We start from the raw sequence: 54009 nt of genomic DNA on the forward strand, positions 1-54009 counted from the left end.
TAAAGGCCCCGTCACCAAAATCTATTCAAGGGGCCATGAATCAAGGAGACAAGGATGATGCAACGTAAACAGTTTCTGGCCGCACTGGCCTGCTCGACGCTGGCATGGGCTGCAGGGCCGGCCGCCATGGCGCAGGAAAAGCCCCTGGAATGGGTCATAGGCTACGCCGCAGGCGGGGGCTCCGACGTGGTGGCCCGCGTGATTGCCGAAGCCATGGGCCGCAATCTGGAGCGCCCCATCGTCATCAACAACAAGCCCGGTGCGGGAACCAATATCGCGGCCGAGTACAGCGCGCGCTCGCATGACTACGGCAACCTGATGTTCACGGCCGACTTCGCCACGCTGGCTGCCAATCCGTTTCTGTTCCGCAAGCTCAACTACAACGCCGAAAAGGACTTCAAGCCCGTAGGCATGCTGGTGCGCTTTCCCATGTTGCTGGTGGTCAACAACGATGTGCCGGTCAGCAATCTGAGCGAGTTTGTCGCCTGGGCCAAGCAGCAGAAGACCGGCGTGAGCTGGGGCTCGGCCGGCCTGGGCAGCCCTCATCATCTGGTTGGCGAGCTGTTCCGCGAAGAAGCAGGTCTGGGCAATATGACCCATGTTCCTTATCGCGGTGCTGCGCCCGCAGTGCAGGATGTGATCGGCGGCCAGATACCTGCCATGTGGGCCGATAGCGCCACCATCATTCCCTTCCTCGGCGAGAAAAAGCTCAAGGCCATAGGCGTGGCCAGCCCGGCCCGCATCGATGTGCTGCCCAAGGTCGCCACCTTGCAGGAGCAGGGCCTCAAGGGCTTCGAAGGCTATGCCTGGCAGGGCATCGTCGTGCCCAAGGGCAGCTCGGCCGAGGTGGTCAAGAAGTTCAGCCAGTCGCTGCAGTTTGCGCTGGCCGACACGCGCACCAAGGCCCGTTTGGCAGCCATGGGGGTCGAGCCCATGCCCGGCAGCTCCGAGCAGATGGAGAAATTCGTCAGCAACGAACGCAGCAAATGGGGGCGTGTGATCACGGCCAACAACATCAAGCTCGATTGAGAGCCGGACTCAGTGGGCCGCAGCCTGGGTGACGGACAGGCCCGGGCGCTGCGGGATATGCGTTTTTGCAGATGCAGCGCCGTGCCAGCCGTGGCAGACTCCGGGCCATGTCCGAGCCCACTCTTCTCGTTGCCGACGATCACCCGCTGTTTCGCGCAGCGTTGATCCAGGTGCTGCACGACCGCTTTCCGCAATTTCGCATTGTGGAGGCGGCCAGCGCCCAGACCTTGGGCGCAGCGATGCAGGAGAATCCTGAAATCGAGCTGGTGCTGCTGGACCTGGCCATGCCCGGCGCGCGCGGCTTCTCGTCCCTGCTGCATCTGCGCGGCGAATATGCGCAGGTTCCGGTGATCATCATCTCGTCCAATGACGACCCTCGCATCATCCGTCGCGCCCAGCAGTTCGGGGCGGCAGGCTTTATCTCCAAGTCTGCGGCTGCAGACGATATGAGTGCCGCCATTGACGATGTGCTGAGCGGGGATATCAGCTTTCCCTCCATGGTGGCCGAGCGCTCGGAGGCCGATGCGGCCCTGGCTGCTCGTCTGGCCCAGCTCACGCCCCAGCAGTTTCGCGTGCTGCTGTGCATTGCCGACGGGCTGCTCAACAAGCAGATCGCGCACGAACTGGGCCTGGCCGAGAACACCGTCAAGGTCCATGTGACGGCGATTCTCAAGAAGCTCGAATGCTATTCACGCACCCAGGCGGCAGTGCTGGTCAAGAGCCTGGAAAACGATCACGAGGTTTGATTGCCCTGGTGCCTCAAGAGTCATCTGTCTTGATAGCTTGCTGCGCTTTGTTGGCTATGGATTGAGGCCTTTCTGACCTCGTTTCTGTGCAGCTTGCCGCTGCAAACTGTCGTCGCAGTTCGATGGCTACAAGTGCGCGAAAAACTCCGGCGTCGCATCCCAGCGATCGTGCATGCCATCGACATACGTGACGGGAATTCGCGAAAGCTCCTCCTCCGACAGCTCTTCCAGGCAACCGATATTGATGCCGTACATCTGGCCTATCGGCGTGTCGTGGCCCACGCCAAAGACGCGGATGCCGCAGCGCCTGCAGAAGAAATGCTGGTTCTTTTGCGAGCCAAACACATAGAGGGTGAGTTCCTTCTCACCCGTAATAAGGCGGAAATTTTCGGGGCTGGCGATGGCGGGCCAGAACCGGCTGCGCCTGCAGATGGAGCAGTTGCAGCGATAGCTGGGCTGGCTCAGGTCCAGGCCGACTTCAATCTGAACCCGGCTGCAATGGCAGCTGGCACGATAGGATTTCAGCATCTGGCGACCCCCTGTGTTGAGACGGGCTGTCATCGGGATGTCAGCCTTGATCGAAGCTTAGATAGTTCAGATGCTCCTGGCTACGCCAGACCGCACACCATGCGTTGATATCGCTGCCGTGGGAGAAAAAGATCTCCCAGCAATGATCGACCTCGTCCTGAAAAACCTGTCTCGCCGCATTGATGAAGCGATGACAATGGGCTTGGAGCGGGCCTTCGGCATCTTGCGCATCGATCAACCAGAGGAAATCCTCTTGCCAGTCGGCGTCGCACGATACTTCATGCAGGGATTTCAGACGCAGCCTGCTGACCACATCGGGCCAATGAGCGAGATCGATCCGGCAGCGCACAGCCAGGCGGTCGTCAATGCCGCAGTCTCCGGCATAAAAGCCCAGCGCATAGTGCAAGTCTTCCTCTGCAGGCGCAAAGCCGATCAGATTGGCAATGAGTGACACGGGCTTTTCCACGCACATGTCTTTGCTGCTGTGTCGATGAGCCAGGCTGTCGTAGTCGCGCATGTTTTCTGCAACCGTCTAGGGAAGAGCAGGCATGCAGAGGTGTGTCTCCTCATGCAGCATGGGTTCGTCCTCCCAGGGAGGACAGAACGGCAGGAGCGATCAGCCTGTGCATGGGTTTGACGGGCAGCATGTAGAGGCGGCCCAGTGCGTTCTTGACATGCACGACGGTGGTGACGGTGATGACGGTGTCCAGGGAGCTGATGTCGCTTTTGCGGTGAATGCTGAGCACGACCTTCAGATGCTTGTCGTCGTCGCCGATCAGGGCTTCATCAAAGGTGTTTCCGAACACCGTGAAGATGCCGACCCTATCGCCGGGGCCGTAGCTGGCTGCTGGTTTTCCGGGCTTCAGGGCCGACAAGCTGCCCAGGTTCTTGAGCCCCACCAGACCGCCGACCAGATTGCGCGCACGCATGCAGATTTCAATCCAGCGCGGCGTTTTCCGCGCGGCAAGAATGAAGTGCTCCAGTGCAGACAGACCTGTGGCGTCCGAGACGATGCTCCAGGAGTCGTGAAAGCTGGCCCCAGCCAATCGCTGTGCGATGCGGCTGCCGGGCGGAACGGCGGATTCAACGGGATGATGGTGCATGCTGTCTCTGTCAGGGTTGAACGGCCCGCGTGCCTGAAAGCCGCAGAGGCTGATGCAGCATATCGAAGAATCCGCCACTCGGCTTGTACAGTCATGGCGTGCAGATTGCTTTTGCTCCTGAATTCATAGCTATAGCGCAATGCACTGGAAGCGCCGCAGCTGGAAGTGACTTTGGCTTTCAGGCGCTCCCGCCTTCTCGTCCGCGCAAAAAGGTCTGGCTCATCAGCGCCCGCAGCGCCGGCGGCCTGACCGGCTTGGCCAGAAAGCCCCAACCGCGTTCGGCAGCCTGGCGGCGCAGGGTGCTATCGCCTTCAGCGGTCAGCAGGATGACCGGAGGCTGCTGCCCCCAGCGCTCGCAGAGCTGGGCATAGATATCGGGGCCGTAGAGCTGGCCCAGATGCACATCGAGCAGCACCAGTTGCGGGGCATTGCCGGGCGCTGCATAGGCCAGGGCTTCGGGGGCGTTGGCGGCCAGCGGCACATCGCAGCCCCAGCGCTCGAGCAGGGCGCAGGTGGCGTCGCGGGTGGCGGGATCGTCCTCCACATACCAGACTGTGCCGCCCTGCAGCGGACTGTCCACGCGGGCGCTGGGAGAAGGCTGCTGCGATACCGGCGTCAATGCAGCGGCCTGGCCCAGTGGAACCTTGACCCAGAAGACGCTGCCCTTGCCCAGGGTGGAGCGCAGGCCGATCTCATGGTCCAGCAATCTGCCCAGGCGTTCCACGATGGCCAGGCCCAGGCCGGTGCCGCGGTCGTCGGCATGGCCTTCGTCGAGGCGGCGGAACTCTTCGAAGATTTCCTTTTGCAGGCTTTGGGGGATGCCAGGACCCTGGTCATGCACCTCGATGCGCACCTGGTCGCCCTGGCGGCGACAGCCCACGACGATACGGCCCTTGCGCGTATAGCGGATGGCGTTGGAGACAAAGTTCTGCAGTATGCGACGCAGCAGGGCTTCGTCGCTGCGCACGATCAGCCGGCTGGGCATGCAGTGCAGGCTCAGGCCTTCGTTCTCGGCCTGCAGCGCAAAATTGTTGTGGACCACTTCCAGCAAGGAGCTGAGCGCGAAGTCACGCACGCGGACTTCGAGCTGGCCCGATTCCATGCGCGAGATGTCGAGCAGGCTGGTGAGGATGGCGTCCTGAGAGGCCAGTGCCTTGTCCACCCGCTGGGCCAGTTGGCGGCCGGCCTCATCGTGCAGATAGGTGGGCAGCAGGCTGGTGAAAATGCGCGCTGCATTCAGCGGCTGCAGCAGGTCATGCACGGCCGAGGCGACAAAGCGGGTCTTGTAGCGGTTGGCGCGCTCGGCCTCCTGCTTGGCCTGGGCCAGGTCCCGGGTGCGGTCGGCAATGCGCTTTTCCAGCGTATCGGCGAGATTGCGCAGCTCGCGCGCCGTGTTCTTGTAGCTGGTGATGTCGGCATAGCTGGTGACAAAGCCGCCATCGGGCAGGGGGTTGCCGCGAATCTCCAGCACCGTGCCGTCGCCCTTGGCGCTTTCGTGCAAATGGGGGCTGCCGCTGCGCAGATGCTGGAGCCGACGCTGGATCGCAGGCTCCACATCGCCCTTGCCCAGCAGGCCGCGCCTGGCGTTGTGACGTATCAGAGCCTCGATGGGCTGGCCCACATGCATGAGCTCGGGCGGGTAGCGGAACAGCTCCACATAGCGCGAGTTCCAGGCCACCAGCCGTAGCTGCGGGTCCACCACCACCACGCCTTGCGGCAGATGCTGCAGGCTGCGCGAGAGTCCGGTGTCGGCCTGCTTGGCGGCCTGGACAATGCCGTCCTGGGCCGTGCGCAGCTCCTGCGCATGCTGGTGCAGCACGGTCTCCAGCTCCTTGCGACTGCGCTGGCGCAGGGCCGCCAGGCGCTGGCGCTGGCGTATGTAGAGCACCAGCAGCGAGGCGGCCAGCCATAGGCCGCCGGCGGCCACTGCTGCCCAGTGACTGGCCGTCTGGCTGTGGACGATGTCGTGCAGCAGATGCAGCTGCCATTGGCTTTCGGGGAGTTCCATGCGCAGCCAGAGCATGGGGTCGATCAGCGGAGGCTGGCTGAAATGGGCCAGCATGCCGATGCCCGCAGGCTGCCGGCTGGTGCGGTAGCCGAGCGGAATCAGGGCCTGGCCCGCGTATTGATGGGTGTCTCGCACCTCCTGCTGGTCGTTGCTGGACAGCGGCTCCAGCAGGCGGTAGCGCCATTCGTCGCGGTTGGAGAGAAAGACCACGCCATGCTCGTCCGAGGCGAAGACGATGTCGGGCGACTGGCTCCACTCGCCTTCGAGCTCCTGAAACAGGATCTTGATGGCGATGAGCCCAAGCACCGAGCCGTCATCATCATGAATGGCCTGGGAGAGAAAGTAGCCGGGCAGTCCCGTGGTCATGCCTATGCCGTAGAAGCGGCCACTGCCCTGGCTCAGCGCCTGGGTCACATAGGGGCGAAAGCTGTAGTCCTCGCCCACATTGCTGTGCGAGTCGCGCCAGTTGCTGGCGGCCAGGGCCTTGCCGCTTTTGTCGATGAGGGTCAGCGTGGAAGCTCGGCTGGCGCCGTTGGCCTGCTCCAGCTTGTGGTTGAGCCTGTCCACCTCGGTGGCGCTGAGCGGGTGGCTGAGCGCGCTCTTGAGTTCGGCATCGAGCGCCAGCACCTCGGGCAGGGTGCGGTAGCGGTCCACACGCTGCACCATGGCCTGGGCATAGAGCGTGAGCTGGCGCTGCACGCTTTCGCTTTCATCGTGCAAAGAGGTTTGCAGCGCGACGCGACTGGCGGCCCACATGCTCAGCAGCATGCCGCTGAGCACGATGACAAGGGTCAGAAACAGTCGGTTTCGGGCAAGGTTTCGCGCAAGACGCATGACGAGAGTGGGTGATCAAGGAGTCCAGTGTGGCTCTGGAGCAGGTTCAGTGCGGATTTCGAGGCCTAGGGATTTCCCTAAGTTGGTGCATGCTCTCCAAGGGAGCGCGTACGGACCTAATACCAATGGGTTATCGGCACAAAAAGGGCGCGGGAGTACAAACGGCAGCAATTCGGCGCACCACGGTGGTGCGCCCGCAATTTTGGAGATGCAGCGTGCACACTCTGCCCACAGAATCTGCTCCGCGCGAGCACTTGCCGTTCTACCGTCAGCTCTACTTCCAGGTGGTGTTCGCCATCATCGTGGGCGTGCTGCTGGGGCATTTCGAGCCCGCCTATGGCGAGGCCATGAAGCCCTTTGGCGATGCCTTCATCAAGCTCATCAAGATGATCATCGCACCGGTGATCTTCCTGACCATCGTCACCGGCATTGCCAGCATGACGCACCTGAGCGCCGTGGGCCGTGTGTTCGGCAAGGCCATGGCGTATTTCCTGACCTTCTCCACGCTGGCGCTGGTCGTGGGCCTGATCGTGGCCAATGTCATGCAACCCGGTGCCGGCATGCATATCAACCCTGCCGATCTGGACCAGACGGCCGTCAAGGGCTATGTGGCCAAGTCGCACGAGATGACGCTGACCGGCTTCGTGATGGACATCATCCCCAAGACGCTGATCAGTCCGTTCGTGGGCGACAACATCTTGCAGGTGCTGCTGGTGGCCGTGCTGTTCGGTGTGTCCCTGGCCATGGTCGGCGAGGCCGGCAAGCCCGTGCTGAACTTCTTTGAAGCCCTGACCAAGCCCGTGTTCAAGCTGGTCAACATCGTGATGAAGTTCGCTCCCATCGGTGCCTTTGGCGCCATGGCCTTCACCATCGGCAAGTTCGGCCTGGGCTCGCTGGTCAACCTGGCCGAGCTGGTGCTGACCTTCTACATCACCTCGGCCCTGTTCGTGCTGGTGATTTTGGGTGCCGTGGCGCGCTTTTGCGGCTTCTCCGTGCTCAAGCTGATCAAGTACCTCAAGGACGAGCTGCTGCTGGTGCTGGGCACATCGTCTTCCGAGTCGGCCCTGCCTTCGCTGATGCACAAGATGGAAAAAGCCGGCTGCAGCAAGTCCGTCGTCGGTCTGGTCGTGCCTACCGGCTACTCCTTCAACCTGGACGGCACCAATATCTATATGACGCTGGCTGCGCTGTTCATTGCCCAGGCCACCGATACCCATCTGACCCTGGGCCACCAGATCGCGCTGCTGCTGGTTGCCATGCTGTCGTCCAAGGGCGCGGCGGGCGTGACGGGGGCTGGCTTCATCACCCTGGCCGCGACCCTGGCTGTGGTGCCCGAGGTGCCCGTGGCCGGCATGGCACTGATTCTGGGTGTGGACCGCTTCATGTCCGAATGCCGTTCGCTGACCAACTTCATCGGTAACGCCGTCGCCACCGTGGTGGTCTCCAAGTGGGAAAACGCGCTGGACTACGAAAAGCTGGATGCTGCTCTGGCAGGCAAGGAAGAGAACGAGGCGGTGTCCGCTCACGCTTGAGCGCGCACAGGCCTCAATCCAAAAAGCCCCGATCTGATGGTCGGGGCTTTTTTCATGGATTTCAGGCTTTAAGCCCAGCCGGGGAAGGCGCTGATAGCTATTGATTTGATTGCATTCAGGCGGAGTGTGAGGTGGCCGTCAGCAAGTCATGGGCCGCCAGCACGCGCAGGGTGTCGCGTCCCAGGCTCTTGCTGCGGGGCAGAAAGCGCACCCAGCTCAGTTTGTTGACGGTGCGCTCCAGCACCTGCCGGGCCTCGGCGGGAAGCTGCTGCACAAATTGCTGCCAGGTCTCCCGGGCCTGCTCCAGCGCACCAGCCTGCTGCAGAAACAGCGCTGTGGACTGGGCGTAGTTGAGCGCATCGCGCGCCATGCAGACGGCTTGCGGTAAATGGGCTGCAGGATCGTCTTCAAAGTCGATGAAGCCTATGACCCCGTCGGCGCAGACCACCATATTGCGCGCCACGGCCTGACTCAGCACCTCGCCGCGGGCATGAGCCTGCTGTATGGCCTCCAGGCCTTTTTGCCAGAGCTCCAGCGTGGGCTGCGCGCCCCGGGCAATCGCATCTTCGATGGCATTGCTCAGCGATGGAGCTTCTTCGCCCGGGCGGCCCAGATGACGCATCACAAAGGCCTGGTCGTCCGTGGCCAGCACCTGCGGAACGCGCAGCCCCTTGGCCTTGAAACTGCGCAGGCGGCGCACCTCGGTTTGCAGGGACTCGGTCCCTCCGGGGTTGGGCACGGGCTGCAGCACGGCGGCCCTGAACAGCTTGGCCAGCGTGTTCAGCAGCCAGTAGTTGAGGGCCGGGTTGCCTTGGTTGGCGCGCTTGACCCAAAGGGTTTCCTGCGCGAGTTCATAGCGCATGATGCTGTGAGGCTGGTCCAGATGCTCGCGCAGAAATGCCTGGTAATCGATGGCGTTTTGCGCGGAGGGCATCTGCTCTTGGGCGGAAATATCCTGAGATGGCACGGCGTGGGGTCTGTCGGGCGCGAGGCTCTGGCTTCTCAGGTCCAGATACCGTTGCGCTGGGGAAAAGCTTGCGATTGTGCCGTGTTGTCGGCGCCGCCCGCAGCTGATGGGCGCAACACAGGCTCGTGCAGGGGCTGAAAGCTCTGTGCCGTGGCCAGCGGCCAGTAGTTCTGGAAGACCTTGTGCTGGCGCTCCAGGTTCTTGAGCAGGCAGCCTGGCTCCACGCGCAGTATCAGGTTGGACAGCAGGCTGACCTGGGTGTCGTCCAGCCGGCGCACGATATGGTGGGCCGTGATCTCGTTGGGATGCCTGAGGCCGGCGGCCTGAACCAGCTCCTGCAGCGCATGCAGGGTGTTGCGGTGGAAGTTGGCGACGCGCGTGGCCTTGTCGGGCACGACCAGCGCCTGCTGGCGCACAGTGTCTTGCGTCGTGACGCCCGTGGGGCAGGTGCCGGTGTGGCAGCTCTGGGCCTGAATGCAGCCCAGCGCCATCATGAAGCCACGCCCCGAATTGCACCAGTCGGCACCCAGGGCCATCATGCGGGCAATGTCAAAGGCCGTGATGACCTTGCCTGCCGCACCGATCTTGATGCGCTGGCGCAGGTTCACGCCCAGCAGGGTGTTGTGCACCAGCAGCAGGCCTTCCTGCAGCGGCACGCCCACATGGTCGACAAACTCCACAGGCGCTGCGCCCGTGCCGCCTTCGGCACCGTCGACGACAATGAAGTCGGGCGTGATATTGGTTTCCAGCATGGCCTTGACCATGGCAAACCATTCCCAGGGGTGACCGACGCAGAACTTGAAGCCCGTGGGCTTGCCGCCGGAAAGACGGCGCAGCCTGGCGATGAACTGCATCAGCTCCACAGGGGTGGAGAAAGCGCTGTGGCTGGAGGGCGAAATACAGTCCACGCCAACCGGTATGCCACGTGCTGCTGCGATTTCGGGAGTGACCTTGGCTCCGGGAAGCATGCCGCCATGGCCGGGTTTGGCGCCCTGGCTGAGCTTGATCTCTATCATCTTGACCTGCGGATCGGTGGCGTTGGCGATGAATCTTTCTTCGCTGAACGTGCCGTCCGCATTGCGGCAGCCGAAATAGCCCGAAGCCACTTCCCAGATCAGATCGCCGCCATGCATGCGGTGGTACTGGCTGATCGAGCCTTCGCCCGTATCGTGGATGAAGCCGCCCATCTTCGCGCCCTGGTTCAGCGCCTGGATGGCGTTGCCCGACAGCGCGCCAAAGCTCATGGCCGAGATATTGAAGACGCTGGCGTGATAGGGGCGGGTGCAGGGATCCACCCCTTCGGCCGGTTGCTCCTGCGTGCCGCCAATCCAGAGGCGGAAGTCATGCGAACTGAGCTTGGTGGGTTGCAGGGAGTGGTTGACCCACTCATAGCCCTGCTGACTCACGTCGAGCTGGGTGCCGAACGGTCGGTTGTCGACCTGGCCCTTGGCACGTTGATAGACCAGCGAGCGCTGGGCACGCGAGAACGGCTGGGCCTCGGTATCGCCTTCGATGAAGTACTGGCGAATCTCGGGGCGTATGAATTCGAAGATGAAGCGCATATGCCCCATGACGGGATAGTTGCGCAGTATGGCGTGCTGCTTTTGCAGCAGATCCCAGATGCCGAGAAGCACCAGCAGCAAAGACGCAATCAACCACCCAAGCCCCTTGCCTGCCGTGGTCAGCGTGTAGAGCGAAATGCCCAGCACGAGCGCGGAAATGAAGAGGGCGCCATAGCGCAGGGGCAGACTATTGAAGAAGCGATGCACTGCAGATACTCCCATGGCAGGGTGTGTTGATGGCGGCCCGCTAAAATTCAGCCTGTACGGGGGCATCCATCCTGGATGCTTTGTCCCCTTGATCCATCGCCCGGCCCTGCACTTCGATAGTGATGAAATGGTTCGGGCCATCATAAAAGCCTTTCCCTATGCAAGAACAAGCACCTAACTCCGCCGCAGAAGACGCGGCTCTCGCCGATATGCCCGAGGGCGCGCTGAGCAATGATCAGCTCGAAGAGCTGGACGCGCTGCTCGACGAGCTGCGCACCCGCGGCGACGAAATTCCCCAGTGGGAATTCTGTGACGGTTTCCTGACCGCTCTGGTCTGCACACGCCGTCCCATTGCCGCTGCCGAATACATGCCCATGCTGCTGGGCGATGGCGAAGCCCTGCAAGTGGCCGAAGGCCAGCCGCTGCCCAAGCTGGAAGTCTTCAAGGACGAGGCCCAGCAGGCACGTTTCATGGAACTGTTCGAGCTGCGCCTGGCCGAAGTGCGCGAGCAACTGGATGCCGACATCAAGTCCCTGGCCGACGACGCAGCCTTCCAGCCCGAAGCGCTGGATACGCGTGGCGCCATCGCCATCCTGCCCGAAGCCGAGCAGGCCGAGCTGGCCGGCGAAGAAGTTCCCTCGTTCTCGCAAGTGTGGGCGCTGGGCTTCATGTTCGTGGTGGAGAACTGGGCCGACGAATGGGCTGCGCCACGCGACAAGGAAGCAGCCCAGTTGCTGGACGCGGCCATGGAGTTCATCGTCAACCTGACCGAGGACGACACGGACGAGCCGGCTCTGAATCTGTACGACGAAGCCGGCCCTGCCTCGACCAGCCAGGAACGTGTGGATGCCTTTGGCGAAGCCATCTGGGCCGTGTATGACCTGTACCGTCTGTGGAAGAGCATGGGCCCACGCCAGGAAACCATCGTCAAGGGCGAGCAGCCCGGCCGTAACGACCCTTGCCCCTGCGGTAGCGGCAAGAAGTTCAAGAAGTGCCACGGAGCCTGACCAGAGCCATCGCCTGAGGCGCTTTGCGCTTTCCCCCAAGGGGCGGCAGCACCGCTGCAGGGCGGTCTTTGCTTGCTGCCACCGAGTTAGGGACAGTGGCGTTGCAAAGGCCTTCTATAAAAGCGTCTCGGTTGCTGGGGTACTCAAAAAGCCGCGCGATATTTGCGCAGGCACTTGCGTGCAGTGTGAGTTAGTGGGATAGATGACGCATTTAGGTGAACGCATACGCGCCCGGCGACAGGCGCTGGGTTTGAGCCAGGGACGCCTGGCGCAGATGGCGGATGTCACTGCATCGGCCATCTCGCAGATCGAGTCGGGAGCCATTCGCACTCTCAAGAATGACACGCTGGCAAGACTGGCCATCGCGCTGCAGACCACGGCGCTGGAATTGATGGCAGGTCTGCATTCCGAGACCGCATCGCTGCCCAGCGATGAGCAGCGCTTGCTCGACTGCTATAGAAAACTGCAGCCACCGCTGCAGGACATTGCTCTCAAACTGATTAAAGCCCTGCAGTGATTTCCGAATCACTTTATTGAGCGATCTTTTTTGTTTCAGAAAGGCCTGCTATCTGCAGGCCTTTTTGTTTTTCATCTGAAATCAAGGGTTAACCCGATTATTGAATGTAGGACGAAATCTATTAATCTGTAGGAAATAAATGAAGATTGCGTAGATTGAACCGGAAGACATATGTGAGGGACGAGTCAAAAAAACTGCAGATGCTTCTCTGTGTCTTGTGAAGTCTTTGTTTTTATTGGGTTTTTTCTGTGGGAGTGCTTGCTTACACATTGATTGAAATTGCCGAGAACTATGTTGCATAGTTGTTGATAGCTATTTCAAATATTTCAAGATGTTTCCGGCTTCGTAAGATTGGTTCCGCGGTGGTCGAAAACAGCCACAGCGATCTATAAACCTGATTGTTGAAGGAGCTAGTCATGAAAGACCAAATCATCAAATTCTGGCGTGATGAAGAAGGTGCAACGGCGATTGAGTATGGCCTGATCGCCGGGTTGATTGCTGTGGGACTTTTAACTGCTGTAACTGATATTGGGAAATACCTGCAGGTGGTTTTTGAAAAAATAGCAACCTCATTGGAAAAAGTCGGTACAAAAGCTCCTGCGTCATAAGCTCAAATAGAAATGGGGTTGAGAGATTATTTGAGATTGCTCTTTTTGCTGTGGCTGTGTGTAGCTGCGGTTTCTGACGCTAGATGGCGAAAGGTAAATAATTGGCTGACCGTTTCAGGTTTTGGATTGGGTATTTTTATACTCTCTCTGATTCCTGAAGCTCAACCTTTTAAAGTTAATCTAACTGATGGGGTTTTTGGTTTTTTCGCTGTATTTTTTATATTTCTTATCTTTTATTTCTTTGGGTTGATGGGGGCTGGGGATGTGAAGTTCGCTGCCGCACTTGGCACATGGGTTGGTTGGGAGCTATTGCTTCCAATATGGGCTTTGAGCTGCGGCTTTGCAGTGATCCATGGTCTAGTAGTTAGAAGTAATTTGAAATACTTATATATCCCTTCCATGATTTTTAGTGAAGGTTATCAAAAAAAGAAAAAAAGATTCATTCCTTATGTTGCCTATCTTTCGTTAGCAACTGTGATTGTTCTGATACTGAATACATAGGAAATGAGAAAAGAGGGGATTATGCAACTCAAAAAGCAGCAAGGTGCAGCCGCAATTGAATTTGCCATTCTCTTTCCCATTTTCTTTCTGATTTTCTACGCCATCATCACCTATGGCCTGATCTTTGCGGCACAGCAGACTCTGACTTTGGCTGCCGCCGAAGGGGCAAGAGCCGCAGTGCGCTATCCAGCACCGTCCTCTGGCAGTTCGGCGACTAAGGAGAAGCAGTTGCTGGATCGTCTTGCTGCGGCCTGCGCTAGTGCGGCTATAGCGACTGATTGGCTTTCACAAATCGGTGCAGGCCTTGGCTCTGCGACCTGTGGCTCAGGTCTCAGCAATGCAGCGGGCTTGTATGCCACCTCTGGTCTGTGTGGTACCGGATCTGCGTCCTTCACAGCTAGCAGCAATACCAGTCAGGTGAACTGCGTGACCATGCAGGTGAATTACAACTACGCCTCTGCTCCGCTGATTCCGAAGCTGTTTGGACCTTTTCTGGGTCTACCCACTCCAAATCTTTTGCAGGGGCAAGCGGTCGCACAAATTAGCTTGATTGACTGAAAACGATAAAGCCTTGCTCTTTGAGGCAAAGTAAGAAGAGGGGAATCTATGGTGAATGTCGCAAAGATCGCGGTCGGGGTTTTGCTGGCAGCGGCATTGGCTCTGGGCGTTTATGGATGGATGCTCGCCAGGGCTCCGCAGGCTCCGGCCCCTCAGGATCAAGCATCCGTCAGCGACAGCAAACCCAATGCCGGCATGAGCGTGGTGGTGGCTGCACAGGCTATTCCAGCGGGTCAGACACTCAAGGCCGAGGATCTGCAGCTCACGCAGTTGCCCGTCAAGCCCGATGGTGCTTTTGGCGAGATTCAGGCTGCTATTGGCTCCGTTCCCGCGGTGGACATTCCCAAGGGTGCGCCTGTACTCCAAGGGCAGATGGTGACGGGCCTTGCCCTCAAGGTTGCAGAAGGTGAGCGTGCCGTCGCCGTCAAGGTAGATGAAAGCATTGGCGCCGGCAATCGCATACGCCCAGGGGACTTTGTCGATGTCTTCTTTGTACTGCGCCGCGATGGCAATGAAATCGACCAGAGCCAGGCGCGCTTGCTGCTCTCGCGCAAGCGTGTGCTGGCCTATGGCGCGGCGTCAGTGGATGCACTGACTACGGCTGAGAAAGCAGAAGGCAAGCAGGCCAATGGCCCCGACAACGCCCGCACTGCAGTGCTTGCAGTACCTGTGGCAGAGGTGAGTCAACTGGCCTTGGGAGGCTCTAACGGTAGCTTGGTACTCGCACTGCGCAATCCGACGGATATGACAGAGCCGGATATGGAAAAGTTTGCGCCGCTGCCCGGTGTGCTGACTGTGGCCATGACCAAAGGAGCTGTTGCAACGCCGCTGGAAGGTGCTGATGCAGCGCAGGCGGGTGTGGCCATGAGCAGCCTGGCAGGGTCTGCAGGCACTTCGGCAGCGCGCATGAATGCGGCCAAGCCCATGACAGCCGGGGTTGCCAAGCCAGCAGTGCCGCGCACACGTACCGCTTCCGCAGACTCTTCCCTGCCCGTTGAATTCGTGCGTGGCGCCAACTCCCAAACCGTGCGGTATTGATCTATGAACAACAAGACTGTTTCAATCGCATCCCGCACCTTTTCGCTGAAGCCGCTGTATCTGCTCTGCGGCCTGTCCTTGAGTGTTGTCACTGTCCCGGCCCTTGCGCAGCAAGTGCCCAATGCGGGCGAAAGCAGAGCACAGCAAGCCACAGCAGCCAGGGAAATCAAGCTGGTCATGGGCGCTCAGCATGAGTTGAACCTGCCCGGCGGAGTGGAGCGCATTGCAATCGGTGACGACACGATTGCGGCGGTGCATATCAAGCGTGCAGGCAAGGGGGCTGCCGCCAAGATTCTGCTGAGCCCGCTCAAGCCCGGCAGTACATCGTTCATGGTCTGGCCGCGCGGTGAAGCGCAGGCGCAGACCTATATGCTCAATGTGCAGCAGCGGGTGGAATTGCGCACGGCCAAGGCCTCCAGCCTGATAGAGCAGCAATTTGCCGGCGAACTGGCGAATGCGCAGTCCGCCGACAAGGTCAAGACCGTCGATCTCTCCAGCGTCCAGCTCAAAAGCAATGTGGTGCAGGTCGATGTCAAGGTGGTCGAGTTCAACAAGACCCAGATGAAGAAGGTGGGTCTCAACCTGTTCAGCACGGCGCCCAACAGCTCGGGTTTCAGCTTTGGCATTTTTGGACGCGGATCCTATGGAACTGGCGGCGGAAGCTCCACCACAGGCACGGTAGCAAACCCTTTGACCCAGGCCTTCAACTTGCTGATGCAGTTCGATAAGGCCGGAATTGGCGTCAATATCGGCATGCTTGAAGGCAACAATTTGGCGCGAGTACTGGCCGCTCCAACGCTGGTGGCTCTGTCGGGTCAGAGTGCCAATTTCTTGTCGGGCGGGGAAGTGCCGGTTCCCGTGCCAGCGGGCACGGGCATGGTGGCCATTCAGTACAAGCCTTACGGCATTGGCTTGACGGTCTCTCCCACGGTGCTGTCCAACGATCGCATCGTGCTCAAGGTGGCGCCTGAGGCCAGCGAGCTGGACTATGCCAACACCATTGTTCTGAATAGCGCGACTGTTCCGTCCATTACCACCCGTCGTGCCGACACGACGGTGGAACTGGGGGATGGCGAGAGTTTTGTGATTGGCGGACTGGTCAGCCGCAACACTGCATCAGGTACCGACAAAGTGCCTTTGCTGGGCGATATCCCTATTCTGGGTGTGCTGTTCAAGCGTCAGGAGTTTCAGCAAAAGGAGAGCGAGCTGGCGATTGTGGTGACTCCGCGCCTCGTCAAGCCGCTGGCTCGCGATGTGAATGTGGAGCCGCTGCTGCCCGGGCGCACCGAGCAGCGTGATCCTGCGGTATGGGGGCCATGGATGGCGGGTGGTCTGTCGTCCAGTGTGGCGCCAGGCTTCTCGCGCTGAGTGTCCGGGTAGAGGCATGAATATGCGCATGGACTCATCCCAGCTCAATACCGCGCAGCCTGGGGCGGTGAGCGGCAATGCACGAGTGGTGCTGGTAACCCAGTCGACATCGCACGCTTTCTGGCTGGCGAGTGTTCTGGGTAGCGATGCTGAAGTGATACCGGTGGCAGGCGATCTGGCTGCGCTTCACACTGCAATTTCGGCGCCTGGGCTTGGCGTGGTGGTGGTGGATTTCTCGGCTCCCATGACGGAGGCTGCCATCGTCCTGGTCGGCGATCTGCGCGCCAGCTTCCCCGGGGTGGTGATCATGGGGTCCGGCTCTGCTGCGGAGCCCGCTTCCATGCGTGCGGCCCTGCGCTGTGGCGTGGCTGAATTCATTGACTGGGATGCGTCCGAAGGCGAGGCCAATACGGCCATCAGGCATCAGATGCATGCACGCAGTCAGCTGCCTGCGGCTGTGGCGCTGGAGCCGGAAACCAAAGGTTTCTCCCTGCCTTTGCTGGGAGCGCGTGTAGGGATGGGGGTGACTACGCTGGCAACGCATCTGGCCGTGATGTTCCAGGAGATGCATGCCTATGACGTGAGAGGCGCCAAGAACAAGAAACAGCTTGCCAGGCCTTTTGGCGCAAGTCAGTTGCCGCTGGATGAATCTGCACATGCGGTATTGCTGGATCTGGGCTTGCCTGCACGCGATGGCTTGCTGTATCTGGGCATCGCTGGTGACTTCAGTTTTGTGGACGCGGTTCAGAATACGCGCCGCCTGGACGCGACATTGATCGAATCGGCCTTTGCCAAGCACTCTACGGGCACTGTGACTCTGGCCTGGCCTTCCGATCTGGGCATGCTGCGCGAAGTCAGCCCTGCGGCTGCAGCGGGCGTAGTCAACACGCTCAAGAGCTTGCTTGGGGTGCAGGTGATTGATCTGGGCGGCATGGTGCAGGCTGATTTTCTGGCGCCTTTGCTGCGCGAGAGCGGACAGGGCTGGGTGGTTTGTGACCAGTCGCTGGGAGGCATTGTGTCTACGGCACAGATGCTCAAGGAGCTTGATGCCAAGGGCGTGAATCGCAGCACGCTCAAGCTGGTGCTCAACCGCTTCAATGCGCAAGCCGGCCTGCCCGCCAAAGAGGTCGCGCAGCGCCTTGGTCTGGAGTTGTTGCATGTGGTTCCGGACCGGTCCACGGTTTTGCTGAATGCCGCCAGCTGTGGACAGTTGTTGTCGCAGTCGCTGCGCGGTGATCCCTATGTGACTTGCGTCAGAAGCATGGCCAGAGCATTGCTCAGCGGAGCGGTTGCGGCCGACAAGGTCGCGGCGCCAACGTCGGGCGTTCTGGGGCAATGGGCCAAGCGATTGAGGAGAGGCGAATGAGCATGGACATTGTTTTCGCCGAAAAAAGCAGTCATTTTTCGGACTCGAAGCAACTGCTGCTGATCAAGAACGTCGCACACGAGCATTTGCTGACGCGTGTGGAGGAGCTGGGCGCGGTGTTTGCCAAATGGTCAACCAGTCGTGTGCGCCAGTTTGTACACCAGGAACTGGAGCAGTTTGTGCGTCAGCAGCGGTTTCCCGTCAATGACGAGGAGGTGCAATGGATTGCGCAGGCTCTGAACAAGGAGCTGTCGGGGCTGGGGCCGCTTGACGACTTGATGGCCGACCCGGAGGTCGAGGACATTCTGATCAACGGTTATCAGCGCGTATTCGTTTCGCGCAAGGGAATTTTGCAGCAGGAGGCCTTGCATTTCACCGACAACGCTCATGTGCTGCGCATCGTGCGCCGCATCATCTCACCGCTGGGGCGCCGCCTCGATGAATCCACGCCCATGGTCGATGCGCGCTTGCCGGATGGAGGGCGTATCAATGTGGTGATAGAGCCGTTGTCGCTGGACGGGCCGGCGGTGTCGATACGCAAGTTTCGCAATGATCCGCTGCGGGTTCAGGATCTGGTCGATTTCGGCACCATGGACGAAGGCATGGCCCGCTTACTCGAGCTGGCGGTGCGTGAGCGCTGCAATATTCTTATCAGCGGCGGCACCAGTTGCGGCAAGACCTCCATGCTCAATGCGATTGCGGGCTTTATCCCCGGCAATGAGCGGGTGGTGACGATTGAAGATACGGCCGAGCTGACGCTGCCTCACCCTCATGTGGTGCGCATGGAAAGCCGTCCCGGTGGTTTTGAAGGCGCGGGAGTGGTTTCCATTCGGGATCTGCTGCGCAACAGCTTGCGCATGCGCCCGGATCGCATTGTGGTGGGTGAGGTGCGCGGCGCGGAAGTGCTGGAGATGCTCCAGGCCATGAACACCGGTCATGATGGCTCCATGGCCACTATCCACGCCAGCTCTCCGCGCGAGTGTCTGCATCGCATGGAGATGCTTGCCGGCTTTGCGGGCTTTCAGGGCAGCGAGGTCAGCCTGCGCCGCCAGATTGCCAATGCGCTCGATTTCATCGTGCAGATCAGCCGCCTGCCCAATGGCAAGCGGCGCATCACGTCGATCACCGAAGTCACAGGCATCATCGATAGCGTGATTGCCACGCAGGAGCTCTATCGCCACGAGCTGCTGCCCCAGAATGATGGAGAGGATCTGGAGCGATGGAGCACGCTGGGCATGGTGCCGCATACGCCCAAGCTGGCGCGCTATCGCGCGGTGCTGCAGCACGCCGGAGGCAATGGCGCAAACCATGCGGGACTGCGCCATGGCTAGCAATGCGTTTTTGCTCCTGAGTCTGGCGCTGCTGATTGCGGCTGCCGCGATTGCGCTGTGGATGCTTGTCAGCCGGCAGCAGAGGACGCACCGTATGACCAGGCATCTGGAGCAGAGCCTGGAAAAAAGCGCAGCCGCTGCGGCCGGGTTTGCTACAAAGGATGCAGCGGCATCGGCTTTTGATGGCTCGGCGGCGGATGCCTTACTGGGCAACGAGAAAAGAACAGGCTGGCCGGTTCCCGCCATTTTGTTGGGGACGGTCGGTGCAGGAATTTTCTATGGCGGTCTGGCCTTGATTGTCGCGGCGTTTCTGATCGTTGGCTTTGCGGCTGGCTGGCTGGTAGTGCGGCGCTGGTGGTGCTGGGAATTGGCTTCTTCTTTTTGCTTTACACGCGGGCACAGAAGTTCCGCACCAGGCTCACGCAGCAGCTGCCCGGTTTTCTCGACAACACGGTGCGCCTGGTGACCATTGGCAACTCCGTTCAGGCAGCGTTCCAGATGGCTGCAGCCAGCACCAAAGACCCGTTGCAGTCGGTCATGGAAAAAGCCGCCAGTCTGGCCCGCGCGGGCATGGATCTGGAAAATGCGGTGGCCCATGTAGCGAGGCAGACCAGGCTGGACGAGTTGCATTTGCTGGCAGCTATTCTGCGCATCAGCGTGCGTTATGGGGGGCGGGTCGATCTGCTGCTGGAACGTGTGGCCAATTTCATGCGCGACCGCGAACAGGCCGAGCAGGATCTCTCTGCCATGACGGCCGAAACGCGTCTGTCCGCCTGGGTGTTGAGCCTGCTGCCGGTGGCCGTGTGCTGTCTGATCATTTCCTTCAATGCGAGCTATTTTTTGAAGATGTGGAATGACGCCAGTGGCCGCAACATCATCTGGGCGGCAGCTGCTTTGCAGGTCTTTGGTGTGCTGCTGCTCTACCGTATGGCCAAGCTCGATGAGGGGGCAGATTGATGGAGACATCCCGTCTTTTGCTGATGCTGAGCGTGGCATTTCTGGCCTTGGCGGCGCTGATCGGGGCGGCTTTGATTGCCTATGCACATCAGCGACGCGAACGCAGCAGTCAGGTGGTGCGGGATGCACTGAGCCGCAGCGGCGCGGCTGCGGCGAATGAGGCTGCTACGCCTGCCAGGCCTGTAGATCTGCTGCGCTCGCTCAATGGCGATGGCGACCTGCCTGCGCACTGGCTCAATACCTCGTTTGGGAAGGCGCTGGTTGCACAGGAAGACCGCATTTTGCTGAGCAAATGCGGCTGGGGGTCGACTCGCGCGCAGCTGCAATACCTGATAGCGCGCTGCGTGGTCTCTGTATTGCTTGTACTGCTTGCTGCCTTTGTTTTCTCGGGCAGCAAGCAATTTCTGCTCTACCTGTTTGCAGCGTTCACCATAGGCTTTCTGCTTCCCAAATGGGTGCTGCGCAGCGTGGCTCGCCGCCGCAGGGCTAGCGTCGCCCGCGAGCTGCCTTTGCTCGTCGATTTGCTGGGCTTGCTGCAAGGCACGGGCATGAGTCTGGACCAGACTCTGCAGGTCATAGGCTCTGACTTTGGCAATGTCATGCCCGTGCTTTCGCGAGAGATACAGCTGGCCAACCAGCAGTACAGCCGGGGCAGCACGCGTGAGCGTTCCTTTGCTCGCATGAGCGAGGTTTATCAGAACGACAACCTGGCCAACCTGACATCGCTGATGATTCAGATCGACAGATACGGCGGAGCCGTGCAGGAGCCGCTGCGCATTTTTGGCGAACGTCTGCGTGAGCAGCGCAAGGCCAAGATGAAGGAGTTGATAGGAAAGATCTCGGTCAAGATGACTGCCGTCATGGTGGTGACGCTGCTTCCGGCCCTGATCATCATTACAGCCGGACCGGGGTTCCTTGCCGTGATTCGGGCGCTGGGAGGGATGACGAAATGAAAAAAGAAAGTCGATATCTGATGCTGCCATTGGCCGCTGCAACCATGGCCCTGCTGTCGGGCTGCTCCAGCATGGGTAATCTGCTGGGGCAGAACCAGCCCGTGTTGTCACCCGCAGCCAAGGCCGCAGCAGACAGACCGCTGGAGAAGGAGGCGGTGGTCGACACGCAGGACACTTACCTCGCTCTGGTCAAGCAGATGCAGTCCAAGTCGCTCTGGTATGCCTCCATTGCGCACCTGGATGCGCTGGACAAGCAGTGGGGCGCTTCCAGCGATTCGCGGCTGTTGCGCGCCGATGCATTGCGTCAGGTGGGGCAGCTCAGTGCGGCCATCCCCATTTACCAGGGCCTGCTGGGCAGCGCCAAGGACGGAGCCGCACGCTACGGCCTGGGCCGTGTGGCCGCAGAGCAGGGCGACTTTCGCAGTGCCGCTCTGCAGATGGAGCAGGCGCGCATGAGCAATCCCGTGGATTCGCGCCTGTTGACCGATCTGGGCTATGCCTATCTGCGTGCGCGTGATCTGAATGCAGCGCGCATTCCCCTGATGCAAGCGGCGCAGCTCAACCCCGAGGACGCTCAGGCCAATGTCAATCTGAGTCTGTTCATGATGGTCAGCGGCCAGGGCGCACAGGCCGAGGAATTCATGCGCCAGCGCAAGCTGGACGCACAGACCCAGCAACTGGTCAAGGAGCAGGCCGGGGAGTGGTTGAGGACTGCAAGCCTGGCCGCAGCAAAGCCTGCCGCAGCTGCGACCGGCAAGGTCGTCAACCTCTCCCGTCCGGAAGTGAAGACCGCGCCCCAGGCCGTGGCCAGCTCCGGGAAATCCGCCGAAGTACCGGAGCCTGCTGCAGTGCAGGAGGTGCCCGCCGCAAAAAAGCCCGCACCGGAGCCTGAAGCCGCAAAGGCTCCGGTGGCGGTAGTCAAGGCAGCGGAGTCTGTGCAGCCTCCTGCTCAAACGTCCCAGTCCCCGTTGCCGCTGCCCGCAGCTGCGCCCATGATGGCGCGGAATGTGGAGCGGGGGCTCAGCGGTGGTCAGTGGATGGTCTCTGGCGGCAGCTTTGATGCAGGACGGCCGCGTCACCCCGGTCAAGGGGCGAGGCAATTGATGCCGGCAGCTCCGCAAACCTATGCCTACGTGCCGCCTGTGCCTGTGCAGACAATAGCTGCTCCTGTTGATGTAGCGGCTGCCGCTCCATTGGAAATGGTTTCAGAGTCGAAGCAGCCTGAAGTGACCATGGATAAATCGCAGAAAGCTCCTGTATCGATAGCGAAAGCTGCGCCACCGCAGGAGACGCCCAAGTCAGCACAGCCTCTGCTTACCGAGGCGATGCCCGCCAAACTGCAGCAGGCGCAGCCAGCACTGGATCCGCGCGCTGAGCCAGCGTCGCAGTCCGTCATCTCGCGTCAGCCTGCTCGTCCGGTAAGAGCGTTGCCAGACGCTGTAGTGGTGATGGCCGCAGCAAACCCTGTCGCAGTGCGTCAGAGCGGTGAATCTGGTGGCAAACAGGCCGTGCAAGCCATGCTGCCTCAGCGAGCGGCGGCGGGCGGCTTGTTTTTCGAGACCCCCGATGAAGATGTCGGCAGCAAGCCTGCAGCTTCTGCCAAGAAGAGTGCGCCCGAGCGTGCTTGGCCCTGAACCTTCAAGGAGTCCCCATGAATACGCAGACAGCATTCACCCAACGGGCCCGCGCATTCACCCTGGCATTGATGGCATTGGGCATGGCCTCGGCTGCCATGGCGCAGGCCGGCAGCAATACAGGCATCGGCACGGGCGTGAGCAATATGAGTGCCCCACGAAGTGCGGCCGTTACGCCTGCTGCAACTGCACAGGCTGCGGTAACCCAGACACCGGCTCCCGGCAATGCTTCCCTGACGCCGCCCGCAAGCAACCGTGTGGGCGATGCCACCAGCTATCTGCTGGCGCTGCAGGCCAGTGGCCAGTACGCATCGCGCAATGCCTATCCCGTGACAAGCGATGTGGCCCAGCGCAGCTACCTGCGCTATCTGGAGAGCTTTACCCACAAGATCCCGGAAAGCACGGAAACACAGGTGGGCAGCAAGACAGGTGGTAGCCGCTAAGCGGTCAGAGAGGTTCTCTGCATGCAGTCTTTTGCCAAAGACTTGAGCCGTGTTCGCGCTCGTCGCCAATCGGGCTCCGTGGCGACGCTGGGGGCGCTCTGGCTGATGATTGCCGTGATCTGCCTGGCAACCATCGATATCGGCAATGTGTTCTGGCAAAAGCGGGAATTGCAGAAGATTGCGGATCTGGCCGCGTTGGCGGGGGCGAGTGGACCTCTTTCTACCTTCTGTGACTCAAGTGGTAGCGCTGCTGCACGAGTGAATGCGGCTTCTAATGGCATCCTGGCAGGAGAGCCATTTTCTGCAATTGTTGGGAAATGGGCCCCTAGTGCTGTGAGCAGCAGCAGTGATGGATTTATCGGCACAGATAAAAATTCAAAAGATGCTAATGCGTGCAAAGTCCTCTTGGAAAGAAATGTTCCATTTTTCTTTGTATTCTATTCATCAAATATTTCTGCAAGAAATGTTAAGGCTGCTGCGATTGCACGGCAGACCCCTCCGTTGGTCAAAATTACTGTTCGCTCCACACTACTGAGCTTAAATACTGATGAATCTATTTTGGAGCCGCTGATTAATGGCTTGCTTGGAAGCTCTATAAAAATTGATGCGGTGGGATGGAGAGGGTTAGCTAATTCTGATATGGATTTACTTCGCTATTTAGATTTGCTTTCTACAAAGCTAAATTTAAAATTGGGAGACTATCAAAAACTTTTGAATACTGATATTGGTGTGGGTGATCTATTGGGCACAATGATTGACTTGCTACAGCAACAGGGGGCTACTGCATCTGCTCAAATTGATATTTTGAGCAGGCTGTTGGTTGCAGTTAATGCAAATCCTGTTGCAGTGAGGCTCGAAAGGTTGCTGAATTTGGGGGCTGGGCTGAGTGATGCAGCATTGAAGACGAGTCTTAATGTGTTGGACTTTACTAGTGCGTTGGTAATGCTTGCTAATAGCAAAAATGCTGCTGCAGCCAACATTGGTATTGATGTGGGCCTTGCAAAAGTAAATGTAAAAACAAAGATTATTGAGCCACCGCAAACGGCTGTGGGAAATCCTGCGGTTGATGTTGTTGAAGCAAAAACTTCACAGATAGATTTAAAAATAATAACTGGTATTAATATTGGTCTTGTATCCTTGGATGTTATTTTGAATGTTGGTGTTGGAGAGGGGAGTGCTAAATCAGAAGATTTTTCTTGCGCTTCAAATAATAAATATTTAAATGTGAATTCATCTTCTGGTTTATTGAGGCTTGAATTGGGTCTTAGCGTGAAAGCTCTGGGGATACCAATAAATGTTACGGTGCCTCTGGAGTTGAAGAAAATCACAACTATTAAATATGATAATCCTCCTCGCTTGGATCGGCCGCCTTCTTGGAAGACCATAGATTTTAATTTCAATATTGTTTCGAGTTTGATCAATGAGGTGCTGAAGGTTCCAGTCTTAGGGCCCGTTTTGAGTATAATTTTATTGCCATTAACAAGTCTGCTTGATTTGATTGTTGGAACGGTTTTGAATATGCTTGGAATCAATCTTTCAAAAGTTGATGTAGGGGTGCAATTAAATTGCAGGTATCAGGCTGATTTAGTATTTTGATCAAAAATTCAATTGAATTAATCAAAGTGGCGTTTCTTATTGAGGCTCGGCTACCTTGTAGAAAAAAGCATTGGGCCGTTGTATGGACACCAATACACCACCCCACCCAAACCGTTCCCACCGGTTTTTCCGCTGACCCGCCGCCAGGCCCGGCAACCCCCGTCACGGCAATGCTGACCTGGGCGCGTGAGTGACGGATGGCGCCTTCGGCCATCGCGCGCACGACTTCCTCGCTGACGGCACCGTGCTTTGCGATCAGCTCGGCAGGCACGCCCAGCATCTCGGTCTTGGCCTCGTTGGAGTAGGTCACGAAACCACGTTCGAACCATTGGCTGGAGCCTGCGAGATCGGTGCAGGCCGCGGCAATCATGCCGCCGGTGCAGCTTTCGGCGGTGGCCAGCATCCAGCCTTTTTCAGTCAGTCTGGCGGCCAGTTGTCGCACTAGTTCTTCGATGCCGCTTGCTTGTGTGCTCATCGTCTCCTCCATGGCTTGCATAGTCAGAAGAAATGTCGCCAGAGAGCCACGACCAGCAGGGTGCAGAAGGCAGCAACCAGGTCATCCCACATGATTCCCCAGCCGCCGCGCAGGCCGAAGCCTTTGAACAGGCGGTCGGCCCATTTGACGGGCTGGGGCTTGACGGCATCAAAAAAGCGGAACAGCGCAAAGCAGATGAGCTGGCCCCAGAAGCCCATGGGCATGCACAGCCACAGAACAATCCACATGGCGACCACTTCGTCCCAGACGATATGGCCGGGGTCGGCCACGCGCATATGCTTTGCAGTGACGGTGCAGGCCCACCAGCCTACGGGAATGCTGGCGGCAATCAGCCAGCCGATCTGTGCCGGGCTCAGCCACAGTGCCAGCACCAGATAGGCCAGCCAGGCCCACAGGCTGCCCACCGTGCCGGGGGCGACGCGGGGCAGGCCGGAGCCAAAGCCCAGAGCAATCAGATGGGCCGGGTGTTGCAGCATGAACTTCACGCTGGGGTGGGCGATTCCCGCCGCATTCATGCCGGGGCGTGCTTTGTTATTGATAGCTGCTTGCGCAATATCGGCAGGTGCTGCAGCGCTGTTTGATGAGTCATCCGTCATGGCGTGATGATAAGCGCAGGCTTATTGCAGTCCGGTGATGGGCTGGTTTTCGGGAAAGCGGATCTGGTGCGTGGCCTGGAATTGGGCCGTGCTGCGGGCGGCCAGATTCTGCTCCCAGGCAACCATGCCGTTTTGCGCATTCCAGCTGGTGGTGGCTGGCTGCGGGCTGTATTGCGACTGCACCTTGATCTGCTCATTGCGCGAAACAGGGGCCGAGTCCAGCACCTGCAGCGCGATGGGCTGGTTGTGACGGTTTTCGACGGCGTAGTTGCGCACGATGCTGCGCTCGGTCTTGCTGCTGACCCAGCCGCCGCTGCCGGTATGACTTTGCGCAGGCAGGCGGCGCACCACGACGTTGTCATCGCGGCCAAAAGACAGTCCTTGCGCCAGTGCCTGGGCGTTGCCAAAGTCCAGCCTGCCATTGCCAATCAGCGCCTCGTCACGGAACAGTGCTACCGGGCCCGCCGGCCAGATGCCTGGCGGAGCCTGCAGCGTGGCAATCAGATAGGCCGCCTCTTCCATGGCCGGCGCGGTGCGGGTCAGCAGGCTGGTGGCGAGATTTTCCTGGCCTAGCGACAGCGTGATGCGCTCGGCGCTGGAGGGCACGCTGATCTTGTACGGCACGATGAATTGCGTGCGGTAGGCCGTGTTGATGCTGGAGACATCGAGCACCGGCAAGTCCGGTGCCACGGCCTCTTCGCGCATCGCCCGGGCTCCGCCGCGCGCCATCATGGCGACAGGGGCCGGCGCCGGTGCGGCCGGCGGCAGCGGCTGGGCGATATCAACCGTCCAGGGGCGCGGCATGACACCCTGGGTGCTGCGGCTGGGTTGGCCGGTGGACAGGCGCAGGCGCACATTGCTCCAGTCCTCGCCACTGGCCTGCACGACCAGGGCCTGGCGCTCCAGCTGCACCTGCTGCTTGGTGGTGTTCAACTGAGCGCGGTAGCTAGGCTGCCAGCTGGGGCCGCGCACCTGATAGCTCAGGCGCACATTGGCAGCGCGTGCGCTGGCCAGCTGCACGCTGACTTTCATGACCTGAGACTGCTCGGAGCCCGTGCGGTCGCGCTCCTGGCGCAGGGGCTGCAGCTGTGCCAGCAGATCCTGCTTCTGGCGCTGAATCTGGTGAGCACGCAGGCTGTTGTCGCGGCTGGTCTGGCGCAGGGCCTGGCTGGTGCCGGCGATCTGAGCGGGGCTGATTCTGGCTTCGTCGCCGGGCTTGCTCATGCCCTGCAGAAAATCGCCCACCAGCCTGGCTGCGCTTTCTTCGGCCTCGATGTTCGCGAGCTGATCCTCAAGGCTGCGAATCTGCTGGTCCAGCGGGCTGGTGCACTCCTTGGCAGCCATCTGCCTGGACTGCATCAGGGTCTTGATCTCACCCACGCGCACGCCTTCGTCTCCGCTGATCTGCAGGCTTTGCGTATCCACGCTGGCGGGCAGGCATTCAAAGCTGAGCAGGCGGGTCTGGGCGTCGATGCGGGCCTCGCGCTGTACGGCGGCGATGCCGGGATAGAGCGTGACTTCGGTGATGGGCGCGCGATTGCCCGAGACACTGAGGCTGCTGGTGTCGGCAAGGGCGAGCCCGGGCAAAGCAGCTGCGACACAGACCATGGATACGGGCAGAAGACGGCTTGAACGCATTGGGCAGCTCTTGTGGACAGTGAGGGCTTGAGCTTAACCCAGGGCTCTTGGCACGCCGCTTGCCAGGTGCCGGCCGCCTCCTGCCCGCGTGCTCGGCGTTCAGCTGCCGAAGTGGTCGAAGGATTTCCAGCGGTTTTGCAGCAGGGCTCCATTTGCGTCGATCACGCGCAGGCCCGGCTCGGCATCGATGCGGCCTATGCGATGCACAGTCGTGCCGCTGGCAGCGCCTGCTGCCAGCACATCGGCATGCCGGGCTGCGGGGGCGGTAAAACACAGCTCGTAGTCATCGCCGCCTGCCAGTGTGCATTGCTGTTGCAGCTTTGAATCGAATTGCCATGCATCGTGCGGATAGGCGGCTGCGGCCATCAAGGGCGTGGTGCAGCGGCTGTCTACCGTGGCCCCGACGCTGGACAGCTCCAGAATATGGCCGAGATCGCCGAGCAGGCCGTCGCTGACATCCAGCGCGCTGCTGGCAATGCCGCGCAGCGCCAGGCCCAGGGCCACGCGCGGCGTGGGTGCTTCCAGCCGCTGGCGGGTCTGCTGCAGCAGCTCGGCAGGCAATTGCACACGGCCCAGCATGGCCTCCAGTGCCAGGCGTGCATCGCCCAGAGTGCCGCTGACCCAGATCTCATCGCCGGCCCTGGCGCTGCTGCGCAACAAGGCCTGGCCGGCAGGGACTTCGCCGAACACGGTAATGCAGATATTGAGCGGGCCGCCCGTGGTGTCGCCGCCGATCAGCTCGCACTCATGGGCGTCGGCCAGAGCCAGCAGGCCGGTTGCAAATTCGCTGATCCAGTCTTCGTCGGCACGGGGCAAAGACAGGGCCAGCGTGAACGCCAGAGGCCTGGCGCCGCTGGCGGCCAGATCGCTGAGATTGACGGCCAGAGCCTTGTGACCCAGCAGGCGCGGGTTCACGTCGGCAAAGAAATGGCGGCCCTCGACCAGCATGTCGCTGGAGATGGCCAACTGCATGCCGGGGGCCGGGGCCAGCAGCGCGCAATCGTCGCCCACGCCCAGGGCGGCGCGACGTACGGGGCGCTGGAAATAGCGGCGGATCAGATCGAATTCACCCATAAGGTCTCTGGCCGCTCGCGATGCTGCGGCCTGCTGGGCCGCTGGTCGGCGGCGGTTAAAGGTCAAGGCCAGAAAAAGCTCAGCGGCCTGCGCCAGAAACGCTGGCGTATGGCCTTGTAGATGCGCGAGCGATCCACGCCGCTGACGTTGTGGGCACGCAGGGCGACACGGAAAGCCAGATAGAAGCTCACCCCCACATTCAGCGCCGCATTGAAGGGCAGCATGGCCACGGCCCACCACAACAGATCGTCATGCAGCACCTCCCAGCCCAGAGATGCCACGGCGACGCCGATCTGGCCCGTGGACAGGGTGACGTGGCGTACTTCCAGTCCCAGGCCGAAGAAGGCCGCAAATGCAGGCACCAGGCCCAGCATGAAACCCAGCGAGATATTGGATGCCAGGCTGGAGACATTCTTGCGCAAGAAGCTTGCCCAGCGATCCGCGCGGCCCGTGCCCAGAAAGCGTGTGATGCGCGGGTTGTAGCGAATCACCGAATCGATATTTCGCAGCACAAACCAGTTTTCCGCACCACCGGCAATCAGGCTGCTGACAAACAGCAGCACGCCGGTAAAGGCGGCGAAGAGCACGGACGGCCCCAGCAGACTCAGCGAGTCCAGCACCTGGCGCGCATGCGGGGTGCTGAGCGCCTGGTGCCCGACAAGATAGGCGTAGCCCAGCGACAGCAGCAACGCCCCGGGGAAGACGATGAGCACGTTGCCCAGAATGGCGGCCACCTGGGAACGCACCAGATGGGCGACTTCGTCGACGAACTCCTGGATGGAGCCATCACTTTGGATGTCCTTGAGCTTGGCCGCCATGGCCGGCGCCGTCATGGCCGGCTGCTTGGTGGCCACCGTGAAGTGCAGCATCTGGATCAGCACAAAGCTGATGGCGTAGTTGAAGCCCGCAGCCAGCCCCGACCAGAAGACGGACAGGCCCAACGCATACAGTGCAAACTTGGCCAGCGTGGTGAAGGCCATCACAAAGCCGCCGCCCGCGGCCTTGGCGACCATCTTGCGATATTCGCTGCCGTCGCGGGTGATGTAGTGCTCGCCGGTTTCGGCACTGCGCTCGGCCACCTTGGCGGCCAGCAAGGAAGAGTTGGTGGACATCAGCGCACGCACGCTTCGGCGCTCTATGCCCACGGCCACGAGGTTGGAGAGCAGCTCGGACGTCTCGTAGGCACGGTCTTCTGCCAGCAGGCAATCGAGCAGGCGGCGAATGCGCAGAATGCGCGCACGCACCTGGCGCAGGCGGAAGATCAGGCCGACGGAAATGCCTTCGGCCTCGACATAGGAGTACACCGAGGACACGGCGGCGCGGCAGGCCTCGAGCCGTTCGCGCAGCTGGGCGGCTGCGGCGTCGCGCCTGTCGGTGGTGCGCAGCGGCAGCATGACCTCCACACGCAGGTTTTCCACATCGTGGATCAGCGCATGAAACGGCTTTTCCTCGCGTGCCTGCTCGCTCATGCGCAGACGCAGCTCTGGGGCAAACCCCGTGGAAAGAATCTGGCCCGCGCAATAGGTGATGGCGTCAAGCAGGTTGCGCTCCCAGAAGCTCACGCCTTCTTCGAGCTGTTGCGGGGTCAGCAAGGTGGTGATGCGGGCCATGAGCTGGCTGTCCAGCGCATGCAGCCAGCGGGCGTCGAAACGGTCGGGAAAGACCAGCATGAACAGCTCGGAGGCATCCTTGGTCTCGGGCGTGCTGGGCAGCAGCTTGTAGCGCAGGCGCTCGGCCACTTCGCTGGCCATGGCCGTGCGCGGGGCGAAGCCGAAATCAGCCAGCAGGGCGGTGATGTCCACCGTCTCCATCAGCGTCTGGCTCCAGCGGCGCAGCCGGGCCAGGGCTTCGGGATCGGCCTCGAAGGCCTCGACGATCTGTTTCACGCGCTGCACGGCGCCTTCGACGGAGGGTTCGGCTGCGCGTATCCATTCGGCCAGATGGATCAGCCACAGATGGCGTTGCGCAAGGCCAGCACCGGGGTCCAGGGACGCCAGCAGGCCGGGCAGGTCAAGAGTGCTTTTCTTCATGCAAATGTGGGTGCTTGCCTCAGTGCAGAACGCGCTTCTCGGGCATGGGCATGGGGTCGCCGGAGTCATTCATCTGCAATACGAAGAGCGGAATCTCGCACTCGAAGGTCTCGCCCTCGTGGTTCACGCAGAGATAGCTTCCCCGCATGGTGCCCGTGGGCGTGCGCAGCTGGCAGCCGCTGCTGTATTCAAAGGATTCACCAGGCTGCAGCAGCGGCTGTCGGCCCACCACGCCCAGGCCCTTGACCTCTTCGACATGGCCTAACTCGTTGGTGATGATCCAGTGCCGCGCAATCAGCTGCGCCGGCACCTCACCCGTGTTGGTGACGGTAATGGTGTAGGAAAACACATAGACGCCGGCGGCCGGAGCGGATTGCTCGGGCAGGTAGGCGGGCTGGACTTGGACCAGAAACTCATTCATCGGCATGAGCTAATGGTAACTGCGACAATTGCAATCCATGAGCCCCACCTACCGTATTGCCCCCTCCATCCTGTCAGCCGACTTCGCCCGTCTGGGTGAAGAAGTGCGTAATGTCATTGCGGCCGGCGCCGACTGGATCCACTTTGACGTGATGGACAACCATTACGTGCCGAATCTGACCTTCGGCCCCATGATCTGTCAGGCTTTGAAGCCCCATTCGGTCACACCCGATGGCAAGCCCGTGCCCATTGACGTGCATCTGATGGTGCAGCCCGTGGACGATCTCGCCACGGCCTTTGCCAAGGCAGGAGCGGACTACATCAGCTTTCACCCCGATGCATCGCAGCATGTGCACCGCAGCGTTCAGAACATCAAGGCCCACGGTTGCAAGGCCGGTCTGGTGTTCAATCCCGCCGCGTCGCTGGAGGTGCTGGACTGGATGATCGAAGACATCGACCTGATCCTCTTGATGAGCGTGAACCCCGGCTTCGGCGGTCAAAGCTTTATTGATAGCACGCTGCGCAAGATCGAAAAGGCCCGCAAGTTGATCGATGCTTCTGGCAAAGACATTCGCCTGGAAGTGGACGGCGGCATCAAGGAAGCCAATATCCGCGCCGTGGCTGATGCCGGTGCCGACACCTTTGTGGCTGGCAGCGCTATCTTCGGCAAGCCGGATTACAAGGCTGTCATCGACACCATGCGCAAGAATCTTGCCTGACTCCCGCTTAAGGCGCTGCGCCCCGCAGCTCCTTTGCATTGAGGCGGCGAAGCCGCCCAGGTCTGGCTCGCTGTCCTGGCTTCGGCTGCGCTCGATGCAAGAGCGCGGCTATTGGAGTCGGGGTATGAAAGTTTTAGTGTTTTGGCTGCAAGCCCAATATTGAAAAGCGCATGCAGCTATTGAATTGATAGTTGTATGAAGCTGAATCTGCCTGCTCCCGCCGCCGCCCTGGAACTGGATGCCGTCATGGTCGACCTCGATGGCACCATGGTGAATACGCTGGGCGACTTTGCCGAAGCGCTCAACCGCATGCTGGCCGATCTGCAACTGCCGGCCATAGCGCCGCAGATCATCGAGAACATGGTGGGCAAGGGCAGCGAGCATCTGATCCGCTCCGTGCTGGCGCATGTGGAGGCGCCGGACATCGATGCCCTGTATCCCCGCGCCTGGCAGCGTTATGAGCACCATTACCTGGCCATCAACGGCCAGTTTGCCGATGTCTATCCGGGCGTGGCCGAAGGTCTGCAGGCACTCCAGTCCCTGGGGCTGCGCATGGCCTGCCTGACCAACAAGCCTTTGTCCTTTGCCCAGCCCCTGCTGGCCGCCAAGGGGTTGGACGGCTTTTTCGACTGCGTGTTCGGTGGCGACTCCTTCCCGCGCAAAAAGCCCGACCCCATGCCGCTGGTCGAAACCTGCAAGGCCTTGGGCAGCGAACCCGCACGCACGCTGATGGTGGGGGACTCCAGCAACGATGCCCAGGCCGCCCATGCCGCTGGCTGTCCGGTGGTGCTGATGACCTACGGCTACAACCACGGCCAGCCCATCACGGCGGTCGAGGCCAGGGCCCATCTGGATTCGCTGGAGCAGCTTGTGGTGTGATGCCGTCTTTTGGTCCGCATATCTGGCAAGAAAGAGTGCGGATAAGCATATTTGCTAGAGTCATTTGCTTTGTTTGAACCCATGTCGGCTCGTGCATCCCTTGCAGCCGGCAGAGAACGAAGGAGGACTCACGCCACATGCACGGATTGCACCTGACTGCCGACCTTTACCAATGCGCAGGCCATGAGCGCTACATGCTCGATGCCGACGCCATCGCCGGGCTTTGCCGCGAACAGACTGCGGCCTCGGGGCTGACCCTGGTGGATGACACCTGGGTGAAGTTCCCGCCCTATGAAGGCCAGCCCGGCGGGGTGACGGGTACGGTGCTGCTGGCGGAGTCCCATCTGGCCATACATACCTGGCCCGAGACGGGCAGTGTCACCATCGACGTCTATGTGTGCAATTTTTCCGCCGACAACTCGGGCAAGGCCCGCCGTCTGATGGAAGGGGTGATCGACGCTTTCGCGCCCAAAAAGGTGCTGCGCCAGCAATTGATGCGCGGAGACATCGGCATGGCGCAGCCGGCAGACCATGCCGTGGACCTTGCACCCGAGACCGAATCCGGCTGGGCCCTGGAGCAGCTCGCGCCCCATGCACGCTTTGGCTATCGCGCCACGTCGTTGCAGACGCTGCAGACCCCATACCAGAAGCTGGAGCTGCTGCAGACGCCGCAGTTCGGCAAGGTGCTGCGTCTCGATGATTGCTTCATGACCTCCGAGGGCGAGGAGTTCTTCTATCACGAGGCCCTGGTGCACCCGGCCGCCATGGCCCACCCCGCGCCGCGCAAGGCCTTGATTCTGGGCGGCGGCGACGGTGGTGCCGCCGAGGAGTTGCTCAAGCATCCGAGCATGGAGCGCGTGGTGCTGGCCGAGCTGGACGAGGCCGTGGTGCATTTTTCGCGCCAGCATCTGCATGCCGTGCATCGCGGCGCACTCGATGATGCCCGTGTTGAAGTCTGCATAGGCGATGGTCTGGCACTGATGGAGGCAACGGATGAGCGCTTTGATTTGGCACTGATGGATCTGACCGACCCCGACACGCCAGCCAGCGCCTTGTACGCGCCCGACTCGCTGGCACGCATGAAGCGCGTGCTGGCGCCGGGCGGCGCGCTGGTGCTGCATCTGGGTAGTCCTGTCTTCCACGGTCCGCAGGTGGCAGAGCTGGTGCGCAGCCTGCGTCAGCAGTTTGCCGTGGTGCGCTGCTACGGCCTCTATATTCCGCTTTACGGCGCTTACTGGGGGCTGGCCGTGGCCTCCGATGAGCTGGACCCGCTGGAGCTGAAGGCGCAGCAAGTGGCCGAGCGCCTCAGGCAGCGCAGGGTGCGGGATCTGCAGTACTACAACGAGCAGGTGCACGGCGCGCTGTTTGCGCTGCCCAACTATTACCGCGAGCTGCTCAAGTGAGTCAGCCAGCCTCGCCCAGCAGCGCTTTCTTGAGCTGCTGATCGGCGGGCCTGGGCCCGAGCCAGATGCCCAGCAGGGCATTGAAGAACTCGGGCTCCTTGAAGGCCTCGCCCTGAGGCTGGCCCTTGACGGTCACGAGGGCGCCCTGGCCGGGCAGCCAGTCCACCATGAAGCTCTCGCCCGCAAGCAGTTTTTTGTGCTGGGTGAAGATCTCGCTCATGCGCATCACCCCCGGAATCAGCTTGGAGAAGGCGGCGCGCTCCATATTGTCTTCCATGCCGCGCGAGAACAGCTTGCCAAGCTCGGCCGAGTCGATATCGCGCAGCATGGTCACGCTGATGCGCTTGGGGCCGGGCAGGGCGGCGATTTCCTGCAGGCTGCGTGCCGGTTTTTCTAGATACAGGCCGGCGGTATAGACCTTGAAAACGGCCTTGTAGCGGGTGCCTGCGCCGTTGAGTTCCAGCGTCCTGCCCTGGGATTGCAAGCTGGGGGCATAGATGACACCGTGAAGTTTCACGGGCTCGGAGGGCAAGCCTTGTGCCTGAGCGGCCGGGCAGGCAAGAGCGGCTGCCAGCAGCAGGGCTGGCATCAAACGGGCACTGGGCATGGCTGTCTCCTCGTGATTTCCGGCCGAGCAGTTCTGGTGACCGCTTCGCTTTGCGCGCCGTGGGCCCGCGTTCCGGTGAAAACGGTATGTTTGTTTTTGCCCGTGATTGCCGCAATCAGGTCTGTCCCCAGCATGGAAGTCATTGCATGGCATCGGAGCGTCATTGTTTGCGCGGCGGCGCTATGCGCTACACTGTCCGCATCATGTTCATTCATCGCACGTTCAATGCAGGTTGTGGAGACCGGGGAGCCTGGCCCTGGCGTAAGCCTGCACATCCGAACTGCTGAAGCACCCGGCACGAGCCCGGCGTGCACCCCGCGGCCCCATGCTTTGCATACTTCGGGCCAATTGGAATGAACCGGCGCATCCTTTCTTCAAACGCGTCATCTGCCCGTAATCAAGCCGTGCAGATGCACCATGCGCCATGACTCCCGGAGCTTCTCCCGTGATCACGGAACTGGAATTCAAATCGCTTGCGGCCCAAGGCTATAACCGCATCCCGCTGTTGATCGAGGCCTTTGCCGACCTCGAAACCCCGCTCTCCCTCTATCTCAAGCTGGCCCATGCCAATGGCGACGGCAAGTACAGCTTCTTGCTGGAATCCGTTGTCGGCGGCGAGCGCTTCGGCCGCTACAGCTTCATCGGCCTGCCGGCACGCAGCTTTGTGCGCGCCTCTGGCTTCGGTGACCAGGCCAGGACCGAGGTCGTGACCGATGGCAAGGTGGTGGAGACAGCCGGCGGCAATCCGCTGGACTTCATCGCGGCCTATCAGCAGCGCTTCAAGGTGGCCGTCACGCCGGGCATGCCGCGTTTTTGCGGCGGCCTGGCCGGCTATTTCGGCTATGACGCCGTGCGCTATATCGAGAAAAAGCTGGAGAACAGCTGCCCGCCCGACAGCCTGGGCACGCCCGACATCATGCTGCTGCAGTGCGAAGAGGTCGCCGTCATCGACAACCTCTCGGGCAAGCTCTATCTCATCGTCTATGCCAACCCCGGCGAGGCCGAAGCCTATACCCGCGCCAAGAAGCGACTGCGCCAGCTCAAGGACCAGCTGCGCTATTCCGTCAGCGCGCCGCAGATCCGTGCCGGCGAGAGCTATCCCGCAGAGCGCAGCTTCGACAAGCAGGACTATCTGGACGCCGTGCAAAAAGCCAAGGAGCTGATTGCGGCGGGCGACTTCATGCAGGTGCAGGTGGGCCAGCGCATTCACAAGCGTTTCACGGCCTCGCCGCTGTCGCTGTACCGCGCGCTGCGCTCGCTCAATCCCAGCCCCTATATGTACTTCTACCATTTCGGAGATTTCCATGTGGTGGGAGCCAGCCCGGAGATTCTGGTGCGCCAGGAGCGCACGCCCGACGGCCAGAAGGTCACGATTCGCCCCCTGGCCGGCACTCGTCCGCGCGGCAATACGGTGGAGGCCGACAAGGCCACCGAGCAGGAGTTGATCGCCGATCCCAAGGAGCGTGCCGAGCATGTGATGCTGATTGACCTGGCGCGCAACGATATCGGCCGCATTGCCAGGACCGGCAGCGTCAAGGTGACCGAAGCCTTTGCCGTGGAACGCTACAGCCATGTCATGCATATCGTGAGCAATGTGGAAGGCATCTTGCAGGACGGCATGGACAATATGGATGTCTTCAAGGCCACCTTCCCTGCCGGCACGCTGACGGGCGCTCCCAAGGTGCATGCCATGGAAGTCATCGACCGGCTCGAGCCCAGCAAGCGCGGCATCTACGGCGGTGCCTGCGGCTATCTGAGCTTTGCCGGCGACATGGATCTGGCGATTGCGATTCGTACCGGCGTCATCAAGGACAACGTGCTCTATGTGCAGGCCGCTGCCGGCGTGGTGGCCGACTCCGTGCCCGAGCTGGAATGGAGAGAAACCGAGCACAAGGCCCGTGCCCTGCTGCGCGCCGCAGAACTGGTTGAGGAAGGTCTGGAATGAGCCAAGCCATTGATCTGGTGCAGCACTGCACCACCATGGAAGATGTGCGCCGCAATGTGAATGCGCTCGACGATGTGCTGGTGCCGCTGCTGGTCACACGCATCGGCTATATGCAGCAGGCGGCGCGAATCAAGGGCGATGCGAGCCAGGTGCGCGATGAGGCGCGTATCGAAGCCATCGTCAGCCGCGTGCGTGAGCGCACGGCGCAGGAGGGCGGCCAGCCCGATGTGATGGAGACCGTCTATCGCGCGCTGATGGAAGCCTGCATCGCCTACGAACACCAGGAATTTGCGCGCCTGCGTGAACCCAAGAAATCAGGGGAGTAAGACCATGAAACTGCTGATGGTCGATAACTACGACAGCTTTACCTACAACATCGTCCAGTACTTTGGCGAGCTGGGCGCGGAGGTGACCGTGGTGCGCAATGACGAAACCACGGTGGCCGAAGTCGAGGCGCTGATCGCGCGCGACGGCATCGAGCGGCTGGTGATCTCGCCCGGCCCCTGCTCGCCCAACGAGGCGGGCATCTCGGTGGCGGCGATCAAGCATTTCGCGGGCAAGCTGCCGATTCTGGGCGTCTGCCTGGGTCACCAGAGCATCGGCGCGGCCTTTGGCGGCGACATCATCCGGGCGGGTCAGCAGATGCATGGCAAGACCAGCGTCATCAGCACCGACCAGAAGGGAGTGTTTGCCGACCTGCCCAGGCAGTTCACGGTCAACCGTTATCACTCTCTGGTCATAGACCGGAACACGCTGCCCGAATGCCTTGAAATCACGGCGACCAGCGAAGATGGTGAAATCCAGGGGGTTCGCCACCGCGAACTGGCCATCGAGGGGGTGCAGTTCCATCCCGAGAGCATTCTGACCGAGCACGGCCATGCGATGCTGAAGAACTTTCTTGACCAGAAATAACCGTCGATTTATTGATAGCTGCTAACGCTTGCTACTGCTTGATTTCAAAATGAAAACAATGGGAAATCAAGTGAATATAAGCGCAAGCAGCTCTCAAAAACATAGAGAGATATTGCAATGATCACTCCCCAGGAAGCGCTGCAGCGAACCATCGAGCATCGTGAAATCTTCCATGACGAAATGCTGCATCTGATGCGCATGATCATGCGCGGCGAGCTCTCGCCCGTGATGACGGCCTCCATCATCACCGGCTTGCGCGTGAAGAAGGAAACCATTGGCGAGATCTCGGCTGCGGCCGAGGTGATGCGCGAGTTCTCCAACAAGGTGAACGTGCACGACAAGAGGAATCTGGTCGATATCGTCGGCACCGGCGGCGACGGCGCCAACACTTTCAACATCTCCACCTGCTCGACCTTTGTGATTGCGGCAGCGGGCGGCAAGGTGAGCAAGCATGGCGGGCGCAGCGTCAGCAGCAAGTCGGGCAGCGCCGATGCCATGGAGGCGCTGGGCGTCAACATCAACCTCAACGCCGCGCAGATCGCCGATTGCATACGCGATGTGGGCATAGGCTTCATGTTTGCGCCCAACCATCATCCGGCCATGAAGAACGTGGCCCCCGTGCGCAAGGAGCTGGGCGTGCGCACCATCTTCAACATCCTGGGTCCGCTCACCAACCCGGCATCCGCGCCCAATATCCTGATGGGCGTGTTCCACGAAGACCTGGTCGGCATTCAGGTGCGTGCCCTGCAGCGCCTGGGCGCCGAGCATGCGCTGGTTGTCTACGGCCGTGATGGTCTGGATGAAATCAGCCTGGGCGCGGGCACGCTGGTCGGCGAGCTCAAGGACGGCGTGGTGCGCGAGTATGAAGTCCATCCCGAGGACTTTGGTCTGCGCATGGCGGGTACGCGCTCGCTCAAGGTCGAGAATCCCGAGGAGTCCAAGGCCATGCTGATGGGCGTGTTGCAGGGGGACCAAGGCCCGGCGCGCGATATCGTCTGCCTCAACTCCGGCGCCGCCCTCTATGCCGCCAATGTGGCCGGCTCGATCGAAGAGGGCCTGGAGCGTGCGCAGAAGGCCATCGATAGCGGCGCGGCACTGGCCAAGCTCCAGGAGCTGGTGGCCTATTCGCAAAAGCTCGGCCAGGCAGCGGCATGAGCCTGCTGGATGCGCCCATCTGGAGTGATGCCGGCACCTGGATCGTGCTGGGCCTCTCCCTGCTGTTCATCGTGGTGGGCATAGGCATGCACCGCGTCATCATGAAGGTATTGCGCGGACCAGCAGATGCTGCCGCCAACAAGGAAAACCATGTCTGACATTCTCAAGAAAATCTGCGACGTCAAGGTCCAGGAAGTTGCTGCCGCCAAGAAGGCCGTGCCGTTTGCCGAGATGCGCCGCGATGCGCAAAGCCGTGTCTCCACGCGCGATTTCGTGGGCGCCATCCGTGCCAAGATTGCCAAGGGACAGGCCGGTGTGATCGCCGAAGTCAAGAAGGCCAGTCCCAGCAAGGGCGTGATCCGTCCCGACTTCGATCCTGCCGACATCGCCCAGAGCTATATGGTGGGCGACGGCAAGATCAGTGCGGCCTGCCTGTCGGTGCTGACCGATCGCCAGTTCTTCCAGGGGCAGCCTGACTATCTCAAGCAGGCCCGCGCGAGCACGCTGCTGCCGGTGCTGCGCAAGGACTTCATGGTCGACCCCTATCAGATCTACGAATCTCGGGTGATGGGCGCCGACTGCGTGCTCTTGATCGCCGCCTGCCTGGACGATGCGCAGATGGCGGAGATGGAGCAGATTGCGCACAGCCTGGACATGGATGTGCTGGTGGAAGTGCATGACGGCGAGGAGTTGCAGCGCGCTCTCAAGCTCAAGACGCCGCTGGTGGGCATCAACAACCGCAATCTGCGCACATTCGAGGTCGATATTCAGACCACGATTGCCCTCAAGAAAGATGTGCCTGCCGATCGCCTGCTGGTGACCGAGTCCGGCATCCTGAGCCGCGACGATGTGAAGACCATGCGTGACGCCGGCATTGACGCCTTCCTGGTGGGCGAGGCTTTTATGCGTGCCCGCGAGCCGGGCGAGGCCCTGGCCCAGTTGTTTCAGTGAGCGATTGGCTGCTGTGCGGGTTCAGCGCAGAACCTGCACATCGGCATCCAGAAAATAGCCGGCACCACGCTTGGTCTTGAGCAGCGTGGGCGCGCGGCTCGATGCTTCGACCTTGCGGCGCAAGCGCAGCATCTGCACATCGATGGCACGGTCAAAGACATCGTCTTCGGCCTGCGTCAGATCCATGATCTGCTCACGGCTCATGATTTGTCTGGGACGTTTGAGCAGGGCCAGCAGCAGCGCGAACTCGCTCTTGGTCAGTCCCACCTCATGCCCGGCAGCGCTGATGAGGCTGCGCGAGCGCAGCCTCAACTCCCAGTCGGCAAACTTGAAGCCCTGGGGACTCAAGGTGAACGCTGGGCGGGCACAGGAAAAGAAGGCCTGCGCGGCAGAGGCTTGTGAGTGACTGGCAGAAGATGTGTGCATGAATAACTCCTTGTGAGCCTGAGCCGCCAAGTGGTCAGCTATGTTGGAGTCGATTCTTTGCAAATTGTCAGAATGTGTCACTCACTGAAATCAGGTATTTTGAGCCTAGAAATAGGTGAGAACCCTTGAGGGAATCATTCGAGATGACTCTGGAAGTTGAGAAAATCCAGGCATGAACTTCACTAGCCAGAGCATGAGTGCTAACACCGCTGCGCCTACCCAGTTGATGAGTGCAGATCCGCAGGACTGGCCTGTCTCGCCAGACTGGCAAGCCGTTGTCGACTCTTTCTTTGCAAGGAGCACAGGCCAGGGCTTGCTGCAGTTTTTGCAGCAAAGACTGGATGCAGGGGCCGTGATTTTCCCACCCAAGCCCCTGAGGGCCCTGGAATTGACGCCCGCCGAGGAGGTGCGTGTCGTGATCCTGGGGCAGGACCCCTATCATGGTCGTGGGCAGGCCGAGGGTCTGGCATTTTCTGTAGCACCCGGGGTGCGCGTTCCGCCATCGTTGCAGAACATCTTCAAGGAAATGCAGCGCGAACTGGGCACGCCGTTTCCGGCGTTTCCCCAGCCTGGTGGCAGTCTGGTGAGCTGGGCTCAACGTGGTGTACTGCTGCTCAACACCAGCCTGACGGTGGAAGAAGGGCAGGCCGCAAGCCATGCCAAAAAAGGCTGGGAAGAGCTGACCGATGCCATCATCCGCCAGGTGGCAGAGCAGGGGCGGCCCACGGTCTTCATGCTCTGGGGCTCGCACGCCCAGTCCAAGCGTGTGTTCATTCCTCAGGATCGTGGCCATCTGGTGCTGATGAGCAATCACCCTTCACCGTTATCGGCCCTGAGGCCTCCCGTGCCCTTTATCGGTAACGGACACTTCGGCAAGGCCAGGGAGTTCAAGCTCAGACACGGCTATTGAGATGGGCAGATTGGGCTGTCTCAGCGCTTTTCCCTGATTCCAAGCCAGACGCCCGTCAGGCCGCTGAGCGTCACCACCGTCATTCCGAGCAGCGATGTGCTGTCGGGAAGCTGCCCGAAAAACAGCCAGCCCATCAGCATGGCAAAGCCGATCTGGCTGTAGAGGAAAGGCGCCACGGTTGCGGGCGTGGCGTGTGTGTATGCCTGCAGCAGCATCAGGTGGCCAATGCCGCTGCAAAGGCCCATCACAGCTGCTGCTGCGTAGATCTGCCAGTCATCGATGGGCTGCCATACAAAGCCTATGAGAGGCGTGGTCAGCAGCAAGGGCAGCCAGGTCGAGTAAAGCTGGGTGGTTGGAGGTGAATCTAGGCGCGACAGGCGACTTCCGAGGACCTGGTAGGTGGTGCCCGATACCAGCAGACCAACAGGCCACAGAGCGGCCAGGCCCAAGGGCTGTCCATCGTTTTCCGGTCGGACGATGGCAATCACTGCCAGCAGACCGATCACCAGCAGCGACCAACGGGCAGGACTGACCTGCTCTTTGAAAAATAGCGCCGAGGCCACCACGATAAACAGCGGAGCCGCTGACCAGATGGCCGTGAAATTGGCCAAAGGCATGTTCTTTATGCAGAAAAAGGCGCAGACCGTGGTCAACAGCCCCGAGATCGCTCTCAGAAGCTGAAAGCTCAAGTTACGGGTTCTCAGTGCCGAAAGGCCGTGCCGAGGCAAAACCAGCATGCTGGTGACCAGGGCCTGGGCCGTGAAGCGCAGCCACAAAACCATAAGAACCGGAAGCAGCGTTCCTGTGAACTTGGTGGCGCTATCCAGAACGGCAAACAGCGCGCAGGCGAATATGGTGAGCAGAACACCGCGGATGGCAGACTGTGCTGACGGGGAAAGTGTGGGAGAGAGCCAGCTGGGGAGCATGTCCGTAGCGATTTGCGACAAGAGAAGCGAGGAATTCTAGGGGGATGAAGTTGTCGGCTCTGGTTGTGACGCCCATAAAAATGCCCGCACTGTTAGGTGCGGGCACTGGCTGGGGTGATGAAGGATTACCAGGGCATGGCGTTACGAATACGCGCAATTTTTTCGGCCTGCTCGGTTGAAGACTCCTTGGCGGTGCGCAGCGCTTGCCGGATGAAGACAAACAGCAGCAGCAGGAAACCGGTGCCCACGGCAGCACCAATGGCCAGCATGGGCTTCTTGGGCTTGATGGAGCGCTCGGGCAGGGTCGGCATCTGGATCACATCGTCGTTGTCCAGACCGCCGAGGCGACGCTCCATGTCCAGAATCCCCTTCTGGCGATTGCTGTTGGCGGTCAGCAGTTCGCCATAGAGGCGGCTGGTGGCTTCGGTGACACTTTTCCCGGAGGAGAGATTGGCAGAAGTGTCATGCTCCAGCTTGAGCGACTCCTCCAGGCGTGTCTTCTCGGAGGCCAGTTGCACTTCCAGCTGCTTTTTCTCCAGACCGCGTGGCCTGCTCAGGGGAAACAAGGTGTCCAGCAGCGCTTGGTTGAGCTTTTGAGCCGCTTCGGGTGATTTGGCCAGCGTTGCAATATTCAGCAGCTTGTCCTGCTTGCCGACATTGACGGTGATGCGCTTGCTGAGCTTTTTATAGATTTCTTCCTTGGTCAGGCCATCGTCCAGGCCCGCAACGGGGGCAAGCTGGTGCAGCACGTCTGCAGACATGGCCAGGCTGGCGGCCATGGGGGCGGTAAAGCTGGAGCCAGGACGCTCCACCTGAACCGATGCGCTGCTCTCGTAGGTCTTGGGGATCACCAGACCGATTCCGTAAGCCGCAATGCCAGCCAATAACGGGCCGAAAATCAGAATTTTCCAGTTTTCTGCGAGTGTGACCAATAGATCCAGCAGATCCAGCTCTTCATCTTGTGGGGTTTGAACTTCCATCGATTTTTCTAAATGAATTAGCACTTTGACAAAACGATGAAATCTACCACTAAGAAAAGATTGGACCCAGTGTTTCTGTAACTCCTTATGCCAGGAGCCGGCACAGCGGCTCCAATGTGTTGCAGATCAGCGCCGGCGCTCCAGCAGCATGGAGTCTCCATAGCTGAAGAAGCGGTAATGCTGGGCAATCGCATGCTGATACATGCCCATGATGTGCTCATAGCCCGCAAAAGCGCTGACCAGCATCATCAGCGTGCTTTTGGGCAGATGGAAGTTGGTGATCAGCATGTCGACCACCTGGTACTGAAAGCCCGGTGTGATGAAGATGCTGGTGTCGCCGCTGATATTGCCGTACTTGGCCCAGGACTCCAGCGTGCGCACCGTGGTGGTGCCCACGGCAATGATGCGGCCGCCGCGCTGGCGGCAGCGCTCCATGGCGGCCAATGTGGGCAGGGGAATGTCATACCACTCGCTGTGCATGGTGTGGTCGGCAAGGTTTTCGGTCTTGACGGGCTGGAAGGTGCCGGCTCCCACATGCAGGGTGACGCTGGCGCGCTCCACGCCCTTGGCTTGCAGGGCGGCCAGAACGGTCTCGTCGAAATGCAGGGCGGCGGTCGGTGCGGCTACGGCACCAGGGTGGGCTGCGAACACGGTCTGGTAGCGCTCGCTGTCTTCTTTTTCATCAGGGTCGTGCTCGGCGTTCTGCTGGCGCTCGATATAGGGCGGCAGCGGTAGGTGGCCGAACTGCTCCAGCAATTCATAGGGCGATTCGCCCTGGTTGCCCTTGAAGGAAAGATGGAACAGCGGCCCGTTCTCGTCCGGCCAGCGGCCCAGCAGGGTGGCTTCGAACCCTCCGTTCTTGAGGCCGCCGCAAAGATGGATCTTGGCACCGGGCAAGGGCTTTTTGCTCACGCGCATATGGGCAACGACCTCGTTGTTCTGCAGCACGCGCTCGACCAGCAGCTCGATCTTGCCGCCGCTGGCTTTTTCGCCGAAGACGCGCGCCTTGATGACCTTGGTGTCGTTGAAGACCAGCAGGTCGCCGGGCTGCAGCAGATCGGGCAGTTCGCGGAAGATGCGGTCGGTGGGAGGGAGGCTGCGGCCGTCAAGCAGGCGCGAGGCGCTGCGAACGGCGGTGGGATGCTGGGCAATCAGGGATTCGGGCAGGTCGAAGTCGAAATCGCTGAGTGTGAATTCACGGGTGCAGGAAGACATGCGGTGCTTGAGGGCCGTACGAGGCCCGTTCCAAGTTCAATCAAACAAGTGGGTGATTGTCGCAAATCGCCATTAGGGCTGCCGGCTTCAGGGCTGAGCAGCGGCTGGATTCCAGAGCTCGTTGAGATTCCTGAAGGGCCAGTCGGCAGGGTCTTCGCGCCCGACGATGCTGTCGTTGGCCAGGGGGCAAGCCAGATCGAGAATCTCGGGTGTGATGCGGCGCTGCTGGCTGAGGCAGTAAAAGCGCCGCACTTTCGGGGTCAGCAAGCAGGTCGGCGAGACATCCAGCACCACGGCAAGATGCTGCGACTGCAGCCGCACCAGCGAGCCCAGCGGGTAGATGCCCACCGTCTGGACAAACTGCTCGAAGATGGCCTTGTCGAAATGATGGGGCGCCCATTGCGCCATGCGCTGCAGCGCGATGGCCGGGTGCCAGCCCTGCTTGTAGGGGCGATCCGAGGTGATTGCGTCATAGACATCGCAGACTGCCGTCATGCGCGCCATCAGACTGATCTCGTCCTGCTTCAGTCCGTCGGGATAGCCCGTGCCGTCGACTTTTTCGTGGTGATGCAGGCAGGCGTCGGTAACGGCGTCGTCCAGCCCCTGGGGCAACAGGATTTCGTAGCCCCAGCGAGGGTGGGACTTCATGATGACCCATTCCTCGGCATCCAGCGGCCCAGGCTTGTTGAGAATATCCGGCGGTACTCTGCTTTTACCGATATCGTGCAGCAGGCCTGCGATACCGGCCTGATGCACCTGGTGCTCGTCCAGACCCATGCGGTGTGCCAGACCAATCATCAGCGCGCACACCGCAATGCTGTGCATATAGGAGTAGTTGTCCGCAGTCTTCAGACGCGCCAGGCTGATCAGGGCGTGGGGGTTGCGCTTGATCGACTCGGCCATCTCGTCGACCAGCAGACCTGAGGCAGGCAGGTCCAGCGGACGGCCCAGGCGAACGTCCTTGAACATGGTCTTGAGCACATCACGTGCCTGCCCAATGATCTGATGGGCCTGCTGCAACTCCACGCTGGTTCTGGTGGGGCGTACCGGCGAGCTGGGCACAGCTTCGTCGCCTGGCGACTCCAAGACTTCTGCGGGCGTGATGTCGGGGGCGATGTCGGCCCCCTTGCCGGTGTCTATCCACACCTGGCGGATGGTGGTGGCAAGCAGGCGTTCCAGGTCCCTGGGCTGATCGAGCAGGAGGCGGGTACGCAAAAAGGGGTGCTCCATCCACGAGCCGCAGAACTCGTGCACAAACATCCCCGGGCGCAGGTGCTCGACATCAACTCGCTTCAACATGGATTTACGAGGAAACACATAGTAACAATTTGAGAATGGTAGCGATTTTGACGTTATTGCGCTGGCGGCAGTTGTTTGCGAACCTGAATATGCTGTATATACATACATTGCTTTCCCTGTCGCGGGGAGTGTAGTCAAGGAGTCTCAGTTGTCTGTGTCAAAAAAGCCTGTTACCGAGCCGAAGTCTGCTGTCAAGCGCGCTGCCGCTCGTGAGAAACAGGCGGGCATGGACCAGGATGCCGCTCCCAAAAAGACCGTCAGCCCTGCGCAGCAGGCCTTGCAGAAGATGGGATTGACGCGCGATATCGATCTGGCTTTGCATCTGCCGCTGCGCTATGAGGACGAAACCCGCATCGTGCCGCTGAAGAACGCGCGTGATGGCGAGACGGTGCAGATCGAAGCCACGGTCACGCACAGCGAGGTGCAGCTGCGCCCCAGGCGCATGCTCAAGGTCACCGTGGATGACGGCAGCAGCACCTGTCTGCTGACCTTCTTCAGCTTCTATCCGTCACAGCAAAAGACCATGGCGCCCGGGGCGCGCCTGCGCATTCGCGGCGAGGTCAAGGGCGGTTTCTGGGGGCGGCAGATGATGCACCCTGCATTCCGGGTGGCGGGCGGCGAGCTGCCCACGGCGCTGACACCGGTCTATCCCGCCACTGCCAGTTTGCCCCAGGCCTATCTGCGCCGGGCCATCGCCTCGGCGCTGTTGCGTGCCGATCTGTCCGAGACCTTGCCACCGGGGCAGTCGCCTCCCATTGCGCAGTTCTATGGTCAAAATGGACTGCAGCCGGCATATGACTTGCGCAATGCGCTCATTTTTCTGCACCATCCAACGCCCGATGTGGCCTTGGTCACGCTGGAGGACCATTCCCACCCGGCCTGGCAAAGACTCAAGGCGGAAGAGTTGCTGGCCCAGCAGCTGTCCCAGTACGAGGCCAAGCGCGAGCGCGCCCGCTTGCGCGCGCCCGTGCTCAGGCCGCAGGCCGGCATGGCGGATTTGACCCAGCAGTTTCTGGCGCAACTGCCGTTTGGCCTGACGGGGGCGCAGCAGCGAGTGGTGGGAGAGATTCGAGCCGATATGGAACGCCGTATTCCCATGCATCGTTTGCTGCAAGGCGATGTGGGCTCGGGCAAGACGGTGGTGGCAGCACTGTCTGCCGTGGCCTGTATCGAGGCCGGCTGGCAATGCGCCTTGATGGCTCCGACCGAAATCCTGGCCGAGCAGCATTTCGGCAAGCTGGTCGGCTGGCTGGAGCCGATTCTGGCGCCGCTGGGCAAAAAGGTCGCCTGGCTGGCCGGCGCCCAGAAAAAGAAGGAGCGCGCCGCGATGCTGGCGCTGGTGGAAAGCGGCGAGGCGGCGCTGGTCGTGGGCACCCATGCAGTGATTCAGGAGCAGGTGCAGTTCAAGAACCTGGCCCTGGCCGTGATCGACGAGCAGCACCGCTTTGGCGTGGCCCAGCGTCTGGCGCTTCGGCAAAAGCTCGCGGCCACGGGCATGGAGCCACATTTGCTGATGATGAGCGCCACACCGATTCCCCGTACCTTGGCCATGAGCTATTACGCCGACCTCGATGTCTCCACCATCGACGAGCTGCCGCCAGGGCGCACGCCTATCGTCACCAAGCTGATCTCGGACAGCCGCAAGGACGAGGTGATCGAGCGCATCGGCGCCCAGGTCGCCAGCGGGCGCCAGGTCTACTGGGTCTGCCCGCTGATCGAGGAAAGCGAGGCGCTGGATCTGTCGAATGCCACGGCCACCCATGAATATTTGAGCGAAATGCTGCCTGGTGTCATGGTGGGTCTGCTGCACTCGCGCATGCCCACGGCCGAGAAAAAGGCCGTGATGGAGCTGTTTTCTGCCGGCGTCATGGGAGTGCTGGTATCCACCACGGTGATCGAGGTGGGTGTGGACGTGCCCAATGCCTCGCTGATGGTGATCGAACACTCGGAGCGTTTCGGCCTCTCGCAGCTGCACCAGTTGCGCGGCCGTGTGGGGCGCGGCGCTGCAGCCTCGGCCTGTGTGCTGCTGTATTCGGTCAATGACAACGGGCGCCTGTCCGATACCGGCAAGGAACGCCTGCGGGCCATGGCCGAGACCAATGACGGTTTCGAGATCGCGAGGCGGGATCTGGAGATTCGCGGCCCGGGCGAGTTTCTCGGCGCCCGGCAGTCGGGCGCACCCATGTTGCGCTTTGCCGATCTCGAGCAGGACGTGATGCTGCTGGACTGGGCGCGCGAGCTGGCACCGCTTATGCTTGAGCAGTTTCCTGCGCTGGCTGCACGCCATGTCAGCCGCTGGCTGGGTGGAAAGGCCGAATATTTAAAGGCCTGAAATACCCAAACCTGCGTTTGAAGACGTAAAGAGTTACGTTTTTGCAGGAATATATGTAATCTTTTGCCTTGGCAATTTGTGATTGAATGCAAAAACAGGATGAATCAATGCTGTTATTGAGAATCCCAAAGACCCCCTCTCTATGACTCTTACCGAATTGAAGTACATCGTGGCCGTTGCGCGGGAAAAGCACTTTGGCCGCGCCGCCGAAGCATGCTATGTGTCCCAGCCTACGCTGTCCGTGGCGATCAAGAAGCTGGAGGAAGAGCTGGATGTCAAGATTTTCGAGCGCAGTGCCGGTGAAGTCTCGGTGACCTCGCTGGGCGAGGAGATCGTGCGCCAGGCCCAAAGCGTGCTCGAGCAGGCCAATGAGATCAAGGAAATTGCCAAGCGTGGCAAGGACCCGCTGTCAGGCGTTCTGACCCTGGGCGTGATCTACACCATAGGCCCCTACCTGCTCCCCGATCTGGTGCGCAACTCCATCAATATGACGCCGCAGATGCCGCTGATGCTGCAGGAGAACTTCACCGTCAAGTTGCTGGAGATGCTGCGCACGGGCGAGATCGACTGCGCCATCATGGCCGAGCCCTTCCCCGATACCGGTCTGGCACTGGCGCCGCTGTACGACGAGCCCTTCATGGCCGCCGTGCCCAGCACCCACCCGCTGGCGCAGAAGAAAAGCCTGTCCACCACGGATCTCAAGAACGAGACCATGCTGCTGCTGGGCGCGGGGCACTGCTTCCGCGACCATGTGCTCGAGGTCTGCCCCGAATTCGCGCGCTATGCCAGCAACTCCGAAGGCATTCGCCGCACCTTCGAAGGTTCCTCTCTCGAAACCATCAAATATATGGTGGCCGCCGGCATGGGCGTGACTCTGGTGCCGCGACTGTCCGTGCCCGAGGATGCACTGGCTCCCATTGAGCGCCGTCGCCGCGCCGATGAGCCTCATATTCGCTATCTTCCGATTCATGAGGAAGACGGCATTGCGCCGCCCACCCGCCGTGTGGTGCTGGCCTGGCGACGCAGCTTCACGCGCTATGAGGCGATTGCCGCACTGCGCAATGCCGTCTACGCCTGCCCGCTGCCGGGAGTGCAGCGCCTGTCGCAATAAGCGTGGCTTTAGCGGCTCGAAGAGGGCGGGAGCCTGGATTCGTTAAACCTGAAAGGTGAGTGCATGACCAAGCAAGGCAAGGACAAATCGCAGAAACAAAAGTCGGACGCCGCGCCGCAGGTGCCCGCAGGCATCCATATCGGCATCAGCGACGAGGATCGCGCCGCCATCGCCAAGGGGCTGTCGGCGCTGCTGGCCGATACCTATACGCTGTACCTGACCACGCACAACTTCCACTGGAATGTCACGGGGCCCATGTTCAACACGCTGCACACCATGTTCATGGCGCAGTACACCGAGCTGTGGAATGCCGTCGATCCCGTGGCCGAGCGCATCCGCGCACTGGGCCACCATGCACCTGGCTCCTATGCCCAGTTCGGCAAGCTCACCAGCCTGCCCGATGCCCCGGCCCAGCCGCCCAAGGCCCTGGAGATGGTGCGCATCCTGGTGCAGGGCCACGAGGCCGTGGCGCGCACGGCTCGCCAGCTGTTCCCACGTGCCGACAAGGCCGGCGACGAGCCTACGGCCGATCTGCTGACCCAGCGTCTGGCCGTGCACGAGCAGACTGCCTGGATGCTGCGCTCCCTGCTCGAGGAGTGAGTCGCGCCGCGGCAGCAGCTCGTCCCGGTCTTCCCCAAGCCCTGACGGGCTAGCCTCCAGAGGCCCGTCAGGGCTTCTTCGCTTTTGCTTTTGAAAGGAATGTCTGTGTTTTCTGCAGCGACTCCCGTGGTCCTGCTGGCGCAATGGGTGGACAGCCATGTCATCTGGGTGTTGCTGCTGCTATTGCTGGTTGGGGCATACATGCTGCGTTGCCGTGCGCAGGGCCGGGCCGAGTGGCTGTGGCAGGACCGCAGCGCGGACTTCAGGCCGGATGGCGGTCGCTTGCTGGCGGTGGCGGCACTGGCCGCTGTGCTTCTGGCCCTGCTGAGCGTCGGCGTGCACCAGTCCCAGTCGGTGCTGCCGCCTCAGGGGCTGATGGCCCTGGACCTGAAGCTGCAGCGCGCGGTGAGCGCGGCCCTGCCGCCCATGCTGCAGCCTCTGGTGCGGGCATGGACCCTGCTCGGGGATTTGCGCGTCATGGGGTTGCTGAGTCTGGTTGTGGGCCTGTGGCTGCTGTGGCGGCGCCAGGGTCTGCAGCTGCTGAGCTGGGTGGTGGCGGTGGCCGGCACCGGACTGTGGGTGCGTTTCATCAAGGGGACCATGCAGCGCGCGCGCCCGCTGGACGGGCTGGTGCATGAGGCCGGCTTCAGCTTTCCCAGCGGCCATAGCGCGGGCACGGCAGCGATTTTCGGCATGCTGGCCTGGCTGGCCGCTCGTCACCTGCCGAGGCGCTGGCGGACTTGGATCTTTGCGGTGGCCACGCTGCTGGCCCTGAGCACGGGCTTGAGCCGCGTGCTGCTGTCCGTGCACCATGCCAGCGATGTGCTGGCGGGCCTGTGCCTGGGCCTGGGCTGGACGGCCCTGGTGCTCTGGTTGACAGACCGTGTCGAGCATGGGGGCGGCGCCATCGGGCCGCCGCAGGCCGAGGCACAATTGCCGCTGCGCTGATCGTGGCCTGGGGGCCCGGTCGTGATCTCCTGCCTTTCGGAACCCGTCTCATGTCCGCCTCCATCCCTGCTTCGCCGCGCTCCAAGCTGTCGCTGTATCTTGATCTGATCCGCTTCAACCGCCCCGCGGGTTGGCTGGTGCTGGTCTGGCCCACGCTGGTGGCACTGTGGGTGGCCGGCCAGGGCTTTCCGGGCTGGCATCTGCTCGTGGTCTTTGTGCTGGGCACGGTGCTGATGCGCAGCGCGGGCTGCACCATCAACGATATTGCCGACCGCGACTTCGACAGGCATGTGAAACGCACTACCCAGCGTCCCATCACCAGCGGCCAGATCTCGGTCAGGGAAGCCGCCATGGTCGGCCTGGTGCTCACGCTGGTGGCCTTCGGTCTGGTGTTGTCCACACGCTGGGAGGCCGTGGCCTGGTCGGTGCCTGCCGTGTTGTTCACGATTCTCTATCCCTTCACCAAGCGCTTTTTTGCCATGCCTCAGGCCTTTCTGGGCATTGCCTTCAATTTCGGTATCGTGATTGCGTTTGCGGCGGTGACGGGCGAAGTCAATGCCACGGCCTGGACGCTGTGGCTGGCGAATATGTTTCTGGTGCTGGCCTATGACACCGAATACGCCATGGTGGACCGCGATGACGATCTCAAGATCGGCATGAAGACCTCGGCCATCACCCTGGGCCGTTTCGATGTCGCGGCGATCATGCTGTTCTTTGCCCTGTGCTGGGGGTTGATCGCCTGGGTGCTGGCTCCTTATCAGCTGGGCTGGCCCTTCTGGCTGGGCATGGGCGTGGCAGCGGCCCAGATCGTCTGGCATTTCAGTCTGATCAAGGACCGCACGCGCGAAGGCTGTTTTGTCGCCTTCAGCAAGAGCCACTGGATTGGCGCCGCAATCTTTGCGGGTGTGGCGCTAGGGTTTGCGTTGAAATAGTCCTGTTTTCATAGCTTGAATCGCTTGACTGATAAGCGATGAATGCCTGAATGACTCCAAAAAACCGGCCGAGGCCGGTTTTCTTTATTTGCCGAACTCGGCGGCCAGCTCCTGTGCGCGGATCTGAGCCTTGCGCATGGCTTCGATGAAATGCTCGGGCAACTTCTGCTCCTGCATATGAGTGATGGCCGCGTAGGTGGTGCCGCCCTTGCTGGTCACGCGCTGGCGCAGCACTTCGGCGCTTTCGCTGGAGCGTGCCGCCAGTTCCGAGCCGCCCGCAAACGTGGCCACGGCCAGCTTGTAGCTTTGCTCGGCGCTGAGGCCCATGTCGACACCCGCCTGGGTCATGGCTTCGAGGAACAGGAATACATAGGCCGGGCCGGAGCCGGAGATGGCCGTCACGGCATCCAGATGGGCTTCCTTGTCCACCCAGCTGAGTTCGCCGGTGCTGCCGATCACGGTCTCGATCAGGGCCTTGCCCTGGGCATCGACCTCGGGGCGGGCGAACAGGCCCGTCATGCCCTTGCCCACCAGGGCCGGTGTATTGGGCATGGCGCGCACGATGCGGTGGGTGCCGGCCCAGGCCGCAATGCTGTCGGTGGTGATGCCGGCCGCCACGCTCAGGTGCAGGGCGTGGCGGGTGTGGGCGGCAACGGGAGCGGCCGCTTCCTTGAAGCTCTGGGGCTTGACGGCCCAGACCACCAGTTGGGCGTTTTGCAGGGCCTCGGTGGCGGCGGGCAGGGCGTCGATGCCGAAGCTGGTCTTGATCGCAGCGCGCGTGGCTTCAAAAGGCTCGACCACGGTGATGCTGCGGGCCGGAACGCCCTGGCGGATCAGGCCGCCGATGATGGCGCTGGCCATATTGCCGCCGCCGATAAAGGCGATGGGAGGGAAAACGGAGGTCGAGTGGTCGGTCTGGCTCATGATGGTTCGATTCGCTTTGCGATGCAGCAAGTGGGCAAGCCTGTATTCGGATTCCAGGCGCAGAACGGCACTATAAACCTGCGCCGCAGCGGCCGCGCTCCTCGCTCAATGCGACGAACTGGGTGACTTCGGCGGGATTGAAGTTGTTGTCGCTGACCAGCAGCAGCACGCGTCGGCCATCGGGCAGCAGCGGTCCCCAGCTCATGCCCTCCAGGTTGTCCACGGACCGCAGGCCGGCATCGGCCAGGTCCAGCAGCAATTCCTTGTCTGCAGGGCGGTAGCTGCCCGGCACGAGCCGGGTTTGGCCCAGCGTATCGCTGCTGGCGTCGGCACGGGTGCTGATGCGGTAGATGCGGGTGCCGAAGCGCAGCGGTGGCGCAAAGGAGCGCTCCAGCACCAGCAGGTGTTCAGGGCCGTCGGCCAGCACGGCGCTGATGCCGTTGATGGCACCGTGTTGCAGCCACAGGTCGGCAGGCAGGGCATCGGGCAGATAGGCAAGCTGGCGCGCGGGCTGCCGCGTGCCCATGTCATAGGCGGTGATGCGCACCGGGCCGCCCGAGTGGTCAGCTGCGGGCAGGGCCCCGTCTTGTCTGAGCGCTGCCTCCATGGCCAGCCAGAGCGTTCGGCCATCCTGGCTCAGCGCCAGACCTTCGAGCGTGAAGTTGCTGCGCGGCCCTTGGGTCTTGCTGCTCGGCAGGTGCAGCTCGGGCGGCAGCGACCATTCGCGCAGCCAGTGTCCATCCTTGCCTGATTGCAGCAATTGCGGGCCGAATCCGCGTGTGAAGTCGCCCTCGCTGCTCCACAGCAGGGACTGACCTCCTGGCAGCACGCGCAGGGCTTCCGCGTCGGGTGTCGCGATGCCGGGCAGGGGCTGGCGGTGGCTGGGGTAGGGGGCCTGGGCGGGGCTGAGCAGCGGTCGGGCATTTTGCAGCCTGACCTGATGCAGGCCGCTGGCGTCGTATTCGATACGCGCCGTGTAAAAGCGCGCCGGCCCGTGGGCGGAGCGGTCGTCGCTGACCAGGTAGTACAGATTGCTGCCCGCGTCGTAGTCGATCGAGGACAGGCCGCCCACTGGCGTGTCGGCAAACTGCTTGTCGTGCTGCCAGCGGATTTCCCCAAGCAGGGACCAGGGCCGGGCCTCGGATGTGCTGCAGATGCGGTGGGGTGCGAGCGACGCCGTCGTGCAGGCAGCGAGGCTGGCGCAGATCAACGAGAGGACCCAAAGGCAGAGCTGTCGTGGATTGTTCACATTTGTGCCTTGTACTTTTCGCTGATCGCTTTCTAAGATGCCAGCATTTCTGTGCCGCGCGGGGCTGCACGGACAACGCCATCGGAAATAGGGAGCAATCATGGCATCCAATGTCAAAAAATGGTCGGCGGAGTTTCTGGGTACTTTCTGGCTGACGTTTGGCGGTTGCGGCAGCGCGGTGCTGGCAGCGGCCTTTCCCGAAGTGGGCATCGGCCTGCTGGGCGTGTCCTTTGCCTTCGGCCTGACGGTGCTGACAGGCGCTTACGCCTTCGGTCCCGTCTCCGGCGGTCACTTCAATCCAGCGGTTTCCGTCGGTCTGGCAGTGGCGGGGCGTTTTCGCTTTGCCGAGCTGCCCGGCTACATCATTGCCCAGGTGCTGGGTGCCATTGTGGCGGCCGCCGCGCTGTATTTCATTGCCAGTGGCAAGGCCGGTGCCCAGGTGGCCGATCTGGCCACCAACGGCTACGGGGATCACTCGCCGGGCAAGTTCAATATGGCGGCGGCGCTGGTGACCGAAGTAGTGCTGACCGCAGTGTTTCTGCTGGTGATCCTAGGCTCCACCACCAAGAAGGCTGCCGTGGGCTTTGCGGGCATGAGCATCGGCCTGTGCCTGACGCTGATCCACCTGATCTCCATTCCCGTGACCAACACCTCGGTCAACCCTGCCCGCAGCACCGGCCCGGCACTGTTCGGGCCGGCCATCGCGCTGGAGCAATTGTGGCTGTTCTGGCTGGCTCCCATCGTGGGCGCCATCATCGGCGCCGTGATCCACAAGGCGCTGCTGGGTGACGAAGACTGAGCGTTCAACGCGGCTGCTGCCCAAGCAAAAAGGGATGCCTTGGCATCCCTTTTTTGATGGCTTTGACCCGTCCTGCCCGAGGTTGACACCTTTTCTTGAAGGAAAAAGGCAGGTCTCATGGAATCAGGCTCCAAGCGAAC

At 61.1% G+C, this 54009-nt stretch carries 54 protein-coding genes; 34 read left to right on the top strand and 20 right to left on the bottom strand.

Annotated elements, in window-relative coordinates:
- The first annotated feature begins 54 nt into the window (after positions 1 to 54).
- Both ACWGXF_RS17985 and ACWGXF_RS17990 read left to right on the top strand, forming a co-directional pair.
- Positions 55 to 1029, top strand: coding sequence for a Bug family tripartite tricarboxylate transporter substrate binding protein (locus ACWGXF_RS17985; protein WP_193752286.1), 975 nt, complete (start codon positions 55 to 57; stop codon positions 1027 to 1029).
- 107 nt (positions 1030 to 1136) lie between these two features.
- A complete protein-coding gene (locus ACWGXF_RS17990; protein ID WP_003068280.1) occupies positions 1137 to 1775 on the top strand; it encodes a response regulator in 639 nt (212 codons plus the stop codon).
- 126 nt (positions 1776 to 1901) lie between these two features.
- On the opposite strand, the gene ACWGXF_RS17995 is transcribed toward ACWGXF_RS17990, so the two are convergent.
- The 4 genes from ACWGXF_RS17995 to ACWGXF_RS18010 all read right to left on the bottom strand — a co-directional run bounded on the left by ACWGXF_RS17995 (position 1902) and on the right by ACWGXF_RS18010 (position 6248).
- Positions 1902 to 2303: a GFA family protein gene (locus ACWGXF_RS17995; protein WP_256629004.1), complete on the bottom strand. Its 402-nt coding sequence runs from the start codon at positions 2301 to 2303 to the stop codon at positions 1902 to 1904.
- A gap of 40 nt (positions 2304 to 2343) precedes the next feature.
- Entirely contained in the window at positions 2344 to 2820 is a 477-nt protein-coding gene (locus ACWGXF_RS18000) for a hypothetical protein (protein ID WP_256629002.1), read from the bottom strand.
- A 49-nt stretch (positions 2821 to 2869) separates the two neighbouring features.
- On the bottom strand, positions 2870 to 3406 hold the full coding sequence (locus ACWGXF_RS18005) for a DUF2867 domain-containing protein (protein ID WP_256629001.1): 537 nt from the start codon (positions 3404 to 3406) through the stop codon (positions 2870 to 2872).
- Positions 3407 to 3584: 178 nt separating this feature from the next.
- Positions 3585 to 6248, bottom strand: a complete 2664-nt coding sequence (locus ACWGXF_RS18010) for a hybrid sensor histidine kinase/response regulator (RefSeq protein WP_256628999.1) — start codon at positions 6246 to 6248, stop codon at positions 3585 to 3587.
- 215 nt (positions 6249 to 6463) lie between these two features.
- Between ACWGXF_RS18010 and ACWGXF_RS18015 the strand changes: the two genes are divergently transcribed.
- Positions 6464 to 7780: a dicarboxylate/amino acid:cation symporter gene (locus ACWGXF_RS18015; protein WP_012840138.1), complete on the top strand. Its 1317-nt coding sequence runs from the start codon at positions 6464 to 6466 to the stop codon at positions 7778 to 7780.
- Positions 7781 to 7895: 115 nt separating this feature from the next.
- Here the strand turns inward: ACWGXF_RS18015 and ACWGXF_RS18020 are convergent, their stop codons facing one another.
- Together ACWGXF_RS18020 and ACWGXF_RS18025 are read right to left on the bottom strand one after the other, a co-directional pair.
- Positions 7896 to 8714, bottom strand: coding sequence for an RIO1 family regulatory kinase/ATPase domain-containing protein (locus ACWGXF_RS18020; RefSeq protein WP_087865412.1), 819 nt, complete (start codon positions 8712 to 8714; stop codon positions 7896 to 7898).
- Positions 8715 to 8782: 68 nt separating this feature from the next.
- Entirely contained in the window at positions 8783 to 10531 is a 1749-nt protein-coding gene (locus ACWGXF_RS18025; RefSeq protein ID WP_039050196.1) for an FMN-binding glutamate synthase family protein, read from the bottom strand.
- 194 nt (positions 10532 to 10725) lie between these two features.
- Between ACWGXF_RS18025 and ACWGXF_RS18030 the strand changes: the two genes are divergently transcribed.
- The 15 genes from ACWGXF_RS18030 (at position 10726) to ACWGXF_RS18100 (ending at position 24393) form a co-directional block, all read left to right on the top strand.
- Positions 10726 to 11523, top strand: coding sequence for a YecA/YgfB family protein (locus tag ACWGXF_RS18030; protein WP_003076152.1), 798 nt, complete (start codon positions 10726 to 10728; stop codon positions 11521 to 11523).
- Between the two features lie 202 nt (positions 11524 to 11725).
- Positions 11726 to 12040 carry a helix-turn-helix domain-containing protein gene (locus ACWGXF_RS18035; protein WP_034373920.1) on the top strand — a complete coding sequence of 105 codons (315 nt, stop codon included), beginning with the start codon at positions 11726 to 11728 and terminating at the stop codon, positions 12038 to 12040.
- Between the two features lie 416 nt (positions 12041 to 12456).
- Positions 12457 to 12648, top strand: coding sequence for a Flp family type IVb pilin (locus ACWGXF_RS18040; protein ID WP_054073696.1), 192 nt, complete (start codon positions 12457 to 12459; stop codon positions 12646 to 12648).
- Between the two features lie 12 nt (positions 12649 to 12660).
- Positions 12661 to 13149, top strand: coding sequence for an A24 family peptidase (locus tag ACWGXF_RS18045; protein WP_081007644.1), 489 nt, complete (start codon positions 12661 to 12663; stop codon positions 13147 to 13149).
- A gap of 21 nt (positions 13150 to 13170) precedes the next feature.
- Positions 13171 to 13707: a TadE/TadG family type IV pilus assembly protein gene (locus ACWGXF_RS18050; protein ID WP_054073721.1), complete on the top strand. Its 537-nt coding sequence runs from the start codon at positions 13171 to 13173 to the stop codon at positions 13705 to 13707.
- Positions 13708 to 13755: 48 nt separating this feature from the next.
- Positions 13756 to 14745, top strand: coding sequence for a Flp pilus assembly protein CpaB (gene cpaB / locus ACWGXF_RS18055; RefSeq protein ID WP_256628994.1), 990 nt, complete (start codon positions 13756 to 13758; stop codon positions 14743 to 14745).
- Positions 14746 to 14748: 3 nt separating this feature from the next.
- The gene (locus ACWGXF_RS18060) at positions 14749 to 16113 is read left to right on the top strand and encodes a type II and III secretion system protein family protein (RefSeq protein ID WP_256628992.1); all 1365 of its coding nucleotides are present in this window, start codon (positions 14749 to 14751) and stop codon (positions 16111 to 16113) included.
- A 28-nt stretch (positions 16114 to 16141) separates the two neighbouring features.
- Positions 16142 to 17479, top strand: a complete 1338-nt coding sequence (locus ACWGXF_RS18065) for an AAA family ATPase (protein ID WP_256628991.1) — start codon at positions 16142 to 16144, stop codon at positions 17477 to 17479.
- Entirely contained in the window at positions 17476 to 18810 is a 1335-nt protein-coding gene (locus ACWGXF_RS18070; protein WP_087864201.1) for a CpaF family protein, read from the top strand. Before ACWGXF_RS18065 ends, ACWGXF_RS18070 begins: the two co-directional genes overlap by 4 nt.
- On the top strand, positions 18776 to 19276 hold the full coding sequence (locus ACWGXF_RS18075; protein WP_452102226.1) for a hypothetical protein: 501 nt from the start codon (positions 18776 to 18778) through the stop codon (positions 19274 to 19276). Before ACWGXF_RS18070 ends, ACWGXF_RS18075 begins: the two co-directional genes overlap by 35 nt.
- On the top strand, positions 19192 to 19767 hold the full coding sequence (locus ACWGXF_RS18080) for a type II secretion system F family protein (protein WP_452102227.1): 576 nt from the start codon (positions 19192 to 19194) through the stop codon (positions 19765 to 19767). The genes ACWGXF_RS18075 and ACWGXF_RS18080 overlap by 85 nt, the downstream gene beginning before the upstream one ends.
- Positions 19767 to 20720, top strand: a complete 954-nt coding sequence (locus ACWGXF_RS18085) for a type II secretion system F family protein (protein WP_256628989.1) — start codon at positions 19767 to 19769, stop codon at positions 20718 to 20720. Before ACWGXF_RS18080 ends, ACWGXF_RS18085 begins: the two co-directional genes overlap by 1 nt.
- Positions 20717 to 22354 (top strand): tetratricopeptide repeat protein, encoded by a 1638-nt coding sequence (locus tag ACWGXF_RS18090; RefSeq protein WP_452102228.1) that lies wholly within the window; start codon positions 20717 to 20719, stop codon positions 22352 to 22354. Before ACWGXF_RS18085 ends, ACWGXF_RS18090 begins: the two co-directional genes overlap by 4 nt.
- Positions 22355 to 22371: 17 nt before the next feature.
- The gene (locus tag ACWGXF_RS18095; RefSeq protein ID WP_087864275.1) at positions 22372 to 22797 is read left to right on the top strand and encodes a DUF3613 domain-containing protein; all 426 of its coding nucleotides are present in this window, start codon (positions 22372 to 22374) and stop codon (positions 22795 to 22797) included.
- Between the two features lie 21 nt (positions 22798 to 22818).
- The gene (locus ACWGXF_RS18100; RefSeq protein WP_452102229.1) at positions 22819 to 24393 is read left to right on the top strand and encodes a pilus assembly protein TadG-related protein; all 1575 of its coding nucleotides are present in this window, start codon (positions 22819 to 22821) and stop codon (positions 24391 to 24393) included.
- Here ACWGXF_RS18100 and ACWGXF_RS18105 read toward each other — a convergent pair.
- The 6 genes from ACWGXF_RS18105 to apaG all read right to left on the bottom strand — a co-directional run bounded on the left by ACWGXF_RS18105 (position 24326) and on the right by apaG (position 30654).
- Positions 24326 to 24868 carry a CinA family protein gene (locus ACWGXF_RS18105; RefSeq protein WP_256628982.1) on the bottom strand — a complete coding sequence of 181 codons (543 nt, stop codon included), beginning with the start codon at positions 24866 to 24868 and terminating at the stop codon, positions 24326 to 24328. The two genes, ACWGXF_RS18100 and ACWGXF_RS18105, sit on opposite strands and share 68 nt — an antisense overlap.
- 23 nt (positions 24869 to 24891) lie before the next feature.
- Positions 24892 to 25485, bottom strand: a complete 594-nt coding sequence (locus ACWGXF_RS18110) for a phosphatidylglycerophosphatase A family protein (protein WP_256628981.1) — start codon at positions 25483 to 25485, stop codon at positions 24892 to 24894.
- Positions 25486 to 25506: 21 nt separating this feature from the next.
- Positions 25507 to 27123 carry a mucoidy inhibitor MuiA family protein gene (locus tag ACWGXF_RS18115; RefSeq protein ID WP_452102230.1) on the bottom strand — a complete coding sequence of 539 codons (1617 nt, stop codon included), beginning with the start codon at positions 27121 to 27123 and terminating at the stop codon, positions 25507 to 25509.
- Positions 27124 to 27222: 99 nt separating this feature from the next.
- Positions 27223 to 28197, bottom strand: coding sequence for a thiamine-phosphate kinase (gene thiL / locus ACWGXF_RS18120; RefSeq protein ID WP_256628977.1), 975 nt, complete (start codon positions 28195 to 28197; stop codon positions 27223 to 27225).
- Positions 28198 to 28259: 62 nt separating this feature from the next.
- On the bottom strand, positions 28260 to 30227 hold the full coding sequence (locus ACWGXF_RS18125) for a site-specific recombinase (RefSeq protein WP_256628976.1): 1968 nt from the start codon (positions 30225 to 30227) through the stop codon (positions 28260 to 28262).
- Between the two features lie 19 nt (positions 30228 to 30246).
- A complete protein-coding gene (gene apaG / locus ACWGXF_RS18130; protein WP_003068330.1) occupies positions 30247 to 30654 on the bottom strand; it encodes a Co2+/Mg2+ efflux protein ApaG in 408 nt (135 codons plus the stop codon).
- Positions 30655 to 30685: 31 nt separating this feature from the next.
- On the opposite strand from apaG, the gene rpe reads away from it, so the two are divergent.
- The 3 genes from rpe (at position 30686) to speE (ending at position 33648) form a co-directional block, all read left to right on the top strand.
- A complete protein-coding gene (rpe, locus tag ACWGXF_RS18135; RefSeq protein WP_012840118.1) occupies positions 30686 to 31366 on the top strand; it encodes a ribulose-phosphate 3-epimerase in 681 nt (226 codons plus the stop codon).
- 195 nt (positions 31367 to 31561) lie between these two features.
- Positions 31562 to 32245 (top strand): phosphoglycolate phosphatase, encoded by a 684-nt coding sequence (gene gph, locus ACWGXF_RS18140; RefSeq protein WP_012840117.1) that lies wholly within the window; start codon positions 31562 to 31564, stop codon positions 32243 to 32245.
- Between the two features lie 137 nt (positions 32246 to 32382).
- Positions 32383 to 33648: a polyamine aminopropyltransferase gene (gene speE / locus ACWGXF_RS18145; RefSeq protein ID WP_256628973.1), complete on the top strand. Its 1266-nt coding sequence runs from the start codon at positions 32383 to 32385 to the stop codon at positions 33646 to 33648.
- Position 33649: 1 nt separating this feature from the next.
- On the opposite strand, the gene ACWGXF_RS18150 is transcribed toward speE, so the two are convergent.
- Positions 33650 to 34255, bottom strand: coding sequence for a chalcone isomerase family protein (locus ACWGXF_RS18150; protein WP_256628971.1), 606 nt, complete (start codon positions 34253 to 34255; stop codon positions 33650 to 33652).
- A gap of 445 nt (positions 34256 to 34700) precedes the next feature.
- Between ACWGXF_RS18150 and trpE the strand changes: the two genes are divergently transcribed.
- The 6 genes from trpE (at position 34701) to trpC (ending at position 39218) form a co-directional block, all read left to right on the top strand.
- The gene (trpE, locus tag ACWGXF_RS18155; RefSeq protein WP_012840114.1) at positions 34701 to 36200 is read left to right on the top strand and encodes an anthranilate synthase component I; all 1500 of its coding nucleotides are present in this window, start codon (positions 34701 to 34703) and stop codon (positions 36198 to 36200) included.
- Entirely contained in the window at positions 36197 to 36526 is a 330-nt protein-coding gene (locus tag ACWGXF_RS18160; RefSeq protein ID WP_012840113.1) for a chorismate mutase, read from the top strand. The genes trpE and ACWGXF_RS18160 overlap by 4 nt, the downstream gene beginning before the upstream one ends.
- 4 nt (positions 36527 to 36530) lie before the next feature.
- A complete protein-coding gene (locus tag ACWGXF_RS18165) occupies positions 36531 to 37112 on the top strand; it encodes an anthranilate synthase component II (protein ID WP_256628970.1) in 582 nt (193 codons plus the stop codon).
- A gap of 111 nt (positions 37113 to 37223) precedes the next feature.
- On the top strand, positions 37224 to 38267 hold the full coding sequence (trpD, locus tag ACWGXF_RS18170; RefSeq protein ID WP_123975063.1) for an anthranilate phosphoribosyltransferase: 1044 nt from the start codon (positions 37224 to 37226) through the stop codon (positions 38265 to 38267).
- Entirely contained in the window at positions 38264 to 38425 is a 162-nt protein-coding gene (locus ACWGXF_RS18175) for a hypothetical protein (protein ID WP_256628968.1), read from the top strand. The genes trpD and ACWGXF_RS18175 overlap by 4 nt, the downstream gene beginning before the upstream one ends.
- The gene (trpC, locus tag ACWGXF_RS18180) at positions 38418 to 39218 is read left to right on the top strand and encodes an indole-3-glycerol phosphate synthase TrpC (protein ID WP_012840109.1); all 801 of its coding nucleotides are present in this window, start codon (positions 38418 to 38420) and stop codon (positions 39216 to 39218) included. The genes ACWGXF_RS18175 and trpC overlap by 8 nt, the downstream gene beginning before the upstream one ends.
- 21 nt (positions 39219 to 39239) lie before the next feature.
- On the opposite strand, the gene ACWGXF_RS18185 is transcribed toward trpC, so the two are convergent.
- Complete coding sequence (locus tag ACWGXF_RS18185; RefSeq protein WP_012840108.1) at positions 39240 to 39644, bottom strand: winged helix-turn-helix domain-containing protein; 405 nt, start codon at positions 39642 to 39644, stop codon at positions 39240 to 39242.
- Between the two features lie 172 nt (positions 39645 to 39816).
- Between ACWGXF_RS18185 and ACWGXF_RS18190 the strand changes: the two genes are divergently transcribed.
- Entirely contained in the window at positions 39817 to 40554 is a 738-nt protein-coding gene (locus ACWGXF_RS18190; RefSeq protein WP_256628964.1) for a uracil-DNA glycosylase, read from the top strand.
- A gap of 20 nt (positions 40555 to 40574) precedes the next feature.
- On the opposite strand, the gene ACWGXF_RS18195 is transcribed toward ACWGXF_RS18190, so the two are convergent.
- From ACWGXF_RS18195 to ACWGXF_RS18210, 4 genes are all read right to left on the bottom strand, one after another.
- Positions 40575 to 41480, bottom strand: a complete 906-nt coding sequence (locus ACWGXF_RS18195) for a DMT family transporter (RefSeq protein WP_256631287.1) — start codon at positions 41478 to 41480, stop codon at positions 40575 to 40577.
- 125 nt (positions 41481 to 41605) lie between these two features.
- Positions 41606 to 42460: a Wzz/FepE/Etk N-terminal domain-containing protein gene (locus tag ACWGXF_RS18200; RefSeq protein WP_256628963.1), complete on the bottom strand. Its 855-nt coding sequence runs from the start codon at positions 42458 to 42460 to the stop codon at positions 41606 to 41608.
- Between the two features lie 126 nt (positions 42461 to 42586).
- Positions 42587 to 43675, bottom strand: coding sequence for a tRNA preQ1(34) S-adenosylmethionine ribosyltransferase-isomerase QueA (gene queA, locus ACWGXF_RS18205; RefSeq protein ID WP_039050175.1), 1089 nt, complete (start codon positions 43673 to 43675; stop codon positions 42587 to 42589).
- Positions 43676 to 43762: 87 nt separating this feature from the next.
- Entirely contained in the window at positions 43763 to 44974 is a 1212-nt protein-coding gene (locus ACWGXF_RS18210; protein WP_370466494.1) for an HD-GYP domain-containing protein, read from the bottom strand.
- 148 nt (positions 44975 to 45122) lie between these two features.
- On the opposite strand from ACWGXF_RS18210, the gene recG reads away from it, so the two are divergent.
- The 5 genes from recG to ubiA all read left to right on the top strand — a co-directional run bounded on the left by recG (position 45123) and on the right by ubiA (position 50897).
- Positions 45123 to 47306, top strand: a complete 2184-nt coding sequence (gene recG / locus ACWGXF_RS18215) for an ATP-dependent DNA helicase RecG (RefSeq protein ID WP_039050174.1) — start codon at positions 45123 to 45125, stop codon at positions 47304 to 47306.
- A gap of 142 nt (positions 47307 to 47448) precedes the next feature.
- Positions 47449 to 48417, top strand: coding sequence for a LysR substrate-binding domain-containing protein (locus tag ACWGXF_RS18220; protein WP_003050465.1), 969 nt, complete (start codon positions 47449 to 47451; stop codon positions 48415 to 48417).
- Positions 48418 to 48480: 63 nt separating this feature from the next.
- Entirely contained in the window at positions 48481 to 49017 is a 537-nt protein-coding gene (locus tag ACWGXF_RS18225) for a Dps family protein (protein WP_003068377.1), read from the top strand.
- Between the two features lie 99 nt (positions 49018 to 49116).
- The gene (locus tag ACWGXF_RS18230; protein WP_452102231.1) at positions 49117 to 49965 is read left to right on the top strand and encodes a phosphatase PAP2 family protein; all 849 of its coding nucleotides are present in this window, start codon (positions 49117 to 49119) and stop codon (positions 49963 to 49965) included.
- 50 nt (positions 49966 to 50015) lie between these two features.
- Complete coding sequence (gene ubiA, locus ACWGXF_RS18235) at positions 50016 to 50897, top strand: 4-hydroxybenzoate octaprenyltransferase (RefSeq protein WP_039050172.1); 882 nt, start codon at positions 50016 to 50018, stop codon at positions 50895 to 50897.
- A gap of 84 nt (positions 50898 to 50981) precedes the next feature.
- Here the strand turns inward: ubiA and proC are convergent, their stop codons facing one another.
- Together proC and ACWGXF_RS18245 are read right to left on the bottom strand one after the other, a co-directional pair.
- Positions 50982 to 51821, bottom strand: coding sequence for a pyrroline-5-carboxylate reductase (gene proC, locus ACWGXF_RS18240; protein ID WP_452102232.1), 840 nt, complete (start codon positions 51819 to 51821; stop codon positions 50982 to 50984).
- 70 nt (positions 51822 to 51891) lie between these two features.
- Complete coding sequence (locus ACWGXF_RS18245) at positions 51892 to 53070, bottom strand: esterase-like activity of phytase family protein (RefSeq protein WP_452102233.1); 1179 nt, start codon at positions 53068 to 53070, stop codon at positions 51892 to 51894.
- A 100-nt stretch (positions 53071 to 53170) separates the two neighbouring features.
- Between ACWGXF_RS18245 and aqpZ the strand changes: the two genes are divergently transcribed.
- Complete coding sequence (gene aqpZ, locus ACWGXF_RS18250; protein WP_003068393.1) at positions 53171 to 53869, top strand: aquaporin Z; 699 nt, start codon at positions 53171 to 53173, stop codon at positions 53867 to 53869.
- Positions 53870 to 54009 lie beyond the last annotated feature (140 nt).

The sequence above is a fragment of the Comamonas sp. HJ-2 genome (assembly GCF_053615495.1).

What these genes read in the sequence shown, in the direction of transcription:
- ACWGXF_RS18050 (WP_054073721.1), top strand. Translation starts at nt 13,171, where the DNA reads ATGCAACTCAAAAAGCAGCAAGGTGCAGCCGCAATTGAATTTGCCATT.
- ACWGXF_RS18175 (WP_256628968.1), top strand. Translation starts at nt 38,264, where the DNA reads ATGAGCCTGCTGGATGCGCCCATCTGGAGTGATGCCGGCACCTGGATC.
- gph (WP_012840117.1), top strand. Translation starts at nt 31,562, where the DNA reads ATGAAGCTGAATCTGCCTGCTCCCGCCGCCGCCCTGGAACTGGATGCC.
- ubiA (WP_039050172.1), top strand. Translation starts at nt 50,016, where the DNA reads ATGTCCGCCTCCATCCCTGCTTCGCCGCGCTCCAAGCTGTCGCTGTAT.
- ACWGXF_RS18125 (WP_256628976.1), bottom strand. Translation starts at nt 30,227, where the DNA reads ATGAAGAAAAGCACTCTTGACCTGCCCGGCCTGCTGGCGTCCCTGGAC.
- ACWGXF_RS18190 (WP_256628964.1), top strand. Translation starts at nt 39,817, where the DNA reads ATGAACTTCACTAGCCAGAGCATGAGTGCTAACACCGCTGCGCCTACC.
- ACWGXF_RS18100 (WP_452102229.1), top strand. Translation starts at nt 22,819, where the DNA reads ATGCAGTCTTTTGCCAAAGACTTGAGCCGTGTTCGCGCTCGTCGCCAA.
- aqpZ (WP_003068393.1), top strand. Translation starts at nt 53,171, where the DNA reads ATGGCATCCAATGTCAAAAAATGGTCGGCGGAGTTTCTGGGTACTTTC.
- ACWGXF_RS18105 (WP_256628982.1), bottom strand. Translation starts at nt 24,868, where the DNA reads ATGAGCACACAAGCAAGCGGCATCGAAGAACTAGTGCGACAACTGGCC.
- ACWGXF_RS17985 (WP_193752286.1), top strand. Translation starts at nt 55, where the DNA reads ATGATGCAACGTAAACAGTTTCTGGCCGCACTGGCCTGCTCGACGCTG.
- ACWGXF_RS18095 (WP_087864275.1), top strand. Translation starts at nt 22,372, where the DNA reads ATGAATACGCAGACAGCATTCACCCAACGGGCCCGCGCATTCACCCTG.
- ACWGXF_RS18075 (WP_452102226.1), top strand. Translation starts at nt 18,776, where the DNA reads ATGGCGCAAACCATGCGGGACTGCGCCATGGCTAGCAATGCGTTTTTG.
- ACWGXF_RS18110 (WP_256628981.1), bottom strand. Translation starts at nt 25,485, where the DNA reads ATGACGGATGACTCATCAAACAGCGCTGCAGCACCTGCCGATATTGCG.
- apaG (WP_003068330.1), bottom strand. Translation starts at nt 30,654, where the DNA reads ATGCCGATGAATGAGTTTCTGGTCCAAGTCCAGCCCGCCTACCTGCCC.
- thiL (WP_256628977.1), bottom strand. Translation starts at nt 28,197, where the DNA reads ATGGGTGAATTCGATCTGATCCGCCGCTATTTCCAGCGCCCCGTACGT.
- trpC (WP_012840109.1), top strand. Translation starts at nt 38,418, where the DNA reads ATGTCTGACATTCTCAAGAAAATCTGCGACGTCAAGGTCCAGGAAGTT.
- ACWGXF_RS18070 (WP_087864201.1), top strand. Translation starts at nt 17,476, where the DNA reads ATGAGCATGGACATTGTTTTCGCCGAAAAAAGCAGTCATTTTTCGGAC.
- ACWGXF_RS18210 (WP_370466494.1), bottom strand. Translation starts at nt 44,974, where the DNA reads ATGTTGAAGCGAGTTGATGTCGAGCACCTGCGCCCGGGGATGTTTGTG.
- ACWGXF_RS18045 (WP_081007644.1), top strand. Translation starts at nt 12,661, where the DNA reads ATGGGGTTGAGAGATTATTTGAGATTGCTCTTTTTGCTGTGGCTGTGT.
- ACWGXF_RS18025 (WP_039050196.1), bottom strand. Translation starts at nt 10,531, where the DNA reads ATGGGAGTATCTGCAGTGCATCGCTTCTTCAATAGTCTGCCCCTGCGC.
- ACWGXF_RS18000 (WP_256629002.1), bottom strand. Translation starts at nt 2,820, where the DNA reads ATGCGCGACTACGACAGCCTGGCTCATCGACACAGCAGCAAAGACATG.
- ACWGXF_RS18200 (WP_256628963.1), bottom strand. Translation starts at nt 42,460, where the DNA reads ATGGAAGTTCAAACCCCACAAGATGAAGAGCTGGATCTGCTGGATCTA.
- cpaB (WP_256628994.1), top strand. Translation starts at nt 13,756, where the DNA reads ATGGTGAATGTCGCAAAGATCGCGGTCGGGGTTTTGCTGGCAGCGGCA.
- ACWGXF_RS18010 (WP_256628999.1), bottom strand. Translation starts at nt 6,248, where the DNA reads ATGCGTCTTGCGCGAAACCTTGCCCGAAACCGACTGTTTCTGACCCTT.
- ACWGXF_RS18195 (WP_256631287.1), bottom strand. Translation starts at nt 41,480, where the DNA reads ATGCTCCCCAGCTGGCTCTCTCCCACACTTTCCCCGTCAGCACAGTCT.
- ACWGXF_RS18040 (WP_054073696.1), top strand. Translation starts at nt 12,457, where the DNA reads ATGAAAGACCAAATCATCAAATTCTGGCGTGATGAAGAAGGTGCAACG.
- ACWGXF_RS18225 (WP_003068377.1), top strand. Translation starts at nt 48,481, where the DNA reads ATGACCAAGCAAGGCAAGGACAAATCGCAGAAACAAAAGTCGGACGCC.
- queA (WP_039050175.1), bottom strand. Translation starts at nt 43,675, where the DNA reads ATGTCTTCCTGCACCCGTGAATTCACACTCAGCGATTTCGACTTCGAC.
- ACWGXF_RS18030 (WP_003076152.1), top strand. Translation starts at nt 10,726, where the DNA reads ATGCCCGAGGGCGCGCTGAGCAATGATCAGCTCGAAGAGCTGGACGCG.
- ACWGXF_RS18065 (WP_256628991.1), top strand. Translation starts at nt 16,142, where the DNA reads ATGGACTCATCCCAGCTCAATACCGCGCAGCCTGGGGCGGTGAGCGGC.
- ACWGXF_RS18220 (WP_003050465.1), top strand. Translation starts at nt 47,449, where the DNA reads ATGACTCTTACCGAATTGAAGTACATCGTGGCCGTTGCGCGGGAAAAG.
- ACWGXF_RS18020 (WP_087865412.1), bottom strand. Translation starts at nt 8,714, where the DNA reads ATGCCCTCCGCGCAAAACGCCATCGATTACCAGGCATTTCTGCGCGAG.
- ACWGXF_RS18035 (WP_034373920.1), top strand. Translation starts at nt 11,726, where the DNA reads ATGACGCATTTAGGTGAACGCATACGCGCCCGGCGACAGGCGCTGGGT.
- ACWGXF_RS17990 (WP_003068280.1), top strand. Translation starts at nt 1,137, where the DNA reads ATGTCCGAGCCCACTCTTCTCGTTGCCGACGATCACCCGCTGTTTCGC.
- proC (WP_452102232.1), bottom strand. Translation starts at nt 51,821, where the DNA reads ATGAGCCAGACCGACCACTCGACCTCCGTTTTCCCTCCCATCGCCTTT.
- ACWGXF_RS18090 (WP_452102228.1), top strand. Translation starts at nt 20,717, where the DNA reads ATGAAAAAAGAAAGTCGATATCTGATGCTGCCATTGGCCGCTGCAACC.
- ACWGXF_RS18115 (WP_452102230.1), bottom strand. Translation starts at nt 27,123, where the DNA reads ATGCGTTCAAGCCGTCTTCTGCCCGTATCCATGGTCTGTGTCGCAGCT.
- ACWGXF_RS18060 (WP_256628992.1), top strand. Translation starts at nt 14,749, where the DNA reads ATGAACAACAAGACTGTTTCAATCGCATCCCGCACCTTTTCGCTGAAG.
- speE (WP_256628973.1), top strand. Translation starts at nt 32,383, where the DNA reads ATGCACGGATTGCACCTGACTGCCGACCTTTACCAATGCGCAGGCCAT.
- ACWGXF_RS18085 (WP_256628989.1), top strand. Translation starts at nt 19,767, where the DNA reads ATGGAGACATCCCGTCTTTTGCTGATGCTGAGCGTGGCATTTCTGGCC.
- ACWGXF_RS18160 (WP_012840113.1), top strand. Translation starts at nt 36,197, where the DNA reads ATGAGCCAAGCCATTGATCTGGTGCAGCACTGCACCACCATGGAAGAT.
- ACWGXF_RS18150 (WP_256628971.1), bottom strand. Translation starts at nt 34,255, where the DNA reads ATGCCCAGTGCCCGTTTGATGCCAGCCCTGCTGCTGGCAGCCGCTCTT.
- ACWGXF_RS18230 (WP_452102231.1), top strand. Translation starts at nt 49,117, where the DNA reads ATGTCTGTGTTTTCTGCAGCGACTCCCGTGGTCCTGCTGGCGCAATGG.
- ACWGXF_RS17995 (WP_256629004.1), bottom strand. Translation starts at nt 2,303, where the DNA reads ATGCTGAAATCCTATCGTGCCAGCTGCCATTGCAGCCGGGTTCAGATT.
- ACWGXF_RS18165 (WP_256628970.1), top strand. Translation starts at nt 36,531, where the DNA reads ATGAAACTGCTGATGGTCGATAACTACGACAGCTTTACCTACAACATC.
- rpe (WP_012840118.1), top strand. Translation starts at nt 30,686, where the DNA reads ATGAGCCCCACCTACCGTATTGCCCCCTCCATCCTGTCAGCCGACTTC.
- ACWGXF_RS18185 (WP_012840108.1), bottom strand. Translation starts at nt 39,644, where the DNA reads ATGCACACATCTTCTGCCAGTCACTCACAAGCCTCTGCCGCGCAGGCC.
- ACWGXF_RS18005 (WP_256629001.1), bottom strand. Translation starts at nt 3,406, where the DNA reads ATGCACCATCATCCCGTTGAATCCGCCGTTCCGCCCGGCAGCCGCATC.